At 67.1% G+C, this 52,637-nt stretch carries 63 protein-coding genes and 1 tRNA gene (1 of these 64 cut by a window edge); 26 read left to right on the top strand and 38 right to left on the bottom strand.

Features of this window, described 5'->3' with window-relative positions; translation table 11 throughout:
• Positions 1–13 precede the first annotated feature (13 nt).
• From AC3DEZ_RS04410 to AC3DEZ_RS04310, 21 genes are all read right to left on the bottom strand, one after another.
• Positions 14–487, bottom strand: coding sequence for a hypothetical protein (locus AC3DEZ_RS04410; protein WP_488387150.1), 474 nt, complete (start codon positions 485–487; stop codon positions 14–16).
• Positions 488–552: 65 nt separating this feature from the next.
• On the bottom strand, positions 553–1,770 hold the full coding sequence (locus tag AC3DEZ_RS04405) for an NAD(P)/FAD-dependent oxidoreductase (protein ID WP_488387149.1): 1,218 nt from the start codon (positions 1,768–1,770) through the stop codon (positions 553–555).
• Positions 1,771–1,809: 39 nt separating this feature from the next.
• Complete coding sequence (locus tag AC3DEZ_RS04400; protein ID WP_488387148.1) at positions 1,810–2,460, bottom strand: TetR/AcrR family transcriptional regulator; 651 nt, start codon at positions 2,458–2,460, stop codon at positions 1,810–1,812.
• A gap of 283 nt (positions 2,461–2,743) precedes the next feature.
• A tRNA-Leu gene (locus AC3DEZ_RS04395) sits at positions 2,744–2,829 on the bottom strand.
• A 44-nt stretch (positions 2,830–2,873) separates the two neighbouring features.
• On the bottom strand, positions 2,874–3,464 hold the full coding sequence (locus tag AC3DEZ_RS04390) for a cysteine dioxygenase family protein (RefSeq protein ID WP_447101802.1): 591 nt from the start codon (positions 3,462–3,464) through the stop codon (positions 2,874–2,876).
• Positions 3,465–3,550: 86 nt separating this feature from the next.
• Positions 3,551–4,663: a homoserine O-acetyltransferase MetX gene (gene metX / locus AC3DEZ_RS04385; RefSeq protein ID WP_488387147.1), complete on the bottom strand. Its 1,113-nt coding sequence runs from the start codon at positions 4,661–4,663 to the stop codon at positions 3,551–3,553.
• A gap of 43 nt (positions 4,664–4,706) precedes the next feature.
• Positions 4,707–5,732, bottom strand: a complete 1,026-nt coding sequence (locus AC3DEZ_RS04380; RefSeq protein WP_488387146.1) for a tetratricopeptide repeat protein — start codon at positions 5,730–5,732, stop codon at positions 4,707–4,709.
• Positions 5,732–6,187 carry a cytochrome c-type biogenesis protein gene (locus AC3DEZ_RS04375; RefSeq protein ID WP_488387145.1) on the bottom strand — a complete coding sequence of 152 codons (456 nt, stop codon included), beginning with the start codon at positions 6,185–6,187 and terminating at the stop codon, positions 5,732–5,734. The genes AC3DEZ_RS04380 and AC3DEZ_RS04375 overlap by 1 nt, the downstream gene beginning before the upstream one ends.
• Positions 6,184–6,777 (bottom strand): DsbE family thiol:disulfide interchange protein, encoded by a 594-nt coding sequence (locus AC3DEZ_RS04370; protein WP_488387144.1) that lies wholly within the window; start codon positions 6,775–6,777, stop codon positions 6,184–6,186. The genes AC3DEZ_RS04375 and AC3DEZ_RS04370 overlap by 4 nt, the downstream gene beginning before the upstream one ends.
• The gene (locus AC3DEZ_RS04365) at positions 6,774–8,708 is read right to left on the bottom strand and encodes a heme lyase CcmF/NrfE family subunit (RefSeq protein WP_488387143.1); all 1,935 of its coding nucleotides are present in this window, start codon (positions 8,706–8,708) and stop codon (positions 6,774–6,776) included. The genes AC3DEZ_RS04370 and AC3DEZ_RS04365 overlap by 4 nt, the downstream gene beginning before the upstream one ends.
• A 107-nt stretch (positions 8,709–8,815) precedes the next feature.
• Positions 8,816–9,283, bottom strand: a complete 468-nt coding sequence (gene ccmE / locus AC3DEZ_RS04360; RefSeq protein ID WP_447101808.1) for a cytochrome c maturation protein CcmE — start codon at positions 9,281–9,283, stop codon at positions 8,816–8,818.
• Entirely contained in the window at positions 9,280–9,450 is a 171-nt protein-coding gene (ccmD, locus tag AC3DEZ_RS04355; RefSeq protein ID WP_488387142.1) for a heme exporter protein CcmD, read from the bottom strand. Before ccmD ends, ccmE begins: the two co-directional genes overlap by 4 nt.
• Complete coding sequence (ccmC, locus tag AC3DEZ_RS04350) at positions 9,447–10,196, bottom strand: heme ABC transporter permease CcmC (protein ID WP_488387141.1); 750 nt, start codon at positions 10,194–10,196, stop codon at positions 9,447–9,449. Before ccmC ends, ccmD begins: the two co-directional genes overlap by 4 nt.
• Before the next feature lie 140 nt (positions 10,197–10,336).
• Positions 10,337–10,789, bottom strand: coding sequence for an azurin (gene azu / locus AC3DEZ_RS04345; RefSeq protein ID WP_488387140.1), 453 nt, complete (start codon positions 10,787–10,789; stop codon positions 10,337–10,339).
• 51 nt (positions 10,790–10,840) lie between these two features.
• A complete protein-coding gene (locus AC3DEZ_RS04340) occupies positions 10,841–11,635 on the bottom strand; it encodes a c-type cytochrome (RefSeq protein ID WP_488387139.1) in 795 nt (264 codons plus the stop codon).
• Positions 11,636–11,646: 11 nt separating this feature from the next.
• Positions 11,647–14,181 carry an MtrB/PioB family outer membrane beta-barrel protein gene (locus AC3DEZ_RS04335; RefSeq protein WP_488387138.1) on the bottom strand — a complete coding sequence of 845 codons (2,535 nt, stop codon included), beginning with the start codon at positions 14,179–14,181 and terminating at the stop codon, positions 11,647–11,649.
• A 10-nt stretch (positions 14,182–14,191) separates the two neighbouring features.
• Positions 14,192–15,250, bottom strand: coding sequence for a DmsE family decaheme c-type cytochrome (locus tag AC3DEZ_RS04330; RefSeq protein ID WP_488387137.1), 1,059 nt, complete (start codon positions 15,248–15,250; stop codon positions 14,192–14,194).
• 181 nt (positions 15,251–15,431) lie between these two features.
• Positions 15,432–16,109 carry a TetR/AcrR family transcriptional regulator gene (locus AC3DEZ_RS04325; protein ID WP_488387136.1) on the bottom strand — a complete coding sequence of 226 codons (678 nt, stop codon included), beginning with the start codon at positions 16,107–16,109 and terminating at the stop codon, positions 15,432–15,434.
• 13 nt (positions 16,110–16,122) lie between these two features.
• Positions 16,123–16,806: a heme exporter protein CcmB gene (gene ccmB / locus AC3DEZ_RS04320; RefSeq protein ID WP_488387135.1), complete on the bottom strand. Its 684-nt coding sequence runs from the start codon at positions 16,804–16,806 to the stop codon at positions 16,123–16,125.
• Positions 16,803–17,447 (bottom strand): heme ABC exporter ATP-binding protein CcmA, encoded by a 645-nt coding sequence (ccmA, locus tag AC3DEZ_RS04315; RefSeq protein WP_488387134.1) that lies wholly within the window; start codon positions 17,445–17,447, stop codon positions 16,803–16,805. The genes ccmB and ccmA overlap by 4 nt, the downstream gene beginning before the upstream one ends.
• 81 nt (positions 17,448–17,528) lie before the next feature.
• Complete coding sequence (locus AC3DEZ_RS04310) at positions 17,529–18,014, bottom strand: DUF3293 domain-containing protein (RefSeq protein WP_488387133.1); 486 nt, start codon at positions 18,012–18,014, stop codon at positions 17,529–17,531.
• A gap of 67 nt (positions 18,015–18,081) precedes the next feature.
• Here AC3DEZ_RS04310 and AC3DEZ_RS04305 point away from each other — a divergent pair, with 67 nt between their 5' ends.
• Genes AC3DEZ_RS04305 through AC3DEZ_RS04295 form a run of 3 tightly spaced genes read left to right on the top strand, consistent with a single transcriptional unit; the run spans position 18,082 to position 20,605 of the window.
• On the top strand, positions 18,082–19,230 hold the full coding sequence (locus tag AC3DEZ_RS04305) for a pyridoxal phosphate-dependent aminotransferase (RefSeq protein ID WP_488387132.1): 1,149 nt from the start codon (positions 18,082–18,084) through the stop codon (positions 19,228–19,230).
• A gap of 30 nt (positions 19,231–19,260) precedes the next feature.
• Positions 19,261–20,058: an amidohydrolase gene (locus AC3DEZ_RS04300; protein ID WP_488387131.1), complete on the top strand. Its 798-nt coding sequence runs from the start codon at positions 19,261–19,263 to the stop codon at positions 20,056–20,058.
• Positions 20,051–20,605 carry a DUF488 domain-containing protein gene (locus tag AC3DEZ_RS04295; RefSeq protein ID WP_488387130.1) on the top strand — a complete coding sequence of 185 codons (555 nt, stop codon included), beginning with the start codon at positions 20,051–20,053 and terminating at the stop codon, positions 20,603–20,605. The genes AC3DEZ_RS04300 and AC3DEZ_RS04295 overlap by 8 nt, the downstream gene beginning before the upstream one ends.
• Positions 20,606–20,766: 161 nt before the next feature.
• On the opposite strand, the gene AC3DEZ_RS04290 is transcribed toward AC3DEZ_RS04295, so the two are convergent.
• From AC3DEZ_RS04290 to AC3DEZ_RS04265, 6 genes are all read right to left on the bottom strand, one after another.
• Entirely contained in the window at positions 20,767–21,213 is a 447-nt protein-coding gene (locus AC3DEZ_RS04290; protein WP_488387129.1) for a PaaI family thioesterase, read from the bottom strand.
• On the bottom strand, positions 21,210–21,590 hold the full coding sequence (locus tag AC3DEZ_RS04285) for a hypothetical protein (protein ID WP_488387128.1): 381 nt from the start codon (positions 21,588–21,590) through the stop codon (positions 21,210–21,212). The genes AC3DEZ_RS04290 and AC3DEZ_RS04285 overlap by 4 nt, the downstream gene beginning before the upstream one ends.
• Positions 21,587–22,786 carry a PQQ-dependent sugar dehydrogenase gene (locus tag AC3DEZ_RS04280; RefSeq protein WP_488387127.1) on the bottom strand — a complete coding sequence of 400 codons (1,200 nt, stop codon included), beginning with the start codon at positions 22,784–22,786 and terminating at the stop codon, positions 21,587–21,589. The genes AC3DEZ_RS04285 and AC3DEZ_RS04280 overlap by 4 nt, the downstream gene beginning before the upstream one ends.
• Before the next feature lie 23 nt (positions 22,787–22,809).
• A complete protein-coding gene (locus AC3DEZ_RS04275; protein ID WP_488387126.1) occupies positions 22,810–24,705 on the bottom strand; it encodes an ABC transporter ATP-binding protein in 1,896 nt (631 codons plus the stop codon).
• An 81-nt stretch (positions 24,706–24,786) separates the two neighbouring features.
• On the bottom strand, positions 24,787–25,233 hold the full coding sequence (locus AC3DEZ_RS04270; protein WP_488387125.1) for a carboxymuconolactone decarboxylase family protein: 447 nt from the start codon (positions 25,231–25,233) through the stop codon (positions 24,787–24,789).
• Between the two features lie 38 nt (positions 25,234–25,271).
• Complete coding sequence (locus AC3DEZ_RS04265) at positions 25,272–26,168, bottom strand: RNA polymerase sigma-70 factor (RefSeq protein WP_488387124.1); 897 nt, start codon at positions 26,166–26,168, stop codon at positions 25,272–25,274.
• Positions 26,169–26,280: 112 nt separating this feature from the next.
• On the opposite strand from AC3DEZ_RS04265, the gene AC3DEZ_RS04260 reads away from it, so the two are divergent.
• The 3 genes from AC3DEZ_RS04260 to AC3DEZ_RS04250 are packed head-to-tail and all read left to right on the top strand — an operon-like array spanning position 26,281 to position 28,889.
• Positions 26,281–27,798, top strand: coding sequence for a fumarate hydratase (locus AC3DEZ_RS04260; RefSeq protein WP_488387123.1), 1,518 nt, complete (start codon positions 26,281–26,283; stop codon positions 27,796–27,798).
• 6 nt (positions 27,799–27,804) lie between these two features.
• A complete protein-coding gene (locus AC3DEZ_RS04255; protein ID WP_488387122.1) occupies positions 27,805–28,224 on the top strand; it encodes a hypothetical protein in 420 nt (139 codons plus the stop codon).
• A gap of 32 nt (positions 28,225–28,256) precedes the next feature.
• Positions 28,257–28,889 (top strand): glutathione S-transferase family protein, encoded by a 633-nt coding sequence (locus tag AC3DEZ_RS04250; RefSeq protein ID WP_488387121.1) that lies wholly within the window; start codon positions 28,257–28,259, stop codon positions 28,887–28,889.
• A gap of 71 nt (positions 28,890–28,960) precedes the next feature.
• On the opposite strand, the gene arsC is transcribed toward AC3DEZ_RS04250, so the two are convergent.
• The 3 genes from arsC to AC3DEZ_RS04235 all read right to left on the bottom strand — a co-directional run bounded on the left by arsC (position 28,961) and on the right by AC3DEZ_RS04235 (position 31,111).
• A complete protein-coding gene (gene arsC, locus AC3DEZ_RS04245; protein WP_488387120.1) occupies positions 28,961–29,389 on the bottom strand; it encodes an arsenate reductase (glutaredoxin) in 429 nt (142 codons plus the stop codon).
• Complete coding sequence (locus AC3DEZ_RS04240; protein WP_488387119.1) at positions 29,389–30,555, bottom strand: phospholipase A; 1,167 nt, start codon at positions 30,553–30,555, stop codon at positions 29,389–29,391. Before AC3DEZ_RS04240 ends, arsC begins: the two co-directional genes overlap by 1 nt.
• 70 nt (positions 30,556–30,625) lie before the next feature.
• Positions 30,626–31,111: a DUF456 domain-containing protein gene (locus tag AC3DEZ_RS04235; RefSeq protein WP_488387118.1), complete on the bottom strand. Its 486-nt coding sequence runs from the start codon at positions 31,109–31,111 to the stop codon at positions 30,626–30,628.
• Between the two features lie 234 nt (positions 31,112–31,345).
• Between AC3DEZ_RS04235 and AC3DEZ_RS04230 the strand changes: the two genes are divergently transcribed.
• Positions 31,346–31,555 carry a cold-shock protein gene (locus AC3DEZ_RS04230; RefSeq protein ID WP_141453200.1) on the top strand — a complete coding sequence of 70 codons (210 nt, stop codon included), beginning with the start codon at positions 31,346–31,348 and terminating at the stop codon, positions 31,553–31,555.
• A 121-nt stretch (positions 31,556–31,676) separates the two neighbouring features.
• Here AC3DEZ_RS04230 and AC3DEZ_RS04225 read toward each other — a convergent pair whose 3' ends face one another.
• Together AC3DEZ_RS04225 and AC3DEZ_RS04220 are read right to left on the bottom strand one after the other, a co-directional pair.
• Positions 31,677–32,156, bottom strand: coding sequence for a glycine zipper 2TM domain-containing protein (locus AC3DEZ_RS04225; RefSeq protein WP_295377226.1), 480 nt, complete (start codon positions 32,154–32,156; stop codon positions 31,677–31,679).
• Positions 32,157–32,318: 162 nt separating this feature from the next.
• On the bottom strand, positions 32,319–32,756 hold the full coding sequence (locus AC3DEZ_RS04220) for a hypothetical protein (RefSeq protein ID WP_488387117.1): 438 nt from the start codon (positions 32,754–32,756) through the stop codon (positions 32,319–32,321).
• 76 nt (positions 32,757–32,832) lie between these two features.
• Between AC3DEZ_RS04220 and AC3DEZ_RS04215 the strand changes: the two genes are divergently transcribed.
• Positions 32,833–33,633: a tRNA threonylcarbamoyladenosine dehydratase gene (locus AC3DEZ_RS04215; protein ID WP_488387116.1), complete on the top strand. Its 801-nt coding sequence runs from the start codon at positions 32,833–32,835 to the stop codon at positions 33,631–33,633.
• A gap of 4 nt (positions 33,634–33,637) precedes the next feature.
• Here the strand turns inward: AC3DEZ_RS04215 and AC3DEZ_RS04210 are convergent, their stop codons facing one another.
• The gene (locus AC3DEZ_RS04210) at positions 33,638–34,405 is read right to left on the bottom strand and encodes a TatD family hydrolase (RefSeq protein ID WP_488387115.1); all 768 of its coding nucleotides are present in this window, start codon (positions 34,403–34,405) and stop codon (positions 33,638–33,640) included.
• Position 34,406: 1 nt separating this feature from the next.
• Positions 34,407–34,640: a DUF6116 family protein gene (locus tag AC3DEZ_RS04205; protein ID WP_488387114.1), complete on the bottom strand. Its 234-nt coding sequence runs from the start codon at positions 34,638–34,640 to the stop codon at positions 34,407–34,409.
• A gap of 171 nt (positions 34,641–34,811) precedes the next feature.
• Between AC3DEZ_RS04205 and AC3DEZ_RS04200 the strand changes: the two genes are divergently transcribed.
• From AC3DEZ_RS04200 to AC3DEZ_RS04165, 8 genes are all read left to right on the top strand, one after another.
• Positions 34,812–35,633: a glycine zipper 2TM domain-containing protein gene (locus AC3DEZ_RS04200; protein WP_488387113.1), complete on the top strand. Its 822-nt coding sequence runs from the start codon at positions 34,812–34,814 to the stop codon at positions 35,631–35,633.
• Positions 35,634–35,772: 139 nt separating this feature from the next.
• On the top strand, positions 35,773–36,936 hold the full coding sequence (locus AC3DEZ_RS04195; protein ID WP_488387112.1) for an acyl-CoA dehydrogenase family protein: 1,164 nt from the start codon (positions 35,773–35,775) through the stop codon (positions 36,934–36,936).
• A 123-nt stretch (positions 36,937–37,059) separates the two neighbouring features.
• Positions 37,060–37,611, top strand: coding sequence for a GNAT family N-acetyltransferase (locus AC3DEZ_RS04190; protein WP_488387111.1), 552 nt, complete (start codon positions 37,060–37,062; stop codon positions 37,609–37,611).
• On the top strand, positions 37,608–38,159 hold the full coding sequence (locus AC3DEZ_RS04185) for a GNAT family N-acetyltransferase (RefSeq protein ID WP_488387110.1): 552 nt from the start codon (positions 37,608–37,610) through the stop codon (positions 38,157–38,159). Before AC3DEZ_RS04190 ends, AC3DEZ_RS04185 begins: the two co-directional genes overlap by 4 nt.
• Positions 38,156–38,662: a nucleotidyltransferase family protein gene (locus AC3DEZ_RS04180; RefSeq protein WP_488387109.1), complete on the top strand. Its 507-nt coding sequence runs from the start codon at positions 38,156–38,158 to the stop codon at positions 38,660–38,662. Before AC3DEZ_RS04185 ends, AC3DEZ_RS04180 begins: the two co-directional genes overlap by 4 nt.
• Entirely contained in the window at positions 38,652–39,302 is a 651-nt protein-coding gene (locus AC3DEZ_RS04175) for a glutathione S-transferase family protein (RefSeq protein ID WP_488387108.1), read from the top strand. The genes AC3DEZ_RS04180 and AC3DEZ_RS04175 overlap by 11 nt, the downstream gene beginning before the upstream one ends.
• A 17-nt stretch (positions 39,303–39,319) precedes the next feature.
• Complete coding sequence (locus AC3DEZ_RS04170; RefSeq protein WP_488387107.1) at positions 39,320–41,575, top strand: thiamine pyrophosphate-dependent enzyme; 2,256 nt, start codon at positions 39,320–39,322, stop codon at positions 41,573–41,575.
• 87 nt (positions 41,576–41,662) lie between these two features.
• Positions 41,663–42,205 (top strand): NADPH-dependent FMN reductase, encoded by a 543-nt coding sequence (locus tag AC3DEZ_RS04165; RefSeq protein ID WP_488387106.1) that lies wholly within the window; start codon positions 41,663–41,665, stop codon positions 42,203–42,205.
• Position 42,206: 1 nt separating this feature from the next.
• Here the strand turns inward: AC3DEZ_RS04165 and ubiM are convergent, their stop codons facing one another.
• Together ubiM and ygfZ are read right to left on the bottom strand one after the other, a co-directional pair.
• Positions 42,207–43,445 (bottom strand): 5-demethoxyubiquinol-8 5-hydroxylase UbiM, encoded by a 1,239-nt coding sequence (gene ubiM, locus AC3DEZ_RS04160; RefSeq protein WP_488387105.1) that lies wholly within the window; start codon positions 43,443–43,445, stop codon positions 42,207–42,209.
• 87 nt (positions 43,446–43,532) lie between these two features.
• A complete protein-coding gene (gene ygfZ / locus AC3DEZ_RS04155) occupies positions 43,533–44,381 on the bottom strand; it encodes a CAF17-like 4Fe-4S cluster assembly/insertion protein YgfZ (RefSeq protein WP_488387104.1) in 849 nt (282 codons plus the stop codon).
• A gap of 39 nt (positions 44,382–44,420) precedes the next feature.
• On the opposite strand from ygfZ, the gene AC3DEZ_RS04150 reads away from it, so the two are divergent.
• From AC3DEZ_RS04150 to lolD, 10 genes are read left to right on the top strand one after another with little or no spacing between them, the layout of a single operon-like run.
• Positions 44,421–44,609, top strand: a complete 189-nt coding sequence (locus tag AC3DEZ_RS04150) for a DUF1674 domain-containing protein (RefSeq protein ID WP_447105238.1) — start codon at positions 44,421–44,423, stop codon at positions 44,607–44,609.
• A gap of 58 nt (positions 44,610–44,667) precedes the next feature.
• Positions 44,668–45,060 carry a succinate dehydrogenase, cytochrome b556 subunit gene (gene sdhC / locus AC3DEZ_RS04145; RefSeq protein ID WP_488387103.1) on the top strand — a complete coding sequence of 131 codons (393 nt, stop codon included), beginning with the start codon at positions 44,668–44,670 and terminating at the stop codon, positions 45,058–45,060.
• A complete protein-coding gene (sdhD, locus tag AC3DEZ_RS04140) occupies positions 45,057–45,440 on the top strand; it encodes a succinate dehydrogenase, hydrophobic membrane anchor protein (protein WP_447101850.1) in 384 nt (127 codons plus the stop codon). The genes sdhC and sdhD overlap by 4 nt, the downstream gene beginning before the upstream one ends.
• A 4-nt stretch (positions 45,441–45,444) precedes the next feature.
• On the top strand, positions 45,445–47,235 hold the full coding sequence (gene sdhA / locus AC3DEZ_RS04135) for a succinate dehydrogenase flavoprotein subunit (protein WP_488387102.1): 1,791 nt from the start codon (positions 45,445–45,447) through the stop codon (positions 47,233–47,235).
• A gap of 18 nt (positions 47,236–47,253) precedes the next feature.
• Complete coding sequence (locus tag AC3DEZ_RS04130; RefSeq protein ID WP_488387101.1) at positions 47,254–48,036, top strand: succinate dehydrogenase iron-sulfur subunit; 783 nt, start codon at positions 47,254–47,256, stop codon at positions 48,034–48,036.
• Between the two features lie 4 nt (positions 48,037–48,040).
• Entirely contained in the window at positions 48,041–48,472 is a 432-nt protein-coding gene (locus tag AC3DEZ_RS04125) for an MAPEG family protein (protein WP_488387100.1), read from the top strand.
• Entirely contained in the window at positions 48,469–48,720 is a 252-nt protein-coding gene (locus tag AC3DEZ_RS04120; protein ID WP_447101854.1) for an FAD assembly factor SdhE, read from the top strand. Before AC3DEZ_RS04125 ends, AC3DEZ_RS04120 begins: the two co-directional genes overlap by 4 nt.
• Entirely contained in the window at positions 48,671–49,120 is a 450-nt protein-coding gene (locus AC3DEZ_RS04115) for a protein YgfX (protein WP_488387099.1), read from the top strand. The genes AC3DEZ_RS04120 and AC3DEZ_RS04115 overlap by 50 nt, the downstream gene beginning before the upstream one ends.
• Before the next feature lie 4 nt (positions 49,121–49,124).
• Positions 49,125–50,372 (top strand): lipoprotein-releasing ABC transporter permease subunit, encoded by a 1,248-nt coding sequence (locus AC3DEZ_RS04110; RefSeq protein ID WP_488387098.1) that lies wholly within the window; start codon positions 49,125–49,127, stop codon positions 50,370–50,372.
• A gap of 7 nt (positions 50,373–50,379) precedes the next feature.
• Positions 50,380–51,090: a lipoprotein-releasing ABC transporter ATP-binding protein LolD gene (gene lolD / locus AC3DEZ_RS04105; protein WP_488387565.1), complete on the top strand. Its 711-nt coding sequence runs from the start codon at positions 50,380–50,382 to the stop codon at positions 51,088–51,090.
• A 140-nt stretch (positions 51,091–51,230) separates the two neighbouring features.
• On the opposite strand, the gene AC3DEZ_RS04100 is transcribed toward lolD, so the two are convergent.
• Positions 51,231–51,809 (bottom strand): HD domain-containing protein, encoded by a 579-nt coding sequence (locus AC3DEZ_RS04100; RefSeq protein WP_488387097.1) that lies wholly within the window; start codon positions 51,807–51,809, stop codon positions 51,231–51,233.
• A gap of 34 nt (positions 51,810–51,843) precedes the next feature.
• A protein-coding gene (locus AC3DEZ_RS04095; protein ID WP_488387096.1) for a phosphocholine-specific phospholipase C crosses the window boundary here: on the bottom strand, positions 51,844–52,637 show its final stretch. 1,327 nt of this gene lie beyond the right edge of the window; the window shows 794 of its 2,121 coding nt (coding positions 1,328–2,121); its start codon lies off the right edge, out of view; it ends in the stop codon at positions 51,844–51,846.

Below are 52,637 nucleotides of genomic sequence, written 5' to 3'. Positions count from 1 at the left end.
CTGAAACGCCGATTCAATCCCCGCGGGTTCGTCCATTGGCCTTCTTCGCGGCCTTCATCGTCTTCTTCGGAGCCTTGCGGGCAGTCTTGCGCGTGCTCTTGCGCGCAGTCTTCCTTGCGGATTTGCGTGCGGTTTTCTTCGCCGCCTTTTTTGCCGCCTTCACGGCGGGTTTGCGGGAAGCCTTGCGCGGGGCCTTCGTCGTCGTTTTCTTGGTGGCCTTGCGGGTAGTCTTCTTCGTCGCCTTGCGCGGGGGCTTTTCAGCCGCCTTCTTAGCGGTCTTCCGCACGGTCTTGCGGGCGCTCTTTTTCGCTCCCTTCTTCGCAGCACCGGCGCGCTTGCGCCCGTCGCCTTCCTGCTTGTTCACGGTGGCCCAGGCGATACGCTCGGCATCCTTTTCCGAGCGGCCCTGCTCGCGCTCGCTTTCCTCGATGTGTCCGGCCTTGCGTTTCTGCCGATCGGTGTAGGCGCTCTTTTCTCCGCGTGGCATCGGAATGCTCCCGGGCGGGAGTTTCGAACCTACGCGGCACGATGTCTGCGCGGCATGAAACCGGATCAGCGGCGGGACAGACGTTCGAAGGAGAACAGCGGGGCCAGCGGATGGCGGCGACGCTCGATACGGGCGAGCAGCAATTCGGCGCCGATCCGGCTGTAGGTGATGCCATTGCCGCCATAGGCCATGGCGAAATGCACGCGACCGCCGTATTGCGGATGCGGTCCGAAGAACGGAAGCCCGTCCGCGGTCTCGGCGAACGTGCCGGCCCATGCGAATGCGGGTGCGCACTGGAGATGCGGCAGCAGCTTGCCGAGTTTGCGGCCTATCGCGTGCGCTTTCTTCATGACCCGCGCATCCCGCCGGGCCGGGATGTCGACGCGATCGTCCTCGCCGCCGGCAATGATCCGGTGATCCGGTGTCGCCCGCAGATACAGATAGGGCCGGGCGGTTTCCCACAACATCGTGTGGCGAAGGAACCCCAGTGACTCCGGTGCGATCGGGTCGCTCACGAACGCATAGCTGCTGTGATTGCGCGCCACCCGTTGGCGAAGCCATTGCTGACCCGCGTAGCCGGTGGCGAGGACGGCGTGGCGGGCACGTACCTGGAAGCCATCGGCGGTCCGCAACCGCACCGACCGGGCCTGCGGCTGGATCGCGACGATGCACGTCCGGTCATGGACATCGGCGCCGCGCGCGCGCAGGCGCTGGAGCAGGCGATGGGTCATCCGGTACGGGTCCATGCGGGCGGCCTGGTGGCTCAGCAGGCCGCCCGGACGGGTCAGTCCGAAGCGTCCGGCCAGTTCCTCCGCGTCCAGGTACTCGACGTCCAGGCCCAGCCGGCGACGCGCCGCGGCTTCCCGCATCAATCCGGCCCGCTCACGCCATCGTGTCGCCAGATACAGGCTGTCGGTCCAGGCGAAACCGACATCGCGGATTTCCCCGGCCGTTTCGCGCAACCGCTCCAGCGCTTCGGCGCAGGCGCGGTACGCCAGTGCCGCGTTCTGCGCTCCCAGCCGCTTGGCGAGATCAAGCAGATGGGCGTCGATTTCGTATTGGAGCAGCGCGGTGCTGGCGGCGGTGCTGCCCCAGCCGATGTCGCGCTGTTCGATGACCGCCACTTCGTGGCCGGCCGCCTGCAGGTGAGCCGCGATCAGCGCGCCGGTGATGCCGCCGCCGATGACGGCGATCTCGCAATCCAGATCCGCTTCCAGCGCGGGGAAGGGACGCATCAGACCATTCTTGATGGCCCAGTACGGGTAGCCGCTCTTCAGATCCATGGCGAAGGCGGCACCGGTGTCACCGGAACGGGCGTGACGTTATCCGCGGGGCAACGCACCCTGCAGGAACAGGTCGACGTTGGCCACCGCCTGTTCGCGCAGCGACGCCGGATCCAGCTTGTCCAGATAACCGCTGGCGACCCGGATGATCAGGTTCCCGAACATCATCATGTAGAACTGGGTGGCGGCGGCCTCGGCCGAATTCAGCTTCAGGTGGCCGGCGTCCATTTCCTGCTGGAAGAAACGGGTCAGGATGCCGCGGGTTTCGGCGACGGCGTGTTCGAAGAACCAGTCGCGCAGGGCGGGAAAGGACTCGCCTTCGCCGATCACGATGCGGTAGACCACCCGTGATTCCGCCTTGACCATCGAATCGGCGATGCGGATGGCCACTTCGCGCAGGGCCTGCTCTGGCGGCAGGTCCGAGAAGTTCATGTCGTTCAGGATGCCGACGTGGTTCTCCAGGCGCCGTTCCAGGATGGCGTAGGCCAGCCCTTCCTTGTCGCCGAAGATCCGGTACAGGGTGGCCAGCGACCCGCCTGCCCGGGCCACGATTTCACTGAGCTTGGCGTGCTGGTAGCCTTTCTCGGCGAAGACCTCGGTGGCGGCGTCCAGGAAACGCTCGGCCCGCATTTCGCCCCGTTTGCACAGTTCGACGTTGCGGCGGGTGCGCAGGAATGCGCTGGAATTCACGGTACGGGGAGATGCGGTGCCACGAAAATCGGTCGAGTTGCTCACTGGCGGTACCGGAGGTTGGCTGGGCGTCCCGAAGAAGGGCTGATTGAACTGGGTCTCACCTCGATGCGCTCCCTTTTTGTCAACTGCCATTTGGCATGAATGACGCGCATCCGCTTTCGCTCGTATTGTGACTATTCAGGTATAGCACACCTTTGGCACTTTCCCAACACCCATTTTCGACCGGTCCAAATCCGGGGCGAAAAAAAGGAGGCCCGACGTTCGTCGGGCCTCCTGGATCTGGTGCCGAAGGTGGGACTCGAACCCACACGCTTTTAAGGGCGGCGGATTTTGAGTCCGCTGCGTCTACCATTCCGCCACTTCGGCAAGGGGAGGGAGTATAGCCGAGCTCCCGTGGCCCCGACAGCCCGTCAGACCACGCGATCGGTACCCAGCAGGCGCTCGCCCCGGCGCTGCCAGCCTTCCTGGCCGGCAACATCGCTCTCGGGGGTATAGATGCCGCAGCGGACCATGGTGCGCTGGTAGACGTGCAGGGACACGGCGATGGCGTCGTCGCTGGGGTTGCGGATGGTGTGGTACTCGTGGGGCGGAATCAGGCTTCCCGCCGAGCCGGTGCCGGCCTCGATGGTGCCGGCGGCGACGAACCGGTAGCGCTCGGTATCGTGCTCGGCCAGCTCGTACTGGGTGATTTCCAGGCGGCCGCGCCAGACGCCTTCCACGCACCACATGCCGGAGTGGTCATGGATCTTGGTGCCCTGGCCGGGACCCCAGGTCATGGCGATGACGCTGTAGCCGTACTCGGGACTGGTATACAGCTCGCGGCGCGCGTAGTGATCGGCGATGGGATCCAGCACGCAGCTGGGCAGCGCGACCGATTCGTCGCGGATCAGTTCGCACAGCGACTTGCGCAGCGCGTCGGTGATGGCGCGATCGTCACCCAGTGCCACGGCTGCGTCGAGCGAGGCGATCAGCTTGTCGTGGCCGGGAAAGTCGAGGGACATGGAAAGGCACCCGCAAAATAGTGGTGCCGCCATTCTAGTTCGGGCGGGTTCCGGTCGCGAGGGTATGGCGACGGGGCCGCCCTGGCTTACAGGCTGTCCAGGAAGCCCGCCACCGCCGGACCGAACCGGGCGAAATCCACCAGGAATGCGTCGTGGCCCTGCGGGGACTCCAGCGGCAGGAATTCGGCCTGCGTACCGCCCAGCGCCAGGCCCTGGGCGATCTGCTCCTGCTGCTGGAGCGGGAACAGGATGTCGGTGACGGCGCCGATCGCCAGCGCCCGCTCCACCCGGATCCGGGCCAGCCCCCGCATCACGTCGCCGCCGGCGTACTCGGCCAGATCGAACCAGTCCATCGAGCGGCTCAGATAGAGATAGCAATTGGGGTCGAAGCGGCGCACGAACCGCCGGGCATGGCCTTCCAGATAGCTTTCCACCTGGAACTCGAGCCCGAACGGCTCCTCGTCCGGCCGGTCCGATTCCAGCCGGACCCGGCCGAAGCGGCCATCCCATTCCAGCGCCGAGCGATAGGTGATCACCCCCAGCTTGCGCGCCATGCGCATGCCGGACTCGGGGTAGCGATCGTCGTCGTAGTGGCCCTGGTTCCAGGCCGGATCCAGGCGGATCGCCTCGCGCTGCAGGGAACGGATGGCGATGGAGAAAGGCAGCGCCTGGGCGCTGCCGGAAATGTTGATGTGGGTGCGTGTGGCGCCCGGGTGCAGCAGCAGATAGGCCAGCGCGGTCATGCCGCCCATGGAGTTGCCGATGACGCAGGCCAGTTGTCCGATGCCCAGCGCCTGCACGACGGCGTGGGCGGCGCGGGCACCGTCCTCGATCGACAACTCGGGAAAATCCAGTCGATAGCGTTCACCGTTGGCCGGGTTGATCGAGGCCGGACCGGTCGAACCCTTGCAACTCCCCAGCGAATTCACGCAGATGACGAACCAGCGATCGGTGTCGATCGGCTTGCCCGGTCCCAGCATCGCTTCCCACCAGCCGTCCTCGTCGTTGCCTTCGTTCCGTGCGGCGTGCGCATCCGGGGACAGGCCGGTGACGATCAGGATGGCGTTGTCGCCGGCGGCGTCGAGCGTGCCCCAGGTTTCATAGGCGATGCGCGCGCCAAGCAGCGCGCCGCCGCGTTTCATCGGGAAGGGCGAGGGCAGCGCGTGGAAGCGCGTACCGGGCGGGATGAATTCGGTCATCCCGCAAGTTTAGCCTGCGGTCGCCGGCGCGGGCCGGCGCCGCTCATTCCACCACGCGCTGGATGCGCAGCGAATAGGACTGAGTCGAGCCCACCTCGGCCGGCACCATGACCGCCTCCAGATCACCGGTCTTGGCCATCACGTCACCGGCGCGGGAGACCCGCGCGCCCAGTTCGACCTTGGGAACCTGCGACAGCTTGAGGGTGGGCATGGGACTGTCGCCGTCGCCCAGTTCCAGGGTGATCGGGAAGGACGACGCCGGTACGCGCCTGGCGGCCACCGGCATCGGCGGTCCACCGGCCTGGCGGGCGAACACGAACAGCGTCTCGCCACCGGTCAACCGCGCATTGAGTTCCGGCGCGATGTCCACGCTGACCTTCAGCAGGCTCTTCCCGTTGGCCGCGGCGGGCGCGGCGACGGGTTCGGGCAGGGGTTCCATGCCGGCTTCGGCGCGGGCCTGGTTGATCTGGGTACGCAGTGTGGTGGCGGTACCACCGTCGACCTGCGCCAGCAGCGGTTCCCAGGTGCGCGCGGCCTCGGCCGGCTGGCCCTGCTGGCGCTGCGACACGCCGAGGAACCAGCGTGCGCGCTGGTGCTGGGGTTCGATGGCGAGCGCGCGCTGCAACAGCGCCACGGCCTGGGCATCGAGCTGCTTGTCAGGCGCCGCGTACAGTCGGGCCTGTGCGCTTTCCACCAGCAGGTTGGCATCGTCCGGGGCGAGCTTCAGCGCCGTCTCGAACGCGGTGCGCGCGTCGGTGTAGCGCTCCAGGCTCAGGTAGGAACGTCCGAGCAGGCGCCAGCCTTCCGGTTCATTGGGATTGCGCTTGAGTTCGGCTTCCAGTTGCTTGACCGCCTCGTCCAGGCTGGCCGGTGCCGCCGCGGCCGGCATCGCCGCCGGCATCTCGATGGCGGCCGGCGTGCCGAGCAGGCGATACAGGGCCAGCGTGCCGATGCCCAGAGTCGCCACCGCGCCGATGAACAGGCGGCGCGAGGAATGCCACAGGGGCCACAGCACGCCCACCAGCACGAGCAGGGTCAACAACGCCGCGATGGCGGAAAAGACGGTCATCACCACTCCTGATTGTCGTCGGCTTCGGCGACGTCGCGGCCGGCGCTCCGGCGACGGACGATGCGCAGGACGATCACGCCGCCGGCCAGCACCAGCACGGCCGGGCCGAACCACAGCAGCCAGGTGCCCGGTGAGACTTCCGGCTTGTACAGCACGAACTCGCCGTAGCGATCCACCAGGAACCGCTTGATCTCCGGGTCCGATTTGCCCTGGCGCATCAGATCCAGCACCTCGCGGCGCAGGTCGTGGGCGATCTGCGCATTGGAATCGGCCAGCGACTGGTTCTGGCACATCACGCAGCGCAGCTCGGCGGTCAGCCGATGGAAGCGTGCTTCCTCGGCGTTGTCGCGGAACTGCAGCGGGGTCGGGTCACTGGCCTGCGCGAACGCGGGACCGGCGCCGCCGAGCAGCAGCGCCAGCATCAGTACGCGCAGGTGGCGGGACAGGGTGCTCATCGCTGCGCTTCCGCCTTTTCAAGCGCGGGGAGCAGTTCGTTGGCGATGATCTCGTCGGTCACCGCGCCCACGTGTTTCCAGCGCACGATGCCCTTGCCGTCGACCAGGAAGGTTTCCGGCGCGCCGTAGATGCCCCAGTCGATCGCCGCGCGGCCATCCTCGTCGGCGATCACCAGCATGTAGGGATTGCCGAACTGTTCCAGCCAGCGCAGGGCTTCGCCGCGCTCATCCTTGAGGTTGTAGCCGATGAAGCGCACGCGCTTGGTCAGCGCGAACTTGGTCAGCACCGGATGCTCGACCCGGCATTCCGGGCACCAGCTGCCCCACACGTTCATCACGTAGGGCGCGCCGGCCAGATCGGCATTGTCGATGCGGGTGGCCGGATCATGCAGCAGTGGCAGATCGAAGGCGGGCGCGGGCTTGCCGATCAGCGGCGAGGGCAGCGCTTCCCGATTCGCGCGGCCGGATTGCTTGACGCCGTAGGCCAGCAAGCCCATCAGGCCGACGAAGAACAGGCCGATGATGACCGCGGCGAACACCAGCGCGCCGCGCGACTTGTTCTGGCCGGGGTTGTCGGAAGGGGTATTCATGCCGGTCGGGCCTCGGGTTTGGGCGCTTCGGGTTTGCGGCGGAAACGCCGATCGGTGGCGGTGACGAACGCGCCCAGCGCCATCAGCAGGGCACCCAGCCAGATCCAGCGCACGAAGGGCTTGATGTGCACGCGCACCGCCCACGCGCCGTCGCCCAGATGCTCACCCAGGGCCACGTAGACATCGCCGAACAGGCTGGGCCGGATGCCGGCCTCGGTCATCACCTGGCCGCCGCTGGCGTAGGCGCGCTTCTCGGGATTCAGGCGCACCAGCGGCTTGTCGCCACGCAGCACCTGCACATGTCCCAGGTCGGACAGGTAGTTGGGGCCGCGGGTTTCCTCCACGCCCTCGAAGCGGAAGCCGTAGCCGCCCAATTCGACAGTCTGGCCCGGCTTCATCGCCAGTTCGCGCTGCACGTTCTGCGCTTCCACCAGCAGGGCGCCGATCAGGAACACGGCGATGCCGAAGTGCGCCAGCACCATGCCCAGCATTTCCGGGGTGAATTTGCCGTTGGCGCGCAGCCGGGTCCAAACGAACCGCAGCGTGCCCAGCGCCACCCACGCGCCGGCGGCGACACCGGCCGCGGTCTTCAGCGGTCCCTGCGGCGCCATGAAGTAGGCGATGCCGCCCAGCACCAGCGCCGCCACCAGCCATGGCATCAGCATCGCCAACGGCCTGCGCGGCTGATCCTTCTGCCATTTGGTCAACGGGCCGAACGGCAGCAGCATCACCAGCGGCGTCATCAGCACCACGAACAGCAGGCCGAAGTAGGGCGGACCCACCGAGATCTTGCCCAGTTCCAGCGCATCGGCCAGCAACGGGTACAGGGTGCCGAGCAGGACCATGCCGCAGGCCGCGGCCAGCAGCACGTTGTTGGCCAGCAGCAGGGTTTCGCGCGAACTGGCGACGAAGGCGCCGCCGGCGATGCGCGGCGCGCGCAGCACGTACAGCACCAGCGAACCGCCGACGACCGCGCCGAGGAAGATCAGGATGAACAGGCCACGCGAAGGATCCGCGGCGAACGCATGCACGCTGGTCAGCACGCCCGAGCGGACCAGGAAGGTGCCCAGCAGCGACAGCGAGAAGGTGGCGATCGCCAGCAGCAGGGTCCAGCCACCGAAGCTGCCGCGCTTCTCGGTGACCGCCTGCGAATGCAGCAGTGCCGCGCCGGCCAGCCACGGCATGAAGCTGGCGTTCTCGACCGGATCCCAGAACCACCAGCCGCCCCAGCCCAGTTCGTAATAGGCCCACCAGCTGCCCAGCGCGATGCCCAGGGTGAGGAACGCCCAGGCCACGTTGGTCCAGGGACGGGTCCAGCGCAGCCAGCGCGCATCGATGTGGCCGTCCAGCAGCGCGGCGATGGCGAACGCGAACGGCACCACGAAGCCGACGTAGCCGGTGTACAGCATCGGCGGATGGATGATCAGGCCCGGATCCTGCAGCAGCGGGTTCAGGTCGCGCCCTTCCAGTGGCGACGGCAACAGCCGCGCGAACGGATTGGAGGTGAAGATCAGGAAGGCCAGGAAGCCGACGCTGACCACGCCCATCACGCCCAGCACCCGTGCGACCACGGTTTCCGGCAGGTGGCGGGAGAATTCGGCGACCGCGGCGGTCCAGATGCCCAGCACCAGCACCCACAGCAGCAGCGAGCCTTCGTGCGCGCCCCATACCGCGGAATAGCGGTACATCATCGGCAGCAGCGAATTGGAGTTCTCGGCCACGTACTTGACCGAGAAATCCTGGGTGACGAAGGCCACGGTGAGGACGACGAAAGCCGCCAGCAGCAGGAACAGCTGGCCATAGGCGGCCGGACGCGCCACCGCCATCCAGGCCGCTTTGCCGCGATGGGCACCGGCCAGCGGCAGGATCGCCTGCAGCAGGGACACCAGCAGTGCCAGGATCAGGGTGACTTGACCGAGTTCAGGCAGCATGGCTCAGCGGTGTCCGGAAAAAGTGGAGGAGATGACCGCAGCCACGGCTGCAATGCGGGAACGGAAACGCACGCGCGGATGTGCGGCGTGGTGAGACAGGCGTTGGCTCAATTCGCCGACCCCGCCGCGGGAGCGGCCGGCACGTCGTGCTTCTGGTGCGCCTTGCCCATCTTGTCGGCCACTTCCTTGGGCATGTAGGTCTCGTCGTGCTTGGCCAGCACGTCCTCGGCCACGAACACGCCGTCCTTCATCGAGCCGGTCGCCACCACCGCCTGTCCTTCGCGGAACAGGTCCGGGAGGATGCGGTCGTAGACCACCGGCAACTGGGCGTCGCCGTCGGTGACCCGGAAGTGCGCCTCCAGAGATCCGGTTTCGCGCCGGAACGAGCCCTTCTCGACCATGCCGCCGAGGCGGAAGCGCGCGTGTTCGCCGGCTTCGCCGCGCAGCACTTCGGCCGGCGTGTACAGGTAGGCGACGTTGCGCTGCAGGGCCATCGCGATCAGCGAGGCGGCGATGCCGGCGGCGAGGACCAGCAGCAGCACCCAGATCAGGCGGCGGCGACGGACGGGATTCATCGGTTCAACTCCATCGGCGAGGACGCGGCGGCGCGGGTTTCGCGCGCGGCGCGCAGGCGCGCTGCGCGCAGTTCGCGGCGGATCTGCATGCGCGGGGCGATGAAGTCCCACAGCAGCACGACGACGAACACGGCGTAAGCGCCGACGACATAGGACAGGTAGTTCATGGTTTGGTTCCGGCCAGTCGGGCGACCCAGTCCTTGCCCGACTCGCGGCGGAGGTTGTCCGCGCGGGCCCGGGCCAGCAGCGAGCCGGCGAACCAGAATTTGGTGGCCGCCACCATCAGCCACAAAGGCAGCAGCATGCTCGGATCCATCCGCGAACCGCCCATCAGACTGATGGTCTGGCCCTGGTGCAGCGAATTCCACCACACCACCGAGTAACGGATGATCGGAAGCAGCGCCACGCCGACGATCGACAACAGGCCGGCGGCGCGCGCGGCGGCGCGGCGATCGTCGATGGCGTTGTACAGGCCCATCACGCCCAGATACAGGAACAGCAGGATCAGTTCGGTGGTCAGGCGCGGATCCCAGTCCCACCACGTGCCCCACATCGGCTTGCCCCAGATGGAGCCGGTTGCCAGGGTGATGATGGTGAAACCGGCGCCGATCGGCGCGCAGGCCATGGCGAGGATCTCGCACAGCTTGATCCGCCAGATCAGCGCGATGGCGGCGTAGAACGCCATCAGGCCGAACACGAACAGGCTCATCCAGGCCGAGGGCACGTGGATGTAGAGGATGCGGAAGCTGTCGCTCTGCTGGTAGTCGGCGGGCACCACGAACAGCGCCTGCCACAGGCCGAAGCCGAACAGCACGATCGCCGCCAGATAGCACCAGGGCGTCCAGCGGGCGGCGAAGCGATCGAAATAGGGCGGCGAACCGAGTTGGTGGAACCAGCGGACGAGGGGATTCATGGAAGGTGTTTCATCGCTCGCGGTCGATGGAGCGCGCCACCCTGGCCCGCTCCGCAGCTCTGTTCTGTGAAATCACCCCATTTTCCCAGACTTGGGGCCGCCGCGCCAACCGCGCGGGGCCCCGTCTGTCTTGACCCCGGTCAAGGCTTGAGGGTCAAAGTGCCCTTCATCAGCGCCGAATGGCCGGGGAAGCTGCAGAAAAACGAGAACGGCCCGGTCCCGGCCAGCTTTGCGACCGGAATCTGGACGGAGGTGGTTTCACCGCCGCCAACCACCTTGCTGTGGGCGATGACGCGGGCGTCGCCGGCCTTGATGTAGTCGGCGGCCAGCCCGGCCTTGATGCCGTCGGCGTCGATGCCGGCGATGTCGGCGGTCTTGGCGACCACCACGTTGTGGCCCATGACGTTCCTGGCCAGCTTGCCGGTGTGCTTGAGGTTGATGGTGAAGGTCTTGCAGCTCTTGCTGACGTCGATGTTGGCCAGGTTGTACTTCATCGCGTCGTTGCCTTCCAGGTCCACCGAACAGGTGGCGGCGCGGGCGGCGAGCGGCGAGGCGGACAGGGCGAGCACGGCAAGCAGGGCGAAACGGTTCATGGGGATTCTCCGGGACGTGGGGTTTGGGGGATGGGATTTGAAGGCGGCTGGTCAGGGACCCTGCGCGGCCAGCCAGGCCGACAGGGCGGAGATGGTGTCGTCGTCCAGCCGCTGGCCGACGCCGCCCATCACGAAGTCATTGCTCGAATGATGCAACTGGCCGGTGCGGAAGGCGTTAAGACGTAGTTGCAGGTAGATCGCATTCTGGCCGCGCAGCGCCGGATAGGCGGCCCATGGCGCATGACCGTCGCGGTCCATGTGCGCGGCCAGGGGATGCCCACCGGCGTCGGCGCCGTGGCAGCCCTGGCAGGGGGGCAGTCCCTGGCCGGGTTCGCCTTCCATGAACAGTTGCCGGCCCCGTTCCAGCAGCGCGGCATCCTGCGCCGGCGCTTCTTCCTGCGCGGGCGCGCGCCCGGCCGGCAGGCTGGCGTAGTAGAGGGCCAGATCGCGCATGTCCTGATCGCTCAGGCTGGCGGCCAGCGGGGTCATTGCCGATTCCGGCATCGCGCCGCTCTGGTACTCCACCAGTTCCCAGTAGAGGTAGTCCGCGCGCTGGCCGGCCAGATTGGGGAAGTTCGGCGCGATCGAAATACCGGCCGCGCCATGACAGGCGGCGCATAGTTCCGACTTGGCCTTGCCGGCGGCCGGATCGCCTCGCAGGGGCGTGATCCGGCGCAGGTCGCGATAACCCTGCGGGGAGACCGCCTGCGTGGCGGCGGGACCGGCTTCGGACGTCTGCTCCGGCGCGGGAGCCGCCTCCGCCGATGGGGCGGGATCCTGCATCACGGCTTCATCCGCGCCTGCCAGCGCGGCGGCCAGGGTAAACGTGGCGGCGAACGCAAACATGCCGAAGGTCTTCACAGCGACACCTCCAGGCTCATGCCGATCAGGTTGACCCGATAGTCGCCGGGGCCGCCATCGGTGTAGACGCGATGATCGAACACGCGCGTCTCATCGAATCCCAGGTAATGCCAGTCCGAGAGCCGGCCGCGTTCGTACATGTCGAACACCCGCATGCGGGTACGCGCGTTGAGCGGAAAGCTCAATCCGATCGACAGTGAATTCACCCGGTAGATCATCGGCGGATAGCGGCCGTCGGCCGAGGCCGCCAGCGCCGGATTGGCCAGCGCGCCCGGCGAGGCGAACCGATAGCGGGTGGTGCCGCGCGAATCGGTCCAGTTCCAGGCCACGTCCAGGTTGGCGCGGCCGATGGCCTGGTTCAGATTGATGCCGGCATAGCGGTTGCGCTGGACGTCGTCCAGCCACCACCGGTTGGCCTGCGGATAGGTCGCGCCACCCAGGGCGGGATCCGGAGTGGGCGTGCCGTCGTTGACGTTGGCGATGCCAAGATTCGAATGGTCGTAGCCTAGCCAGGCGCTGGCGGCAGTGGTGGTGGCGGGCTGCCATTCCCACTGCAGGCTGGCACCGCGGGTGTCGTAGTCCTGACGGCCCAGTTCCGCATCGTAGTCGTTGCGTTCACCGCGCAACGATGCGTACAGGGTCATTTCGCGCGGCAGGATGAAGGTCGCCATCAGGTCGAGCTTGTGCTGGGTGCGGCTGGCGAGATCGTATTTGCGCAGCGCGGAAACCGTATGCGCCGGCACGCCGCCGGCGGGCTCGACGAAGCCGGGCAGGTCGGTGGAGAAGGTGAACTCGTAGGGATCGTAGAAATAGCGGCTGCCGCTGCGATCCAGATAGGTGTAGTTGGCGCGCAGGGTCAGCCATTCGCGGGCGCGGTTGTTCCAGGTCAGGCGCACGCTGTCGTCGCGCGTGGTCGCGACCTCGCGGTGGGCACGCTCGATGGCCGTATGGGTATAGGTCGCGCCCAGCGTGTGGCGCGCGTTCGGGCGCCAGTCCAGGCCCATGGAAACCTCCTGGGTTTCCTTGTCCAGCGGCAGATTGCGCACGCGGGTGATGACCGAGGGCGCGAGCAGCGGATCCCATACGCCGGCCTCGCCGGGGACCACGCTGCCCTGCGAACCGTTCTCGGCCACGTAGCCCCACTGCCCGGTCAGCGGGTTGTACGCCTGGTAGGTGCCGTCGTAGTCCTCCCGGTAGTATTTGGCCTGGCCGCGCAGCGTCAGGCGGGTGTTCGGCTGGAACACCGCGCGCACGTCCAGACGCTGGGTGTCGATGCCGAGATCCGCGGTCTTGCGCGACAGCGCGTCCGGCGTGTTCCAGTCGGCGCATTCGAACAGGAAACCCGGCCCGATCGGCAGGCCGAACTGGCCCTGGCAGTTCATCGGCGCCAACAGGCGTTCGTTCTGGCGCATCGTGCCGAGCGAGGTGTTGAAGGTCAGTTCGCCATTCCAGGGCAGCTTGCGGGTGAACACGGCGCGCAGTTGGTGGTAGTCGTTGTCCGGCTCGTAGGCGAACTCGCCGCTGGTGCGTGGCGGCGGCGTCACGCCGGGGACGACCGAGTAAAGGCCGAACGGCACCTGGTAGTCGTAGCTGTTGAAACGGTTGCGGAAGAACGAGCCGCTATAGCTGACGTCCATCCGCCACAGGTTGCCGGTGAAGCGCAGGCCGCCATTGACGTTCACCGTGCTGTCGTCGATGGGACGCGGAATCTCGTAGATGCCGCCGTTGGCCGGGAAGGGATAGTTGAAGAAGAATGGCCCACCGAACGGACGCGCGCCTTCGCGCTGTTCGTGGCTGGCGTTGAAATACGCGGCCCAGCGTGGATTGAGGAAGTAGTTGATGCCCACGCCCTGTTTGTCGCGGACCACGCGCAGGAAGCGTTCCGGCTGCGCGCCGACCACCGCGGCCACCTGCGCCGGCGTGCTGGCGGCCGGCGTGAGGCCGCCGGCCAGGGTGAGGTGCTGGCTGCCGACGCCGTCCCAGATCGAACGTGCGTTGCCGCTGGTCACGTTGGGCTGGCTGCGCACGAACGCCTGCACCCGGAACTTGCCGGCGCGGCCGAACACCGCGCGATAGAACTGGTTGTGCTCGTTGATGCGGCTGGCGCGGAAATCCAGGTAGCTGCCGTCGCTGGCGCGCTGCAGTCGGAAGCGCGCATCCACCATCACGCCATCGTCGAAATCGTTGAAGCGCCGCCATTGGGTCGCGCGCTCGTCGCCGGAGACATGCAGATAGCCCAGCCCGATGCTGCCTTCGTAGGCCCATTCGCCATGCGGTTTCAGCTCGGGCCAGGCGGGCGCGCAGGGGTACAGGAAACCGGTCGGCGTACGCCGGGAGCCGGCGCGCAGCCAGCTCATGCCATCGGCGTCGCAACCGATGCCGCGCATGCCGGTGGTATCCAGCGCGTTGCCGAAATGCAGATCCGTGCCCACGCCGCTGTCCTGCGCCTGGGCCACGCCGGCCAGTGACAACGCCAGGGCCAGCACGGCCAGTCGCGGTCGACGGGACGTGCGGAAGATCGAGACGATCATGCTCCCTCCGCTACTTGTGGAGACGGGGACCGGACGGGTGGTTGGAGCCGTGGATCTGCGCATGGCAGGTCAGGCAGCCGCGTCCCATCAGGCGTTCGTCCGGCGCCGGGCCGTTGCCCAGCGAGGCGCTGGTCAGCAGGTCGTTGGGATGGCGGGTATGCGAGTGGCACTGCTGGCACAGCATCGGTACCGGCGCCACCAGCAGCGCGTGCTGGTTGGAACCATGCGGGGTATGACAGTTCAGGCAGCTTTCGCGCACCGGCGCATGCTCGAACAGGAACGGGCCGCGCTTCTCGGCGTGGCACTGGTAGCAGGTCTCGTTGACGGTGTCGGTCTTGAGCAGCGAAGCGTTGAGGGTGCCGTGCGGGTTGTGGCAGTCCGCGCAGGTCATCTCGCCTTCCGGCAACGGCATGTGCGAGCGGCGGTTGAACTGCTGGCGGACATCCTTGTGGCAGGTCGCACAGGTTTCGCTCACCGACTGACGCGCGGTCAGGCCCTCGGCGGACAGGCGCGCCATCGGGTTGTGGCAATCGCTGCACGACAGGTCGTTGCGCTGGTGCACCGAACCCAGCCAGCTGTCGCGCGGACCGCCGGCATGGCAGCCCAGGCAACTGCCGGTCTGCGCCGACACCGGGGTACCGCCGTCATGGGTGAAGGCGATGATGCTGCCCTTGGCGGTCGGGTTCTGGGCGTGTGCCGAGCCCGGGCCGTGGCACGCCTCGCAGGTCGGGGTATCCGGATTGGCCTGCCGCGCGACCTGCATGCCCAACGCATGCGTGCTGTGGGCGAAGTTGTCCTGCTCCTTGGTGTGGCAGGCGGTGCAGGTGGCTTCGCCGATCGGTCTGGCGGTGGGCTGCAACGGGTTGGCGGGGACGGTCGCGAAGGCGAAGCCGGGGGCGTCGGCGAAGTTGTGGGCGGTGCCGTCCTGGCTGCCGAAATGGGTGCCGGGGAGTTTCGAGGGGTCAAAACCGGTCGGGGCGCTCTGCGCCATCACCGGCGCCAGCCAACTCGCACCGAGCATGGCCGCCGCCGCCAATACAAACATCAGACCCAACAGTGCGCGCCGCATCCTTCTCTCCCTTGCGCCTGGCTGGCCAGAGCTGGCTCGCCGCAGGGCTTGTAACGTTCATTACGATAAACGCTGAATGAATATTTCAAGGAGATCAAGTTGCGATGCAGCATCGCCCGGTATGTGTTCCGGTCGGACAAGCGGGACGGGCAGGGGGGATTTCCGGCCGAAAGGTCGCCGATCAGGCGCGCGGCCGGGGCAGGACGCCTTCGAGGAAAATCGACACTGCTTCACAGGCTTCCACTTTCACCCGCGGCCGGTCGGCCACGCCGATGCGGCCGTTGACCGAGCGCAGGATCACTCCGCCGAACACCATCATGTAGAAGCGATCCGCGACGATCGCGGGATGTTCGAGGATCAGCCGGCCACTGCGCTTTTCGCGCTCGAAGTATTGGGTGAGCAGACGCTCTGCCGGCGTCACGCCATGCTCCATGAACCAGTCGCGGAGCTCGGGGAAACACAGGCCTTCGCCGATCACGATGCGGTGGGTGACGATCCGGCCGGGCGACAGGATCTCCTCGACCATGCGCTCGGCGGCCAGCGGCAGCGCCTGCTCCGGCGGAAGGTCGGAGCGATACAGCATTTCCAGGCCTTCACCGAACGCGGCGATGCTGCGCTTCATGATCGCCAGGGCCAGGCCGTGCTTGTCACCGAATGCGTTGTAGAGCGTGGACAACGACCCTCCCGAACGCGCAACCACGTCATTCAGGCGCGCATTGCGATAGCCCTTCTCCAGGAACACCTCGGTGGCCGCCTCGATGAACTTCTCGATGCGCAGCTCCACCCGGCCGGATACGTCGGTGCGCGGGCGGGAACCCTTCTCGGACGGATGCTGCGGGTGGTCGGGAAAATCCGTCATGGGCGGAAGCGCGTCAGTTGAGGGCGATGCGGATCGCGGCGGCGGCGGTCAGCGGCGCCAGCACCAGCGCCAGCACCAGTCCGGCGCCGAGCAGCAGCAACGCGCCGCCGCCGTCCAGGCCCTGCGCGCTGGCCGCGACGCTGCCCGCGCCGAAGACCAGGATGGGCACATACAGGGGCAACGCCAACAGCGCGACCAGGATCCCGGAGCGTCGCATGCCGACGGTCAAGGCCGCGACCACCGCGCCGAGCAGGCTCAGCAGCGGCGTGCCCAGCACCAGCGAGGCCAGCAGCGCCGGCAACTGCGCGCGCGGCAGATGCAGCAGTTCGCCCAGCAGCGGAGTGACGATGATCAGCGGTAGCGCGGTGGTCGCCCAGTGGGTCAGCACGCGCACCGCGACCAGCCAGGCGAGCGGCACCGGCGCCAGGATCCATTGCTCGAGCGAACCATCCTCGGCGTCGCCCCGAAACAGCGTGTCCAGCGACAGCAGGCCGGCCAGCAACACCGCCACCCAGATCACCGCCGAGGCCACCTTGCCCAGTGCATCCGGCTCGCCACCCAGTCCCAGCGCGAACACCACCACCACCAGCAGGGCAAACAGCGCCGGCTGCAACGCGTCGCCGCGACGGCGCCACATCAGCCGCAGATCGCGCACCACCAGCGCCGACGCCGATGCGAACAGGCCGGGGGCGCTCATGCCGCACCTCCCAGCATCAGCATGCGGGTCTGCACCGGCGGCGCGGCATAGGCGCCATGGGTGGTGACCAGCGCGGCGCCGCCGCTGCGCAGGTGCGCGGAGATCATCCGGTTGACCAGGTTGATGCCCTCCAGGTCGAGATTGGCGTAGGGCTCGTCCAGCAGCCACAGCGGCGCCGGCGACAGCCACAGGCGGGCCAGTGACAGACGCTTCTTCTGGCCGGCGGAGAGCTGCCGCGCCAGCGCGTCCTCGTAGCCGCCCAGACCGACCATCGCCAGCGCGTTGCCCGGCATCTGGCGCGCGCGGCGGCCGTGCAGGCCGCACAGGAAGTTGAGGTTCTCCAGCGTGTCCAGATCCGCCTTCAGCGCGGGCAGGTGGCCCAGATAGGCAATCGCGCGCGAACGCTGGGTGGCGTTGGCTGCACGGCCGTCGATGGTGATGTCGCCGCGGTCGGCGCGCAGCAGCCCGGCCAGCACGCGCAGCAGGGTGGTCTTGCCCGCGCCGTTGCCGCCCTGGACGAGCAACGCCTCGCCGGCATCCACCGCGAATTCCAGCGGGCCGAACACCGGTTCGTCGTTGCGCGAAAAGGTCAGGCCATGGGCGGCCAGCAGCGGCGGGTGGTTCGGAACGGAATCGATCATCAGGCGGAGCCTTCGGGGAAGGCGGGTCTCGGCGGCAATCAGCCGGCTATTGTATGCGAGGCGTCGCACCGGCCCCGGTGCTCATCCCGCCCAGTCGACCGCGGCAAACCCGGGCAGCAGGGCCAGCCCGGACGGCGGCGGCCACATCAGGCGCAGGCGGACCGCTTGTCCGTGTCGCCAATGGAGAATCCCTCCCTGGGCGAACGCGCGTGCCAACGCGTCGGCGTCGTCGCGAGCCAGATCCAGCACCAGCCAGCCGGGCTCATGCCAGCCGCCGGTGTCGTCGCTGGCGCCCGCCGGAAGGTGGACGTGGCCGGTTTCCCGCAGGTGGGCCCGCAGCCGCTGATCGGCCCGGCGGTTCTCTTCCGCCGTGCGACGGGCCAGAGGCGGGTTCCAGGCCGTGATCCACAGGTAGTCGCGCGCCGGGAACCTCGCCTCCAGTGCCGTCGCCGGCGCGCCAATCCGCAGCGGGAAACGCCCTTCACCCGACAACACCTCGTAGCGGGCGGCGCACCAGGCGCGCGCCAGCCGGCATTTTTCCGGATCGGGAACGCTGTATCCGTTCATGGCCCCATCATCGCCGGACACCTTCATTGCGTACACTCCGCAGTCCCCTGTGAGATCGGACCGGCGGATGCCTCTCGAAACCAAATTGCCCAAGGTGGGCACCACCATCTTCACCGTCATGTCGCAGCTGGCCGCCGAGCACGGCGCGGTCAATCTGGGGCAGGGCTTTCCCGATTTCGCGGTGCCGCGACGGCTGGTCGAGGAACTGGATCGCGCCATGCGCGAGGGTCACAACCAGTACGCGCCGATGACCGGTGTCGCGCCGCTGCGCCAGGCGATCGCCGAAAAGGTGCTGCGCTGCTACGGCCGCCAGGTCAATCCGGACACCGAAATCACCGTCACCAGTGGCGCCACCGAGGCGCTGTTCAACGCCATCCATGCGGTGGTGCGCCCGGGCGAGGAGGTGATCGTGCTGGACCCGGCCTATGACAGCTACGAGCCGGCGATCGAACTGGCCGGCGCGCGCGCGATCCACGTCGCGCTGGATCCGCACACCTTCGCGGTGGACTGGAACAGGATCCACGCCGCGATCACCCCGCGCACCCGCCTGTTGATCATCAACAGCCCGCACAATCCGTCCGGCGCGATGCTGGACGAAGCGGATCTGCGAACCCTGGCCGACCTCCTGCGTGACACGGGCATATTCCTGATCTCGGACGAGGTCTACGAGCACATCGTGTTCGACGGCCGCCGGCACGAGTCGGTGCTGCGCTACCCGGAACTGGCCGAGCGCGCCTTCGTGGTGTCCAGCTTCGGCAAGACCTACCACTGCACCGGCTGGAAGATCGGCTATGCGATTGCGCCGCCCGCGCTGAGCGCCGAGTTCCGCAAGGTCCACCAGTACAACGTGTTCTGCACCTTCGCCCCGGCCCAGCACGCGTTCGCGGCGATGATCCGCGACGAACCGGAACACTACGAACAGCTGGGCGCGTTCTACCAGGAAAAGCGCGATCGCTTCCGCGCGCAGTTGCTGGAAACCCGCCTGAAGCCGCTGCCGGTACCGGGTGGCTACTTCCAGCTGGTGGACTATTCGGCGGTGAGTGATCTGCCGGACACCGAGTTCGTTCGCTGGCTGACCATCGAACATGGCGTCACCGCGATTCCGCTGTCGCCGTTCTACGAGAACGCGCCGGCGGAACAGCGCCTGGCGCGACTGTGTTTCGCCAAGAACGAGGCCACGCTGGACGCGGCCATCGAACGCCTGAAGAAGCTGTAATCTTTCCCTCCTCGACGGATTTCCACCGACATGCAGGACCTGCGCCTCTCCCTCGTCCAGGGCATCACCCGCTGGCATGACCCGGCCGGCAACCGCGCGTACTACGGCGATCTGATCGCGCCGCTGGCGGGCCATGCGGATCTGGTGATCCTGCCGGAGACCTTCACCAGCGGCTTCAGCAACGAGGCCATCGATCGCGCCGAGGGCATGGAAGGCGAAACCGTCGCCTGGATACGCGAGCAGGCCCGCAAACTGGACGCCGCGGTCACCGGCAGCGTGCAACTGCGCACGGACGAGGGCGTGTTCAATCGCCTGTTGTGGGCGACGCCCGACGGCGATCTGCACAGCTACGACAAGCGCCACCTGTTCCGGTACGCCAACGAGCACAAGCGCTACGCCGCGGGCCGTGAGCGCCTGACCGTGGAATGGAAGGGCTGGCGGATCAATCCGCAGGTCTGCTACGACCTGCGCTTTCCGGTGTTCTGCCGCAACCGCTACGACGTGGAGCGGCCGGGGCAACTGGATTTCGACCTGCAGATTTTCGTCGCCAACTGGCCAGCGGCGCGCGCCCACGCCTGGCGCACGCTGCTGCGTGCGCGCGCCATCGAGAACCTGTGCTTCGTCGCCGCGGTCAATCGCGCCGGCACCGACGGCAACAAGCTCGACTATTCCGGTGACAGCGCGGTGATCGATTTCCTCGGCCAGCCACAGGTGGAGCTGGGGCCGGGCGAGGGCGTCACCACCACGACCATTTTGGCCGAAGCGCTCGCGGCGCATCGCGAAGGTTTCCCGGCGATGCTCGACGCGGATCGTTTCGAACTTGCCTGAAGCAACCCGGCGCATCTGGACCCTCGGTCATTCCAGCCGCGACTGGGAGGCCTTCGCGGCGATACTCACCGGCGCGGGCATCGAGGTCGTGGCCGACGTGCGTCGCTACGCCGCTTCGCAGCGTTATCCTCAGTTCGCCGGCCCCGCACTGATGCGCGGCCTGTCGGAACGGGACATCGACTACCGGCCGATGCCCTCGCTGGGTGGACGGCGGGAGCCGCGCCCGGACTCGGTGAACACCGCCTGGCGGCAACCGGGCTTCCGTGGCTATGCCGACTACATGCAGACACCGGTCTTCATCGAGGCACGCGCCGCGTTGGCCGAGGTCGCGGCGCGCCGTCCGACCGCCTTTCTGTGCGCCGAGGCGGATTGGCGCAACTGCCATCGCGGTTTGATCGCCGACGCGTTCACCGCCGATGGCTGGGAGGTTCGCCATCTGCTCGACGACGGACGGCATGAAATCCACCCGCTGACCCGCGCCGCGCGCCTGGTGGATGGCTGCCTGGACTACTCTCTGCCGATGCCGCCGCAGGGCGAGTTGTTCTGATCCCGATCGAGAGTTGTGCGGGAGCGACGTGAGTCGCGATGGATGTCCAAGAGCGCATCCCTTCAGTCCCGCTACCTGTCAGGGCGAATCACGTTGACATTCCCGTGCCGGTCAACCATCCGGTCGCGACTCACGCCGCTCCCGCAAGGGCGTGCAGCACATCAGCGCACGGGTCGCTCCGGCAGGATCTGACAGACCGCCTGGCACAGCGCCAGCACCTTGTCGTCGGGGCCCCGCGCTTCGCCGGCGAGATGCAACTGGCCACGGGTGCGTTCGATCAGCCGCGCGGTGCAAACGATATGCGACACATCCGGCGTCACCGGGCGCAGGTACTGGGTGTTGAGCGAGGTGGTCGCGCTGGGCGGGGCGATCAGATAGGAAAATGGGCCCAGGGTGTTGTCCAGCGCGGCGACGATGAAGCCGCCCTGCATGTGCCCGATCGGATTCTGGTAGCGCGCCAGCACCGGGAAACGCATGCGCAGCGATTCGCCTTCGGCGTATTCGACCACTTCACCCAGCATGTCCAGCAGGCAGGGGGGCGGAATCTGCAACGGCGCGCCCGCCGGCAGCCGCGCGCGCAGCAGCGCATTGATGTCGGCCGCGCTCACGGCGTGAAGCTCAGTTCGAAGGCGGCCAGGAACGGTGCGCGCGGCGGTGGCTCCAGGAAGCGCCCGTTGAGTTCCTTCTCGACGCAGACCGCCAGCGCGGTGTCGCCCTGGCGCCAGGTGCGGACGACGCGGCCACGCGCATCCACCTCGACGACGATCACGAACGCGGCGGTGTCGTGGCGCGGATCGGCACAGTTGGCGACGCTGGTTTCCAGTTGTCGCGACTGCGCTTGCTGGAAGGCGGCGCGCATCGCCGGATCCAGCGAAGCCTCGTCGCGATCCGCCCGCGCCTTGGCGTCGGAAAAAACCTGCGGTGTCTGCGCGAGGCCGGCGAGCGGCAGCAGGAGGATGGCGAGCAGCAGGCCGGTGCGGATCATGGCTTCGCCTCCGGCGGCGCGATCCGCAGCAGCTTGCCGTCGTTCTCGTCGGTCAACACGTAGACGCTGCCGTCCGCTCCCACCCGCACGTCGCGCACGCGCTCGCCGATTTCATTGAGCAGGCGCTCCTCCGACACGATCGCGTCGCCCTTCAGGCTCAGGCGGATCAGGTTGCGCTCGGCCAGCGAACCCAGGAACAGGCTGTCGTTCCAGGGCGAACCGGCGTGGCCGGTGTAGAACGCCATGCCACTGAGGCCCGGCGATTTCTCCCACACGTGGTAGGGCGCTTCCAGGCCCGGTTTCTCGCGGCCCTGGGCTTCCGGAATGGGCAGGCCGGAGTAGTTGATGCCGTGGGTGATGATCGGCCAGCCGTAGTTGAGTCCGGGGCGGGGCAGGTTGATCTCGTCGCCGCCACGCGGGCCGTGCTCGGATTCCCACAGTTTTCCGGTGCGTGGATCGATCGCCAGACCCTGCATGTTGCGGTGCCCATAGCTCCAGATTTCCGGACGCGCGCCGGCCTTGCCGACGAAGGGATTGTCCTGTGGCACGCTGCCATCCAGGTTCAGCCGCACCAGCTTGCCCTGCAGCTTGCCCAGTTCCTGCGAGGTGGGGCGATGGTTGCGTTCGCCCTGGCTGATGAAGACGTGGCCCTGGCCGTCGAAAGCCAGCCGCGAGCCGAAATGGTTGGGACCCTCCAGCTTGGGTTCCTGCCGATAGATGACCTTCACTTCCGCCAGCGCGTCGGTGCCCAGCCTGGCGGTCGCCACCGCGGTACCGGCGGTGCCGTTGTCGCCCGGTTCGGCGTAGCTCAGGTAGATGTGATGGCTGTCGGCGAAATCCGGCGCGAGGGCGACGTCGAGCAGGCCGCCCTGGCCTTCGGCGAACACCTTCGGCACGCCCGCCAGCGGCGCGGAGATGGCGCCATCGGCGCCGACCCGGCGCAGTTGCCCCGAGCGCTCGGTGACCAGGAAGCCACCTTCCGGTAGCAGCGCGAGGCCCCACGGATGATCCAGTCCCTGCGCGAGCACGCTGACCTGGATGTCGCCCAGCGCGCTGGACAGGGCACGCGCTGCCGGCGGTTGCGCGGGCGCGGGTTTCGCGGCGGCGGGCGCCGCCGCGTCGCCATCGCGTGCCTGGCAGGCGGACAGCGCGGTGACGGCGAGCAGGGCAAGGGCGAGGACGGAACGATGGGGCATCGGAAATCTCCCTGGGGGTTGGGTCAACGGTAACCGGCGGCCTGCAGTTCGAACAGCTCCGCATAGCGGCCACCTTCGGCCATGAGCTGGTCGTGGGTGCCGCTGGCCTCGAGGCGGCCTTCATTGAGCACGAGAATGCGATCGGCCATGCGCACGCTGGAGAACCGGTGCGAGATCAGCACCGCGGTGCGTTTGCTGGACAGCTCCTTGAAACGCTGGAACACCTCGAATTCAGCGCGCGCATCCAGCGCGGCGGTGGGTTCGTCCAGGATCATCACCTGGGCATCGCGCATGTAGGCCCGGGCGATGGCGATCTTCTGCCACTGCCCGCCGGACAGATCCACGCCGGTCTTGAAACGGCGGCCGATCAACTGGTCGTAACCGTTCGGCAGCGACGCGATCACCTCGTCGGCCATCGAACGGCGCGCGGATTCGCGGATGCGCGCGTCGTCGTCCATGGCATCCACCTGGCCCACGCCGATGTTCTCGCCCGCGGTCAGGTGATAGCGCACGAAGTCCTGGAAGATGACACCGATGCTGGCGCGCAGATCGTCGATGTCGTATTCGCGCAGGTCGCGTCCGTCCAGCAGGATGCGGCCTTCGTCGGGGTCGTACAGCCGCGCCAGCAACTTGACCAGGGTGGTCTTGCCGGCCCCGTTCTCGCCGACCAGCGCCAGCACTTCGCCGGCGCGCAACTGGAAATCCAGCCCGCGCACCGCCCAGCGCTCGGCGCCGGGATAGCGGAAGCCGACATTCTCGAAACGGAAGCCTTCGCGGATCGGACGCGGCACCGGCGCGGCGTTCGGTGGCGAGACGATTTCAGGACGGATTTCGAAGAACGAGAACAGGTCCTCCAGGTACAGCGCCTGCCCGGCCACCTGCGAGAAGCCGATCAGCAGACCCTCCAGCAACTGTCGCAGGCGCAGGAAACTGCCGGCCAGGAAGGTCAGGTCGCCGATGCTGAAATCGCCGCGCACCGTGCGCCAGGCGATGTAGCCATAGGCCACGTAATAGCCCAGCGTGCCGAGGCCGGCCAGCAGCGTGCCCCACATGGCGCGGCGGCGCGCCAGTGCGCGGTTGGCGCGGTAGAAGCCTTCGGCCAGCTGCCGGTAGCGATCGATCAGGAAGCGGTGGAGGTTGAAGATTTTCACCTCCTTGGCCGTTTCCACGCTCGCGCCGGTCTGGCGGATGTACTCCAGCTGACGGCGTTCCGGCGTCCACTGGAAGTTCAGCGAATAGCCCAGCGCGTTGAAATGCGCCTCGCCGACGAAAGCCGGCACCAGCGCCACGACCAGAAGCAGGATCAGCCAGGGCGCATATACCAGCAGCCCGGCCGCGAAACTGATCACCGTGATCGCGTCCTGCGCCTGGCCGAACAACTGGCTCATCAGGTTCATCCGTCCCATGGTCTGGCGGCGCGCGCGATCCAGCTTGTCCTGCAGGTCCGGATCCTCGAAATCCTCCAGATCGAGGCGCGCCGCGTGCTCCATCAGGCGGATGCTGGTGGCGTTGGTGAACAGCTCCGACAGCAGCGCGTCGGCGTAGCTGACGAAACGGCCCAGCAGGTCGGACAGGATCGCCAGGCCGAACTCCAGCGCCAGCAGACCGAGCAGGGTATCGAGTTGTCCGTCGCGCCAGATCTCGGCCAATCCGGCCTGGGGCAGTCCGAGACCGACCAGACGGATCGCTTCGTCGATGATCAGCTTGCCCACGTACAGCGTGGCGACCGGCAGCAGCGCGCGGATCAGGCGCAGGCCAAGGCTGGCCAGGGTCAGCCAGGGGCTGGTCGCCCAGATCTGCTTCAGAAAAGGTGGCAGGTTGCGCATCGCATTGAAGCGATCGCGCAGGCTGGGACCGGACTTTTCGCCGCGCCGGGGCTTGGTGCCGGCGGCGGCCGGGGGAACGGGGGCGGAAGCCATGCGGCATTGTGCCTGCTCGGCCCGGTTCGCGGGAAACGACGTGGCCATGCGGCCACGTCGCATGAAATGCCCGACGGTTGTTCAGGTTCCCGGCAGCGGCGAACGCAGTCCGACACCCATGCGGTTCCAGGCGTTGATGACGGCGATGACGAAGGTCAGTTCGGCGATCTGGGTGTCATCGAAATGCGGCAGCAGGCCGGCGTAGATCTCGTCGGGGGCATGGGTTTCGCCGACACGGGTCAGCGCATCGGTCCAGGCTAGCGCGGCGCGTTCGCGGGCGTCGTAGAACGGACTCTCGTGCCAGGCGGCGAGGGTGTCGAGTTTGCGCGGATCGATGCCGGATTCGCGCAGGGCCTTGCCGTGCATGTCCAGGCAGAAGGTGCAGCCGTTGATCTGCGACGCGCGCTGCTTGACCAGGTCCAGCAGGACGGCGTCCAGCGAACCGTGGTGCAGGCCATGACTGACTTTCAGCAGGCCCTTGTAGGCATCGCTGGCGAGGGCGGTGTAGTCGACACGGGGGAGGGACATCGGGATGTGCTCGGGATGCGCGGACGGAATGTCGCGCTTCACCCCAGGGACGGTGGCGTGTCCACGCGCGTGACACGTTCGAGCGGCGGCAGCTTGTCCGGATTCATCACCGTCAGCAGTTCGACGATGCGCTCGCCATCGCTGATCGCCACCATCGCCGACACCAGGCGGCCATCCCGATAACGCAGCACCGCCGGTTCGCCGTTGACGCGGCCCATGCACCATTCCGTCTCCGGTTGCGGGCGCCGGTAGGCGGCCCAGAACAGGCGGGCGATGCGTTCGTTGCCGAGCAGCGGACGGATCGCGGCGGTGGCCTTGCCGCCGCCATCGGACACCAGCCGCGCGTCTTCGTGCAGCAGTTCGGTGATCGCCTCGCGGTTGCCCACGCGCGCGGCGTGCATGAACCGCTCCAGCAGGTGGCGATGCCGCGCCGGCGCCACGTCGAAGCGCGGCCGCGCCGCCTGCAGGCGTTCGCGGGCGCGGTGCACCATCTGGCGGCAATTGGCTTCGCTGTGGCCAATCAGTTCCGCGATGTGGGCGTACTCGTAGTCGAAGGCTTCCTTCAGCAGGAAAGCGGCGCGCTCCTCCGGACCCAGTCGTTCCAGGACGGCGAGGAACGCCAACGAGACCTGTTCGGCCAACTCGGCGCCTTGCTCTGGGCCCGGGCTGTCGTCGACATCGGCGGGTTCCGGCAGCCAGGGACCCGGATAGCGTTCCCGTTGAAGCTTGGCCGCGCGCAGCCGGTCGATGCCCAGCCGGCTGGCCGTCGTGACCAGCCAGGCTTCGGGATCGCGGATGGCGGCCGTATCCGCCTGGCGCCAGCGCAGCCAGGTGTCCTGGACCACGTCCTCGGCGTCGCTGCGGCTGCCCAGCAGCCGGTAGGCGAGTGAAAACAGGCGGGAACGGTGGCTCTGGAAGGTGGTTTCGGCGTTCATGGAGGCCAGGACGGGGCAGGGTGGCAAAGCGTGACAACCGGCCGGGCCGCCACTTTGGCCTAAAATGGCAGGCTCCGCCCGCTACCCACCGGCAGCCCCGGCCCCAGGCTCCATGACCTCGATCAAGCAAGAAGACCTCATCCAGTCCATCGCCGACGCGCTGCAGTACATCAGCTACTACCATCCGGTCGATTACATCAGGAATCTCGCCGCCGCCTACGAGCGCGAGGAATCCCCGGCGGCCAAGGACGCCATCGCCCAGATCCTGATCAACTCGCGCATGTGCGCCGAGGGCCACCGGCCGATCTGCCAGGACACCGGTATCGTCACCGTGTTCCTGGAAATCGGCATGGACGTGCGCTGGGACGACGCCACGATGGGCGTGGAGGACATGGTCCACGAGGGCGTGCGCCGCGCCTACAACCATCCGGACAACAAGCTGCGCGCCTCGGTGCTGGCGGATCCGGCCGGCAAGCGGACCAACACGAAGGACAACACGCCGGGCGTGGTCAACGTCAAGGTCGTGCCGGGCGATACGGTCGACGTCATCGTCGCCGCCAAGGGCGGCGGTTCGGAGGCGAAGTCGAAGTTCGCCATGCTCAATCCGTCCGACTCCATCGTCGACTGGGTGCTCAAGACCGTGCCGACCATGGGCGCGGGCTGGTGTCCGCCGGGCATGCTCGGCATTGGCATCGGCGGCACCGCGGAGAAAGCGATGCTGCTTGCCAAGGAAGCGCTGATGGAACCGATCGACATCACCGATCTGCAGGCCCGCGGCGCTTCCAACCGGGCCGAGGAACTGCGACTGGAGCTGTACGAGAAGGTCAACGCGCTGGGTATCGGCGCGCAGGGCCTGGGCGGCCTGACCACGGTGCTGGACATCAAGGTCAAGGACTACCCGACCCATGCCGCCAACCTGCCGGTCGCGATGATTCCCAATTGCGCGGCGACCCGCCACGCGCATTTCGCCCTCGACGGCAGCGGCCCGGTGATGCTGGATCCGCCGTCGCTGCAAGACTGGCCGGAACTGACCTATGACGCCTCCAAGGGCCGCCGGGTGGACCTGGACACGCTGACCCGCGAGGATGTCGCCGGCTGGAAGCCCGGCGAAGTGCTGCTGCTCAACGGCAAGCTGCTGACCGGTCGCGACGCCGCCCACAAGCGCATGGTCGACATGCTCAACAAGGGCGAGCCGCTGCCGGTGGATCTGAAGGGACGCTTCATCTATTACGTCGGTCCGGTCGATCCGGTGCGCGACGAAGTGGTGGGTCCCGCCGGTCCGACCACCGCCACCCGCATGGACAAATTCACCGAGCAGGTGCTGGCCCAGACCGGTCTGCTGGGCATGGTCGGCAAGGCCGAACGCGGCCCGGCCGCCATCGAGGCGATCAAGAAGCACCAGTCGGCCTACCTGATGGCGGTTGGCGGCGCGGCCTACCTGGTGTCCAAGGCGATCAAGGGCGCGCGCGTGGTCGGTTTCGCCGATCTGGGCATGGAAGCGATCTACGAGTTCGAGGTGCAGGACATGCCGGTCACCGTCGCCGTGGACTCGCAGGGCACCTCGGTGCACAACACCGGCCCGAAGGAGTGGCAGGCGCGCATCGGCAAGATTCCGGTGGTGGTTGCGTAGGAATGCATGGCGGTCCCGCGCATCTATGCTGATTTCAATGGGCTCGTCCGCGGGCCCTGCGACGGATTGCGGATCGCGGTGGTTCTGAATACCTATGGTTCGCTCAAGGCCCTTTCGGACGCCGGATTGGTACTTGAAGACGGGATGGCGCTGATCGCATTGGATGCTTCGGATGATGAGGAAGATCTCGAAATCCACGGCGTCGCCCGTTATGACTGGAAATACAAATGGTGGGTAGTGGAGGCAGACGAGCGCGGTGTCCGTTCTGCGGCTTCCTATCCACGGGAAGCGGAGGCGAGAGAATTCCTGTGCGTGAGTTGTAGGGCTCCCGTGCCCGGAGTGACGTATTCCCTGATGTCGCCGACTGAAACATGTCCCCGGTGCGGGACACGGGTACTGGCGCCTATCGATCCCCCAGTGCGTTGAGTTGCCACCTGCTCCATGGAGAGAAAGCGCGAATGACCACCCTGTACTACTCCCCTAGCACTGCCAGTCTGGTCGTGCATTGGCTCTTGATCGAGCTGGATGTCCCTCATCGACTGCATCTGCTGGACTTCGACAAGGGTGATCAGAAGGCGCCCGGTTACCTGAAGGTGAATCCGGCCGGCGTGGTGCCGGCGCTGGATCTGGATGGACAGATCATCACCGAATCGGCCGCGATCCTGCTGCATCTGGCGGATCTCCATCCCGGAGCCGGACTGGCGCCATCGGCGGGTACGCTGGAGCGGGCGCGGTACTACCAGTGGATGCTGTTCATGGCGAATACGCTGCTGCCGGCCTATCGCGCCTGGTTCTACTCCGACGAAATCGCCGGTGTGGAGAACGTCGAGGCCGTGCGCACGCACGCGCGCCAGCGCATCGAGGCCGCGTGGCAGCGCGTGGCCGATCATCTGGAAGCGAGCGGTCCTTGGATGGTGGGGGAGCGGCTCACCGTGGTCGATTTCATGACCACCATGCTGATGCGCTGGTCGCGCAACATGCCGAAGCCTTCCGACACCTGGCCGGTGCTGAAGGCCTACGCCGCTTGCATGAAGGCGCGCCCGGCGTTCAAGGAAGTCTATGCCCGCGAGGGGCTGACCGACTGGACCTGAGCCATGGCGCGGGGCCGGGCTTTCCCGACCCCGCGCAGTTGGAACGACAGCTCAGCGGAGCGGGCTCCGCGTCATGGCCGGATGCGCTGTCCGGTCGCGTCCACCACCGGCTCGCCATCTTCCTTGCTGAAGGCGCCGCGCTGCGGCTGCGGCAGGATGTCCAGCACGCTCTCGGAGGGACGGCACAGCTTCACCGCGTCGGGCGTCACCACGATGGGGCGGTTGATCAGGACCGGATGGGCGAGCATCGCCTCGATCAGCGTGGCATCGTCGACGCCAGGTTCATCCAGTCCCAGTTCGGCGTGGATGGCTTCCTTTTCACGCACGACGGCGCGCACCTGCACGCCCATGCGCGCGATGAGCGTGGTGAGGGTGCCGCGATCCGGCGGTGTCTTCAGATACTCCACCACCCGCGGTTCGATGCCGGCGTTGCGGATCAGGCCCAGCACGTTGCGCGAAGTGCCGCAGGCGGGGTTGTGGTAAATCGTCACCTCGTTCATCAGTACCATTCCAGCAGGGAGATGCCCAGGCCGATGTAGGTGGCCTTGTGGTTGTAGTCGATCAGGCTTTCCCCGTACCCGTGGAACGCCTGGATGTGGCCGCGGAAACTGCGATGGATCGGAAAGCCCCAATCCAGCTGCAACGCGCCATGCGATTTGTCGCCGGTGCGTAGCGAGTGGCGGGCCAGCACGGTGAACTCGTGGCCGCCCTTGCTGTAGGTGAGCATCGCGTCGCCACGACCGATGTAGTCCTCGATATCCGGGTTGTCGTCGTCGTTGCCGTCCGGCACGCGCCACCAGGGACGCAGCACCAGTGCCCAGTTCTCGCGATCCAGGCCGACCGTGAAGATCACCCGGTTCCAGCTGCGCGAGAGCGGATCATTTCGGCCGTTGGACTGGTGGTTGATGCCCACCCCGGCCATGCGTCCCTTCCAGCCACCCAGGCTGTAGTTGTTGCGGAACACCAGCATCACTTCCGGTTCGTAGTTGGTCTCGCGGAAGGGACGCGATTCCTCGCCGTTGTAGACCTGCCAGCGCGAACTCTGGGTATAGCCGCCCCACAGATCGCCGTTGTCGCCGAACAGGTTCTCGGCGAACTTGGTCTTGAAGCTCAACTGGAACTTGGCCTCGGTGTTGTCCAGCGGTTGCGGCTCGGTCACCGTGTTGCGTGGATTGGGCGAGTGCGGCATCTCGTTCTTGTCGCTGGTCCAGAACACCGGCATCAGATAGAGCGGCTTGTAGCCGCGCAACTGGAACACGCCCAGCTTGGAGTCCTTGGCCAGCTCCCAGCGACTGTCCAGCAGCGAACCCTTGCCGGCGTTGGCCAGGGCTTCCTTCAACATCGGGTCGTCGGTCCGGAACCAGGCGCCAAGGCGGCGGCGTTCGCTGCGCTCCACGCCGGCATCGGGCGGCTGCCGGGTCTGCACCGCCTGCTCGTCCAGACTGCTGCGCGCCGCGCTGGCCTCGGCGTCGGCCGCGCGGGTGTCCGACGGCTTGCGCCCGAACACGGCGTCATAGCAGGCGAGGCGGGAGGCGTCGGTCTCGATGGCCCGGCACGCTTCCGGACTCACGACATCGGGTTGAGGTTCCTGGGCGAAGGCCCGCGTGGCGGCCAGGGTCATTGCGATCAGGGACGGCAGCAGGTGCCGGGTCGGGGGGGGTGTCATCAGTTGCAACCGGAAGGGGAGGAAGACGGCCGGGGGATTGTGCCCGACAGCGGAGTGACGAGGCCGCAGTTCAGAAGATCCAGGCAAACAGGAACAAGCCCAGCATCGCGAAGGCCAGGCCCAGCTTCAGCACCACGCCCAGCACGATGCCCAGCCAGGTGCCGAGGCCGACCTTGGTGGCCTGGCCAATCTCGCGGCTGTGCCACAACTCGCCGAGCAGGGCGCCCGCGAATGGTCCGGCAAACAGACCAATGGGACCAAAGAACAGGCCGGCAAACGTGCCCACCGCCGCGCCGAGCAGCGCCTTGCCGCTGGCGCCCACGCGCCTGGCGCCCACCACCGTGGCGAAGAAATCCACGGCGACCGACAACGCCGTCAGCAGGCCCAGCAGGACCAGCGGCACCCAGCCGATCTGCTGGAAATCGCCCGCCCAGGCGGCCAGCAGCATGCCCGCGAATACCAGCGGCAGGCCGGGCAGCGCCGGCAGGATGACCCCGGCCAACCCGACCAGGATGAGCACGACGGCCAGCACGTAGTACAGGGTGGTCAGGTCCAAGCGAAATTCTCCTTGTCGAATCAACGGGTTGGGCGCCGTTTCGGGTGCCTGCGGACGGTTTGCATTTTCACAAATTGCGGGTTAGTGTGCGCTCGCTGTGTTTGCCAAGGTCACCGTGAATCGTGGCCTAGATGCGGTAGATCCATGATCCGCTACATCGTTGTACCTCGCTTCCTCCTTGCAACCAGCCGCCGATAGGCGTTTCCACCACCCAGAGTTCCAAGGAGCAAGTAGATGTCCGACCGTGAAACCGGAACCGTGAAATGGTTCAACGATGCCAAGGGCTTCGGCTTTATCAGCCGTGAGAACGGTGAAGACGTGTTTGTGCATTTCCGCGCCATCCAGACCCAGGGCTTCAAGAGCCTGAAGGAAGGCCAGAAGGTCAGCTTCACCGTCGTGCAGGGCCAGAAGGGCCTGCAGGCGGACGCCGTGCAGCCGCTGTAAGGTCTCGACAAGATTCGCGCCGGTTGTCACGACCGGACACGAAGAAAAAGCCCGACTCAGGTCGGGCTTTTTCTTTGCGCGGCGGAAATGCATGCCGCCGGATGAGGTACCTGTGTACCTGTTATCGCAGGACCACCCGGCCGTTCTGCACGCGCACGTAGGTGTTCTCGCGGATGCCGCCGAGATCGTGCTGGGTGAAGGTCAGGCGACGACCGTCGTCCATGCGCACGGTGATGTTGTAGGAGTCGCCGGTGGTGCGGTTCTGGATGGCGTTGCCCGCCATCGCGCCGGCAGCGGCGCCCGCGACGGTGGAAATGTTCTTGTTGCCCTTGCTGCCGCCGGTGTGTTCGGAGATCTGGCGGCCGGCGACGGCGCCGACGATGCCGCCCAGGATCGCACCGGTGGCGCCCGGCGCGGACCGGCCGGAAGACACGACATCGATGCGCTCGACGATGCCGCAGTCGGCGCAATAGTTGTTCGAGGGGGCCGGACGGTAACCGCCGCTGTTGTAACCGCCACCGCCATAGCCGGGCGAACTGGTGGCGCAACCGGCCAGCGCCAGCGAAGCAACGGCGCCGATGGCAAACATTCGAAGATTCATGGGTCCTCCAGGTTCACGTGGTCCGGTCTTGGACGTATCAATCAGAACCGGGGTGGCGCGGGATGCGGCCCGGTCGACCGCATCCTCGCGCTGCCTGCGTGAACCCCGCGACAACTGCGCCATCCAGGGCGGTCATCGCGACGTTGCGGCGTCAGCCGCAATTCAGCCGCGGAAATCCTGGTGACAGGCCTTGCAGCTTTCCTTGACCTGATCGGCGAGCGTCTTGGCCGCCGTGCAATCGGTCGGCGGCGTGGCCAGGCTGGCGTCGAGCTTGGCGCGGAAGTCGCTGGCATGGGTCACGAAACGCTGATCCTCGGCCAGGCCGGGCAGCGCCAGTTCCAGATCATTGGCCATCGTGCGCAGGGCGCGCACGTGCGGCACCGTGTCCGTGGCCGCGCAGCGGTTCTGCGCCACCTTGTCGCCCAACAGGCCGGCATGTTTCTGCATGACGTGCATGACGCTGTCGGGGAATGGATCCTGGCGGGCCTGGATCGCGCGCATCGCCATCACCGTGGCCACGGCGCCGATCACCAGGCCGATCAGGAACAGGAACAGGTAGCGGGAAGCGTTGGACGACTTGGCAGTCGGTTGGCTGGCCATGCGGCGGGCTCCTTTGGAAAAGTCCGTGCCATGTTACGACGCGCGTCACACCTCGCGCCATGACTACAATTGCCGGATGAAGAAAACCCTCAAGGATCGTTTCGCCGGCATCGACCGCCTGTACGGGCAGGGCGCGGTGAGCCGCTATGCCGGCCGGCGTGTGGCCGTCGTCGGCCTGGGCGGCGTCGGTTCGTGGGTGGTGGAGGCGCTGGCGCGTTCCGGTATCGGCCATTTGACCCTGATCGACGCCGACGACATCTGCGTCTCCAACACCAACCGCCAGTTGCCGGCGCTGGAGGGGCAGTACGGGCGAAACAAGGCCGAAGCGATGGCCGAGCGCTGCCGGGCGATCAATCCGGACATCGAGGTCGAGGTGGTGCCGGCGTTCCTGACCGGCGGCAATCTGGAGGAATTGCTGGACCGTGGATTCGATCTGGTTCTGGATGCCTGCGACAGTTTCCGCACCAAGGTCGAGATGATTGCGTGGTGTCGGCGTCGCAAGCTGCCGATCCTCGTGTCCGGTTCCGCCGGGGGACGCACCGACCCGACCCAGATCCGCCTGCGCGATCTTTCCCGCACCGAACATGACGCGCTGCTGGCATTGGTCCGCAAGAAGCTGCGCGGGGAGTTCAACTTCCCCAAGAACCCTGATCGCTATTTCGGCGTCACGGCGGTCTACTCGCTGGAGAACGTCAAGTATCCGCAGGCCGATGGCAGCGTCTGCGGGCTGCGCCCGCAACTGGGCGCGGACGCGGCCCTGAAGCTGGACTGCGGTGTCGGACTGGGGGCGGCGACCCACATCACCGGCGCGTTCGCCTTCGCCATGGTCGGCAAGGCGCTGGAATTGCTGCTCAAGGAAAAGAAGCCCGCGGCCTGAGCCGTCAGGCGGGCAAATCGAACAGGCGGGTGGCATTCCCGCGGGTGGCGGCGGCGATCCCGTCTTCGGTTTCGCCACGCAGTTGCGCGATGGTCCGGCAGATGAAGGACACCCGCGCGGGTTCATTGCGCTGGCCGCGGATCGCCGCGTCCGGCTGGTCCGGCGCGTCGGTTTCCAGCAGCAGGTATTCCAGCGGCATCGTCGCGACCAGGCCGCGCAGCCGCTGCGCGCGGTCGTAGGTCACGGGGCCGCCGAGGCCGATCAGGAAGCCGGCATTCCACAACTGGCGCGCCTGTTCCGGACTTCCGGAGAAACTGTGCACCACGCCGCGCAACCGGCCGACCCGGCGGATGGTGGCGATGACCGCGTCCACGGCGCGTCGCGCGTGGACGATCACCGGCAGGTCGAATTCCCGCGCGAGCCGCAATTGCGCTTCGAAACAGTGCTGCTGGGCAGCGTGATCCAGACCATCGACGAAGTAATCCAGGCCGCATTCCCCGACCGCGACCGGGCGTTCGCGTTCCAGCCACCCGCGCAGCAACGGCAGATGTTCCTCGCGATGCCGGGCCAGGTACATCGGATGCAGGCCGTAGGCCGGGTGCAGATCCGGCGCGTCCCGGCACAACGCATGCAGCGCGGGCCAGCCGGTGGCCTCGACCGCCGGGATGACCTGGTGGACGACGCCGGCCGCGCGCGCGCGGGCGATCACCGCTTCGCGATCCGCATCGAACTCCGCCGCGTCGAGATGGCAATGACTGTCGATCAACCGCACGTCAGCGGGATGGCCGTCCGGATTCCAGCGGCGGAGCCGGATCCTTGCGGCGTTTCCAGTTGGCCAGCAGCAGCGTGCCCAGGCCGAACACCAGTTCGTCCAGGAACGGGATCGGATCGATGCCTGGCGGCAGCAGCACGCTCAGGGCGAACAATCCGGCAGTGATCTTGAACAGCGTCGGATAACGCAGTTTCCGTGCCCATTCCAGCACGGGCAACAGGAGGGGATTGGCCACGGCGCGGTCTCCGCAGGGACGATGGGGCAACACGCTAGCACGTCGCGCGGGACTGCGCCGCCGTTCACGAAAAGTACGATTTCGTCTGCAGGAAACGGGGCTTGGTTCAGGTTCGTAGTGGTGGAATGATGCGGTAATGTGACTCGGGCGAGGCCCGCAATGGAGGCTGCGATGAAGAACAACACCACTATGATTCTGGTCGCTGCCGGCGCGCTGCTGGTGGGCGGCGTGGCAACCGCCGCTTTCATGAAGGGCGGCGACAAGGCGGCAGGCACGCCGACGGTGGAGACCGCCCCGCTGGCCGATCCGGCATTGGCCACGGATGATGCCGCGGCCACCGACAACGTGATCCCGGCCGACGCCCTGCAGTACGCGGACGTGCTCAACGTCAAGCCGGTGACCACCAGCGAGAAGCTCTACGCGACCGTGATCGGCACCGAGCCGGTGCGCGAAACCACCACCACCAGCACGCCGCATGAAGTATGCGAGGACGTGGTCGTGCAGGAGCGCCTGCCCGAGCGTGACGGCAACACCGGCGGCACCGTGGCCGGCGCGGTCATCGGTGGCCTGCTCGGCAACCAGGTCGGCAAGGGCAGTGGCCGCAAGGCCGCGACTGTCGCCGGCGCGGTGGCCGGTGGCGTGATCGGCAACCAGGTGGACAAGCGCCATGTGGGTGGCCGGGTGGTCGAGCGTACCGAGCGCCAGTGCCACACCGAGACCGCGAGCTCGCAGTCCTCGCGGGTGACCGGCTACAACGTCACCTACCGCAATCCGGACGGCACCACCGGTACCATGCGGATGGACGGCAAGCCGGGCAGCCGTATCGCGATGGGCAACGGCGAGAAGGTGGTCGGTTACGACGTGACCTACCGCCTGGATGGGCAGGAGAACACCCTGCGCATGGACCAGAAGCCGGACAGCGATCGCCTGCCGGTGATCGACGGCAAGGTGGTCACCCAGACCGCCTCGGCGGCCACCCCCGGCAAGGGCTGAGCCCGGCGTCCGACGTTTCCACGAAACACCCCCCGAAAGGCCGGCGAAATGCCGGCCTTTCCTTTACGACCTGAAGGCTTACCGCCCGGACGGAGCAACCCATACAATGCGGGATTGTCCGAACCGGCACGAATCCCGCATGGCCCTGAATCCGTACGACCTGTTTGATGTCCGTTCCCTGCTGTCCGAAGAAGAGCGCGCGGTGCAGGACACCGTGGCCCGCTTCACCGACGAGCGCGTGCGTCCCATCATCGGCGAGGCGTTCGATCAGGGCCGGTTCCCGAAGGAACTCGTGTCCGAGATCGCCGACCTCGGCCTGCTGGGCTCGTCGCTGCCGGAAAAGTACGGCTGCGCCGGACTGAACGGGGTCAGCTACGGGCTGATCTGCCAGGAACTGGAACGCGGTGACAGCGGCATCCGCAGCTTCGTCAGCGTGCAGTCCTCGCTGTGCATGTATCCGATCTATGCCTATGGCAGCGAAGAGCAGCGCCAGCGCTGGCTGCCAGACATGGCTGCCGGCAAGGTGATCGGCTGCTTCGGCCTGACCGAGCCGCACGGTGGCTCGGATCCGGCCAACATGAAGACCAGCGCGCGCCGCGACGGTGACGACTGGGTGATCAACGGCTCCAAGATGTGGATCACCAATGGCAACCTGGCCGACATCGCGATCGTCTGGGCCCAGACCGACGAGGGCATCCAGGGCTTCGTGCTGGAGAAGGGCACGCCCGGCTTCACCGCCCAGGAAATCAAGCACAAGATGAGCCTGCGCGCGTCGGTGACCAGCGCGCTGTTCTTCGACAACGTGCGGGTGCCCGATTCCAGCCGCCTGCCGAACGTGAAGGGCCTGAAGGGGCCGCTGGGCTGCCTGACCCAGGCCCGCTACGGCATCACCTGGGGCCCGATCGGCGCGGCCATCGCCTGCCTGGACGAGGCGCTGAACTATTCCAAGGAACGCATCCTGTTCAACCGCCCGGTGGCGGCGACCCAGAGCGCGCAGATCAAGCTGGCCGAGATGGCCCGTCGGATCACCCTGGCACAGCTGCTGTCGCTGCAGCTCGGCCGGCTCAAGGACGCCGGCACGCTGCAGCCGCAGCAGGTGTCGCTGGCCAAGTGGAACAATTGCCGCATGGCCATCGATATCGCACGCGAGTGCCGCGATCTGCTCGGCGGCGCCGGCATCACCACCGAGCACGCCGCGATCCGCCACGCGTTGAACCTGGAATCGGTAATCACCTATGAAGGCACCGAGACCGTGCACCAGCTGGTCATCGGCCGTGAGTTGACCGGGATCAGCGCGTTCTGAACCGATTTGCCCGCCGCGGGTGCGGCGGGCGCTGCGAAGGGCGGCGGGTGAACGCGGTGCGGGCACCATGCCCGTATCGCCGGCCCGGCGCCCTCCGTTCCGCCGCGAAATGAGGGGCAGACCTTGAGCATCTTCGATCTGCAACTGGAAACCGAGCGCCTGTGGCTGCGGCCCCAGCGCCGCGAGGACTATGAGCCGTGGGCGGCGTTCGTCGCCGACGAGGAGGCCACCCGCTACATCGGCGGTGTGCAGCCGCGCTCGATGGCCTACCGCAGCCTGGCGGCGATGGTCGGCTGCTGGCAGATGGAAGGATTCGCGATGTTCTCGGTGATCGAGAAGGCCAGCGATCGCTGGGTGGGACGGGTCGGGCCGTGGTGTCCGCTCGGCTGGCCCGGCACCGAGATCGGCTGGAGCATCGCCCGCGAGGCCTGGGGCCGTGGCTACGCGCCGGAAGCGGCGCGCGCGGCGGCCGACTGGGCATTCGCCGAATTGGGCTGGGACGAGGTGATCCACACGATCGATCCTGACAACCAGAACTCCAAGAACGTCGCGGCCAAACTGGGTTCGCGCTACCTGCGCATGGGGGAGCTGCCGGCACCGCATGAAGGCAAGCCGGTCGAAATCTGGGGACAATCACGCGAGCAGTGGTTCGCGCAGGGAGGAAGGGCCGCATGAGCCGGGGCATCGACGAACTGAGGCTGGAAACCGAACGTCTGATCCTGCGCCCGCCGCGACGCGAGGATTTCGATGGTTTCGCCGAACTCCAGGCCGACGAGGAAGCGGCCCGCTTCATCGGCGGCGCGGTCAGCCGTCCGGCAGCCTGGCGCCGGTTCCTGTGGCAGCCGGGTTCCTGGTGGCTCGACGGTTTCGGCATGTTCGCGATCATCGAACGCGCCACCGGCGAATGGCTGGGCCAGTTGGGACCGTGGAAGCCGGAAGGTTGGCCGGGCAACGAAGTCGGCTGGTCGCTCCGGCGGGGAGCCCAGGGCAAGGGCTATGCGCTGGAGGCGGCGCGGCCGGCCATCGACTGGGCATTCGACAACCTGGGCTGGACCGACATCATCCACTGCATCGACGCGGAAAACGTGCCGTCGCAGAAACTGGCCGAGCGCCTGGGGTCGCGCAAGCTGCGCCAGACCCGGTTGCCGCCGCCATTCGAGTCGATCGAACTGGATGTCTGGGGCCAGAGCCGCGACGGGTGGCGCGCGGGACGCGGCGGGTGATCGCACCCGCTTCCATCGATACGCGTCTGATGGCCACGCTGGCGGGCCTGGTGCCGATCGCACGCGTGTGCTTCCGCGATCCCTGGTGGGTCATCGGCAGCACCGCGATGCGCCTGGCGGGCGTTGATGGTCCGGAGCCGAACGATGTCGATCTGCTGTGCAGCGCGCGGGATGCCGATGCCCTGGTCGAAGCGTGGACCGCGCATCGCGACGATCACTATCGTCCTGCCGACGACGGCCGTTTCCGATCCCGCTTCGCACGCTTCGCGCATCTGCCGATGCCGCTGGAAGTGATGGGCGATCTTGAAGTCCGCGTGGCGGGCGACTGGCAGCCCGTGCAGGTCGCGTCGGAGTTGCGGGTGGAGGTGAACGGTCACGCCATCCCCGTGCCCGCGCTGTCGGAGCAGTGGCGGATCCTGACGCTGTTCGGCCGCGAGAAGGATCTGGCCAAGGCCGCGCGCATCGCCGGACTCACCGCCGTCCGGGGGCCTCATGTCCACTGAAATCCTCACCGTTCACGGCTATTCGGTGTCGGGAAACTGCCACAAGGTACGCCTGCTGCTGGAACAACTGGGGCGCCCCTGCCAGTGGATGGAAGTCGACAGCCCGAACGGTGCCACCCGCACACCGGATTATCTGGCGAAGAACCCCAATGGCAAGGTGCCGATGCTGGAGCGCGTCGACGGCCGTGTCCTGACCGAGTCCAACGCCATCCTGTGCTGGCTGGCCGAAGGCAGCGCGTACCTGCCTGCCGATACGTGGCAGCGCGCGCAGGCGATGAGCTGGTTGTTCTTCGAGCAGTACAGTCATGAGCCCTATGTCGCGGTGGCCCGTTTCATCCGTGGCTGGACGCCACCGGACTCGCCGCGTCGCGCCGATCTGCCGCGTCTGATCGAGCGCGGTGAACAGGCGTTGGCCGTCATGGAGCGTCACCTGCAGCAGGCCGACTGGTTCACCGGTGAAGACTACGGCATCGCCGACATCGCCCTGTTCGCCTATACGCATTGCGCCGCCGATGGCGGTTTCGAACTGTCGAAGTTTCCCCGTGTTTCCGCCTGGCTGGCGCGCGTGAGCGCAACGCCGGGTTTCATACCCATGCCAGCGATCGCCGACGATGTCGCCGAGCGTCTGGCGAATTCCTGAATCCACCCACGAGTGCCATGACCGCCCAGATCATTCCCGCCCGCATGAAGGGCCTCAACCGCGCCGAAATCTGCGATCAGAATTTCACCGAGTTCGTGAAGGCCTGGAACGGCCATTCCGGTGGTGGTTCCGCTTCCGCCATCCTGCCGGGCAGCGCGCTGGACCGGCAGGGCTTTGCGGACCTGCTGGAATCCCAGCTGATTTCGCGCCATCTGGATCTGATGGCGCGCGTCCTGCGCGTTCAGAACAAGGTCTTCTACACCATCGGCAGCTCCGGCCACGAAGGCAACGCGATGGTCGCCCGGCTGACCCGGCACACCGATCCGGCGTTCCTGCACTACCGCAGCGGCGGCTTCATGGCCGAACGCTTCCGCAAGCTGCCGGGGATGGATCCGGTGATGGATTCGGCGCTGTCGTTCGCCGCCAGCGCCGAGGATCCGGCCTCCGGTGGCCGCCACAAGGTCTGGGGCAGCAAGCCGTTGTGGGTGCTGCCACAGACCTCGACGATCGCCTCGCATCTGCCGAAGGCGCTGGGCACGGCGGTCGCCATCGAGCAGGCCCGCCGCATCGGCCATGCCTCGCCGATTCCGGAAGACAGCATCGCCATCTGCTCGTTCGGCGATGCCTCCAGCAACCACGCCACCGCCCAGACCGCATTCAACGCCGCGGCCTGGACCGCCTACCAGAAGTTGCCGGCGCCGGTGCTGTTCGTGTGCGAGGACAACGGCATCGGCATTTCGGTGAAGACGCCCGACGGCTGGGTGGGGCGCAACTTCCGCGATCGCGCGGATCTGGACTACTTCTACGCCGATGGCCTGGATCTGGCGACCGGCTACGGCCAGGTGCGGGCGGCGGTCGAGCACTGCCGCAACACCCGCCGCCCGACCTTCCTGCACCTGCGCACCACCCGGATCATGGGCCACGCCGGCACCGACTTCGAAATCGAATGGCGGCCCATCGAGGAACTGGTCGCGGTGGAAGCCACCGATCCGCTGCTGCGGTCCGCGGCCATCGCGCTGGAGTCCGGCCTGATGAGCCGCGACGACCTGCTGGCGTTCTACGAGAACATCCGCCGGCGCTGCTTCGCGGCCGCCGAGGAAGCCGATCGCCGGCCCAAGATCACCACGCTGGAGGAAGTGATCGCGCCGCTGGCGCCGTACACCCCGGACAAGGTGGCCACCGAAGCCGCGCGCCCTGCGCCGCACGACAAGCGCGTGGCCGCGTTCGGCAGCGAGGAAAAGCTGCCGGAGAAGCTGCCGCCGCGCCACCTGGCGATCCAGATCAACAATGCGCTGCACGACTTGTTCTGCAAGTATCCCGAGACGCTGCTGTTCGGCGAGGACGTGGCGCAGAAAGGCGGCGTGTATACCGTCACCAAGGGCCTGCACAAGGCGTTCAAGGGCAGCCGCGTGTTCAACACGCTGCTGGACGAAACCATGATCCTCGGCCTGGCCCAGGGCTACGCCAACCTGGGCATGCTGCCACTGCCGGAGATCCAGTACCTCGCTTACTTCCACAACGCCTGCGATCAGATCCGCGGCGAGGCCGCCAGCCTGCAGTTCTTCAGCAACAACCAGTACCGCAATCCGATGGTGGTGCGCATCGCCGGCCTGGGTTACCAGCGCGGCTTCGGCGGGCATTTCCACAATGACAACTCGATTACCGCGCTGCGCGACATCCCCGGCCTGGTCGTGGGCTGCCCCTCGCGCGGTGACGACGCGGCGATGATGCTGCGCACGCTGGCGGCGCTCGCCAAGGTCGATGGCCGGGTGACCGCTTTCCTCGAACCGATCGCGTTGTACATGACCAAGGATCTGTACGAGCCCGGCGATGGCCAGTGGCTGTTCCCGTATCCCGCGCAGGAGCAGGCGATGGTGTTGGGCGAAGGCCGCGTGTACGACGCCGAGGCCGACGATCTGGTCATCTTCAGCTACGGCAACGGCGTGCCGATGAGCCTGCGCGCCGCGCGCGCCATCGAGGCGAAGCACGGCTGGAAGGTGCGGGTGGTGGATCTGCGCTGGCTGGTGCCGCTCAACGAGGCGTTCATCGTCGAACAGGCCGCGACCGCCAAGCGCATCCTGGTCGTGGACGAGGGCCGCCATTCGGCTGGCGTGGGCGAGGGCGTCATCACCGCGATCGCCGAGGGTGGCTATCGCGCCCGCCCGTTCCAGCGCGTGGTCGGCATCGACACCTATACGCCGCTTGCGGGTGCCGCGTTCCTGGTGCTGCCGGGTGACGAGGACATCGTGGCGGCGGCGGATCGGCTGGCCTGAGCAGCGCATGGCACCGCGGCCGGGCGGCCTTCGCTCAGCCGCGGTGCTGCTATGCTCGAAGCCCTTTCACCGCAGCAGGAGTTCCCCATGCCAGCACCGGCCGTGGCCATCATCATCGGCAGCCTGCGCAAGGATTCCTTCAACCGCCAACTGGCCGGCGCGGTGCAACGGCTGGCCGGCGACCGCTTCGCGTTCCGGACCCTGGAGATCGGCGAACTGCCGCTCTACAACCAGGATGACGATGCGGATTTTCCGGCGGCGGGCCTGCGCTTCAAGCAGGGCATCGAGCAGGCCGACGCACTGCTGTTCGTGACTCCCGAGTACAACCGTTCCATGCCCGGCGTGTTGAAGAACGCCATCGACGTGGCGAGCCGTCCCGCCGGCAGCACCACCTTCGCCGGCAAGCGCGCGGGCATCATCGGCACGTCGCCCGGCATGCACGGCACGGTGTCCTCGCAGCAGCACCTGCGCAACGTGCTGGCGGCGGTGGACGTGGCGGTGCTGCCGCAACCGGAGATCGCCATCCAGTTCAAGGAAGGACTGCTCGACACGGAGGGCGACGTCACGGACGAGCGCGCCCGTCGGCGGCTGCTGTCTTTCCTGGATCGCTTCGAGGCCTGGCTGCGCTGAATCAGGCGCGGCGCGGCAGCAATTGCGCCAATCCGTGGCGCAGGCGCGCCGGCAACGGCGCATCCAGCGGGGCCTCGTCGACCAGCTGCGCGGCCAGCAGGCGCCGGAACGGCAATACCTGCTGCCCGGCGCGCAGGATCGTTTCCCGCAGCTTGCGCATCGGTGCGCGGTCATCGGTGAACACGCGCACCACGGTGCCGGTCGCCAGATAGAGCGGCAGGCTGCCCGCCCGATGCCGGCGCTGGTAGCGCGCCAACAGGGCATCACTGCCCAGGTCGCGTCCCTGCGCGCGCGCGATGCGCGCCATGTCGGTCAGGCGTTCCACGCTGGCCAGGCCCAGGTTGAACCCATGCGCGGTGACCGGATGCATGCCCACCGCGGCGTCGCCGACCACGGCGAAGCGCTGGCCGACGAACCGTCGCGCATAGACCCCGACCAGCGGGTAGACGTGGCGGCTGCTTTCCAGTTCCATGGCGCCCAGGCGATTGCCGTAGCGTTCGCGCATCTGCGCGGCGAAGTCGTCGGCCGGCAGCGCCTGCAGACGCCGGGCTTCGGCGTGCGGCACGGTCAGCACCGCGGACGACAGGTGTTCGCGCAGCGGCAGCATCGCCAGGGTCTGGCCATGGCCGAACCATTCCCATGCGACGCCATGGTGGGGAAGCTCATGGCGCATCCGGCAGACCAGCATGCTCTTGCCGAAGTCGTACTGGCTCGCGCCGATGCCGAGTGCGCGACGGGTTTCGGAGAAGCGGCTGTCGGCGGCGATCAGCAGCGATGCCTGCAGGCACCGCCCGTCCTGCAGCACGACTTCCGCTTCCGCCGGCGTGGTCCGCACCGATTCGACCTGTGCGCCCGGAAACCAGTCCAGTGTCGGCAGGTCCCGGATCGCGCGCCAAGCCGCCTCGCGGATGCGGTGGTTCGGAACCAGGCTGCCCAGTTGTTCCTTTCCCACCAATCCGCTTTCCACGGTCATCCAATGGGGCGATTCGCCGTCCATGACCCGTGCCGCGCGCAGCGGGGCGATATCGTCCTGCGGAACGTGCTCCCACACACCGAGCTCTCGCAGCAGGCGGATCGACGCGTGGGTGAGCGCGATCTCGCGGCCGTCGAAGGCCGGCTCGGCGATGGTTGCTTCCGGTTGCCGTTCGACCAGCGCGACGTTCAGTGATTGCTGACACAACGCCCTGGCCAGGCACAATCCAGCGGGGCCGGCACCGATGATGATCACGTCGTGACGCATGCAACATCCTCGCGGAGGGGAACTGTCCGCAGTGTAGGCATCCGCCGGCGCGCGTAATTGACCTGGATCAAGCTCGCGCGGACCGCCTCAGTCCAGCAACGGGATTTCCTTCAGCACGATGCCGTTCGCGATCAGCGCGACGGGCTCGCGCTCCAGCGGCATCACCGCCAACGCAAGCGCGGGAGCGCCGGCCTGCGCGCAGATGATCTCGCCGATATCGCGGGCACCGTCGGTGACCGCGATGCCGGGATCGGGCGGCGCATCGCTCTCGAACAGAACCAGGGCTCGCTTGGCCTTGCCGAGGAAATGGGTGCGGGCGACGATTTCCTGACCCGGATAGCAGCCTTTCTTGACGCTGTAGGCTTGCAGCCGATCCAGTGACAGTTGCTGCGGCGTCCACTGCTCGCGCTGACTTTCGGGCAGGCGGGGCAGGCCATGACGCAGATCGTGCCTGCGCCAATCGGCCGCCTCGGCGACTGCGGCAGGTGTTTCGCCGCCTATCCGCCAATGGCGTGCGCCGCCGGCATCGCTTCGATCCAGTTCCAGGGCATCGCCGGACTGGCCGAGCAGGGCGCCGCTGGCCTGCTCGGCGAGCGCCATCACGCCCCGGACCGGCAAATCCGGACGCACGGCGATCTTCAACTTTCGTCTGAAGACGTAACGCTGGAGGGCGGCGGCCAGGACGTCGGCCGGGTAATCCGGCACCACCACCAGCAACTCCTCTTCGCTGCGACGGGCCAGGGCAAACAGCGCAATGACGCGGCCTTTGGGCGTCAACCAGGCGCTCCATTGCCACTGTCCGACCGGCAGCGAGGCCACTTCACTGCTGAACTGGGCATGCGCGAAAGCCACGGCATCAGGGCCTTCCAGGCTCAGGACCGCATGGTCGGACAGCACTGTCGCGGGTGTTTCCGGAGGGGGCAGGTTGTCAGCCAAGGGGGTGGGGATTAAAATTTTGTGCATTGCGAGACCCCCATGATAGGCGAAACAACTCCCATCCCTGATGCCGACGCCGGAACACTGCCGTCCGAAAACGCGCCTGCCGCCCCTTCCGGCGACCGCGCGCCAACGGCGCCAGCGCAGAAGGAAATCGGGGGGCGCGACGGTCCTGAACCGACGCGCTACGGGGATTGGGAAAAAAACGGGCGCTGCATCGATTTCTGATCCGCAGCATTGAGCCAACGCGGTCGAATTGACCGCCCAGCCGAGAAAGAGTCAGCGAATGGCGACACACCAACGTCCGCTTTCCCCCCATCTGCAGGTCTACCGCTGGCAGATCCAGATGGTGACCTCCATCCTGCACCGGGGGACCGGCATCTTCCTGGCCCTGGGCGCGCTGGTGATTGCCGCCGGCCTGATGGCGCTGATGCTGGGACCGGAATCGTGGAACTGCTTCACCGACATCGCCGGCGCCTGGTACGGCAAGGCGTTCCTGGTCGCCTGGACCTGGGCGTTCGCCTACCACCTGTGCAACGGCATCCGCCACGTGGTGCAGGACTTCGCCATCGGCTACAGCATTCCCGCCTTCATCCGCAGCAGCTGGCTGTCGGTGCTGGGCAGCCTGCTGATCACCGCCCTGGTCTGGGCCTGCGCGCTGTGGGGAGGTGCCGCATGAGCCGCTTCCGTACTCCGCTGAAGAACGTACGCGGCCTGGGCTCGGCCAAGACCGGCACCGCGCATTTCGTCAATCAGCGGCTGACCGCCACCGCGCTGATCCTGCTGGGCATCTGGTTTCTGGTGTTCGTGATCAGCCTGATCGGCGCCGACTACGTCACCGCCACGGAAGCGGTGTCGCGTCCCTGGAACGCGGTGCTGCTGGTGGGTTTCCTGATTGCCATGTTCTGGCATGCGCAGCTCGGCCTGCAGGTCGTGCTGGAAGACTACGTCCACCACTCGCTGCTGGCCCTGGTGGTCCAGACCGCGGTGCGCTTCATCGCCGTGCTCGGCGCCATCATCAGTGTTTTCGCGGTGGCCCGCATCGCGCTGGGGAATTGACCAAATGTCCGCTTACAAGATCACCGAACACAAGTACGACATGGTCGTGGTGGGCGCCGGCGGCGCCGGCCTGCGCGCGACCTTCGGCCTGGCCGCCAAGGGCCTGCAGACGGTCTGTCTGACCAAGGTCTTCCCGACCCGTTCTCACACCGTGGCCGCGCAGGGCGGCATATCCGCCGCGCTCGGCAACATGGGCGAGGACGACTGGCGCTACCACTTCTACGACACCATCAAGGGTTCGGACTGGCTGGGCGACCAGGATGCCATCGAGTACATGTGCCGCGAGGCGATCCCGGCGATCATCGAGCTGGAGCACTACGGCGTCCCGTTCAGCCGCACCGAGGAAGGCAAGATCTACCAGCGTCCGTTCGGCGGCATGACCACCCGTTACGGCGAGGGCCCGCCGGCCCAGCGTACCTGCGCCGCGGCCGACCGCACCGGCCACGCGATGCTGCACACCCTGTACCAGCAGTCGCTGAAGCACGACGCGCGCTTCATGATCGAATACTTCGCGCTGGACCTGATCTTCGACGAGGAGGGCGCCTGCCGCGGCGTGCTCGCGCTGGACATGGCCGAGGGCTCGCTGCACCTGTTCCGCGCCCACGGCGTGGTGCTGGCCACCGGCGGCTACGGCCGCGCCTACTTCAGCGCCACCTCCGCCCACACCTGTACCGGTGACGGCGGCGGCCTGGTGATGCGCGCCGGCCTGCCGATGCAGGACATGGAGTTCGTGCAGTTCCATCCGACCGGCATCTACGGCGCCGGCTGCCTGATCACCGAAGGCGTGCGCGGCGAAGGCGGCATCCTGCGCAACAGCAACGGCGAGCGCTTCATGGAGCGCTATGCCCCGCACTACAAGGACCTGGCCTCGCGCGACGTAGTGTCGCGCTCGATGACCATCGAAATCCGCGAAGGCCGCGGCGTCGGCGAGCACAAGGATCACATCCTGCTCGACCTGACCCACCTGGGACCGGAAGTCATCAACGAGAAGCTGCCCGGCATCGCCGAGAGCGCCCACATCTTCGCCGGCGTGGACGTGACCAAGCAGCCGATTCCGGTCATCCCGACCGTGCACTACAACATGGGCGGCATCCCGACCAACTACCACGGCGAAGTGGTGCGCAAGGTCGGCGACAACCCCGATGCGGTGGTTCCGGGCCTGTACGCGATCGGCGAAGCCGCCTGCGTGTCGGTGCACGGCGCCAACCGCCTGGGCTCGAACTCGCTGCTGGATCTGGTGGTGTTCGGCCGCGCGGTGGCCAACCGCTGCGCCACGACCATCACGCCGGGCGCCTCGCACAAGCCGCTGGCCGGCGACGCCTGCGACAAGGCGCTCTCGCACCTGGACAAGCTGCGCAATGCCAATGGCGACACGCCGACCGCGGTCATCCGCGATCGCATGCAGCGCACCATGCAGGCCGATGCGGCGGTGTTCCGCACCAGCAAGACGCTGAAGGAGGGCTGCGACAAGATGACCGACATCTTCAAGTCCTTCGAGGACGTGAAGGTGAGCGACCGCTCGCTGGTCTGGAACTCGGACCTGATCGAGACCTACGAACTGCACAACCTGCTGCTCAACGCGGTGGCGACCATCAACTCGGCCGAGCAGCGCCACGAGAGCCGCGGCGCGCATGCGCACGAGGACTACCCCGAGCGCGACGACGTCAACTGGCAGAAGCACACCCTGGTCAGCGTCGACGAGCAGGGCAAGTGCAATTTCGATTTCCGCCCGGTGCACATGTACACGTTGACCGATGACGTCGACGTGGTGCCGCCGAAGCCGCGCGTTTACTGATCGGGAGAGAACTGAGTCATGGCCGAATTCGCACTCCCGAAGAACTCGCGCGTCCAGAAGGGCAGGCATTTCCCCGCCCAGGGCGCCAAGAACCCGCGCACCTTCAAGGTCTACCGCTGGAATCCGGAAGACGGGCAGAACCCGCGCCTGGACACCTACGAGGTGGATCTGGCGGCCTGCGGCCCGATGGTCCTGGACGCGCTGATCAAGATCAAGAACGAGATCGACCCCACGCTGACCTTCCGCCGCTCCTGCCGCGAAGGCATCTGCGGTTCGTGCGCGATGAACATCGACGGCACCAACACGCTGGCCTGCACGCGCGCCATCAGCGACTGCAAGAAGGCCGAGGTGCCGATCTACCCGCTGCCGCACATGGACGTGGTCAAGGACCTGGTTCCGGACCTGACCCACTTCTACGCCCAGTACGCCTCGATCAAGCCGTGGATCCGCACCCAGACCCCGGCGCCGCCGGATCGCGAACGCCTGCAGTCGCCGGAAGATCGCAAGAAGCTGGACGGCCTGTACGAGTGCATCCTGTGCGCATGCTGCTCGACCAGTTGCCCGAGCTACTGGTGGAATGGCGAACGCTACCTGGGTCCGGCGATCCTGCTGCAGGCCTACCGCTGGATCATCGATTCGCGTGACGAGGACACCGGTACGCGCCTGGACGATCTGGAAGATCCGTTCAAGCTGTACCGCTGCCACACCATCATGAACTGCGCGCGGACCTGCCCGAAGGGCCTGAATCCGGCGCTGGCGATCGCGGAAATCAAGAAGCTGATGATGGAGCGGCGCGCCTGACGCCATGGGCACGCCGCACGCCGCTGCGATCCTCTGGCCCGCGGTGGCGATGGCGGGACTGACCTTTCTGGTCTGGGTCCGCCTGTACCATTTGCGGCTGGGGGAAATGGCGCGCAAGCGCATCGACGCCCAGGCGCTGGCCAGTTCCGCCGAGGCGGGACGCCTGCTGGCCGATACCCGCGCTTCGGACAATTTCCGCAATCTGTTCGAAGTGCCCGTGCTGTTCTACGCGGGCGTGTTGCTGGCGGCACAGGCCGGCATCGATGACCGCGCATTGCTGACGCTGGCCTGGTCGTTCGTCGGACTGCGCGTGGTGCACAGCGCCGTGCAGTGCACGTTGAACCACGTGATGACCCGTTTCGCCGCCTACGCCCTGGCGACGCTGGTCCTGATGGCATTCTGGGCGCGCATGGCCTGGCTGCTCTGGTTGGCATGAACCCGCAAGAAATAGAACTCAAGCGCGTCCGCTGGCGTTGCCGGCGCGGCATGCGCGAACTGGATCAATTGTTCGAACGCCATCTCGATCGCGACTGGCCGGCGTCCTCCGATGCCGAGCGCGGCGTTTTCCTACGGCTGCTCGACTGCGAGGACGATAAGCTCTGGCGCTGGTTCATGGGCTACGAGCAGTGTCCGGATGGCGAACTCGCCGCACTCATCCAGCGTATCCGCGCCTTGCCGGCTTGACTGGCGTCCCTCGCGCCTGCTGTGTGGCGCGCTGATCCTGCTGGGCATGGCGGCCGCCTGGGCCGTGCTGGCGAGCGAGATGCCGCGTGTTCCCGCTTGGCTGCTGGCGGTGGCCGCCGCGCTGCAGGGTTTTCGCCAGGCCAGGCGCGAAGCCGCGAGGCCCTCCTGCGTCTGGATTTTCCCGGCCAACGGACGGGTGACCGTCGATGGCTTGCCGGTGCATGAGCCGAGGCTGGTCTGGCGCGGGCCGCTCGCGGTCCTCCACTGGCGGGACCGGAAAGGTGCCCGTCACCGCCTGGGCTGGTGGCCCGATACCCTGCCGGCGGTGGCCCGGCGTGAACTGCGGCTGGCCGCGGGCATCGATGACGCTTCGCGTGACCGCCGGCCGATGGCACCATAGACCGATGTTCAAACCCGTCCCCGTCGCCATCGGCCTGCGCTATCTCCGCGCCAAGCGCCGCAACGGTTTCATTTCCTTCATTTCGCTGGCTTCCATCATCGGCATCGCGCTGGGCGTGGCGGTGCTCATCACCACGCTTTCGGTGATGAACGGGTTCCAGCGGGAAATCCGCGATCGATTGCTGCAGGCGACCGCGCACGCGACCGTCGCCGGCGCGGGCGAGGACATGCAGGACTGGCCGCACGCGGTGAAGGTGGCGATGCAGGATCCGCGCGTGGCCGGCGCCGCGCCCTATGTCGACGTGCAAGCCATGCTCTCCGGCAACGCCGACCCGCAAGGGGCGCTGGTGCAGGGCATCGTGCCTTCGGAGGAACGCAAGGTCTCGGTGTTGGGCGACAAGATGAAAACCGGCCGGCTGGAATCGCTGCAGCCGGGCGAGTTCAACATCCTGCTGGGCCAGGAACTGGCGGCCTGGCTGCGGGTGGGCATGGGCGACAGCGTGGTGGTCACCGCCGGCAATTTCCAGGGCACGCCGATGGGGGCGATGCCGAAAATCAAGCGCTTCACCGTGTCCGGCACGTTCGCGGTGGGCCACAACGACATCGATCGCAACCTGGCGGTGGTGCACATGGCCGATCTGCAGCGGGTGCTGAGGATGGGTGATGGCGTGACCGGCGTGCGCCTGAAACTGCACGACATGGACCAGGCGATGACCGTGGCGCGTGATCTGGTCTACCGGCTGGGACACGTCTACCGGGTCAGCGACTGGATGAGCCAGAACGCCAACCTCTACCACTCGCTGAAGATGGAAAAGACGGTGATGGGCATCCTGCTGTCCCTGATCATCCTGATGGGCGCGTTCTCGCTGGTGAATTCGCAGGTGATGCTGGTGACCGACAAGCAGGCCGACATCGCCATCCTGCGCACCCTGGGCCTGACCCCGCGCGGGGTGATGCAGGTGTTCATGGTGCAGGGTTCGCTGATCGGCATCATCGGCACGGTGGCCGGCGTCATCGGTGGCATCACCCTGACCATGAACCTGGAGCGCATCCTCGATCTCATCGAGAAGGTGTTCAACGTGACCCTGCTGCCGCCGGATGTCTACTACATCACCGGTCTGCCGTATGACCTGCAGCCCAGCGACGTGACCACCATCGCCTGCGTGGCGCTGGTGATGAGCTTCCTGGCCACGCTGTACCCGGCCTGGCGCGCGGCCCGGACCCAACCGGCGGAGGCCCTGCGCTATGAATGACAAAGCCATGGCGACCCCGAGTGCCGACGGCACCGTCATCCGCGCCGATCATCTGGGCAAGACCTACGCCGAAGGAAAGATGCGCACGCCGGTGTTCGACGGCCTGGAGCTGGCCGTACACCCGGGCGAGACCGTCGCCATCGTGGGCGCTTCCGGCGCCGGCAAGAGCACATTGCTGCATCTGCTCGGCGGGCTGGATACACCCACCGCGGGCGAGGTGTACGTCGCGGGACAGAAAATGTCCACGCTCTCGGATGCCGCGCGCGGCCAGTTGCGCAACCGCGCGCTTGGCTTCGTCTACCAGTTCCATCACCTGCTGCCGGAGTTCACCGCGCTGGAGAACGTCATGATGCCGGTGATGCTGGGTGGCGCCGACGCGGCTTCGGCGCGCCAGCGGGCACGGGAGCTGCTGGAGTCGGTCGGCCTGGGCCATCGCATCGAGCACAAGCCGGGCGAACTGTCCGGTGGCGAGCGCCAGCGTGCCGCCGTCGCGCGCGCGTTGGTGAACCAGCCGGCCTGCGTACTGGGCGACGAACCCACGGGCAACCTGGACGAGAAGACGGCCGCGACCGTGTTCGACCTGATGCTCGGCCTCAATCGCGCCCAGAAGACCAGCCTGGTGCTGGTCACCCACGATCGCCGGCTGGCGCGGCGTCTGGACAGGGTGCTGGAACTGCACGAAGGCAAGCTGCGCCAGCTTGCCCACGCCGACGTCTGACCGCAGAGCGGCGCTCCGCCCTGGTGCGCCCGCCGAGCGCACGGAAACGAAGAAAGAGGTTTCCGGAGCTCTTGCCCGGCAATCTGGCGTCCTGCCGATTTCCACGGACAGCGGTGGCCGCCTGCGGGCCGGATCCCGCCTCAGGCGCCGAAAAACTCCCGCTCACGCGCTTGCGCCAGCCGGTCTTCCAGATAGCGCCACAGGGCCGGGCATCCGGCCTCGATCGACGGACCGACCCGCCGCATCACACGCTCGTGACTGATCCCGTTCTCGCGCCAGCTCTGGCCCTGATTGGCCAGATTCAGCAGCACGGGCATGGCCCGGTCCACCGCATTGGCGAATACCGCTTCCGGTGTCCGCGCCTCCTCGAATTCCTGCCACAGCGCAAGCAGCGGATTGCCCTCCGATGCGGGCAGCAGTCCAAAGATGCGCCGGACCGCGGCCAGTTCCGCCGCCTTGCGCTGTTCCCAGCCGTCTTCCACGAAGGCCATGGTGTCGCCGGTATCGATTTCGCCGATGTCATGCACCAGCAGCATGCGGACGACGCGATCCATGTCGATTCCCGCCGGCGCATGCGGTGCCAGCGAAGTGGCCAGCAACGCGAGTTGCCAGCTGTGCTCGGCGGAATTCTCGTAGCGCTCGCTGTCACGCAGGCGGATCTTGCGGGTGACCGCTTTGAGTTTGTCCACTTCCAGGATGAAATCGACGATGGCTTGCATGGCGCTTCTTGCGGAGCCGGAAGTGGAGGGAAGATCAGGCGCCCATCGCCGGATCCGAGATCCCGTCGGCCCCGGTTTCCAGGCGTCCGGCGAAGCGGCGGAGGAAACCATCCGCGCCTGTCACGCTGAAATCGTACCAGCCACCGTGTCCGGAGAGTGTCCAGTGCCACCGCCCGCGCTGTCCGGGCGCCAGTTCGACCGTCCTCGGATGCCCGTCGCGGTAGGCATTGGCGATGACCGATATCGAACCGGCATGATCACCGTCGTTGGAAACCTCCAGCGACAGGGACGCAGCGGCCACGTTGTAGCGTGCCTTCGCCTCGATGGCGGCGTGCGCATGGACGTCGCCCCGGAAATGGCGATGGAATCCGTTCGGCCCGAGCACCCAAAGATCGTAGCGACCTTCATCCCCGGCCAGCGTGTCCCAGATACCGACAAGCTGTCGGCCGGCTTCGACCGCATAGCGTCGCGGGACGCGATCCAGATGCCGCCGGTCGTAGACGTGGAAGACCGCGCCGGCGCGCCCGCTGTTGATGAAATCCAGTGTCACCGTGCCCTCGCTCCGCGCGTGGCCATGCACGTGCAACTCGTAGGGAAGGGCGCGGGAAGGCCGGCTGCCGGCGGCTTGCCGGGGAAGCCGCTGCTTGTCTTCCGCGAGTGGCGTCAGCGCGGGCAACGCCTCCTGCGCGGTGCGCAGGGCATCCGCACCCGCCTTGCGCAACCGTGGCAGGCGTGGCAGCGCTTCACCGTTCGGGTTGGTGAAGTTGAACGCGGTCGTGAGATCGCCGGTCATCGCACGGCGATAGGCGCTGATGTTCGATTCGGCCA

Source organism: Pseudoxanthomonas sp. 134C1 (assembly GCF_057773065.1).
This window is presented reverse-complemented; position numbering and strand designations above follow the sequence as displayed.

What these genes read in the sequence shown, in the direction of transcription:
- AC3DEZ_RS04410 (WP_488387150.1), bottom strand. Translation starts at nt 487, where the DNA reads ATGCCACGCGGAGAAAAGAGCGCCTACACCGATCGGCAGAAACGCAAG.
- AC3DEZ_RS04405 (WP_488387149.1), bottom strand. Translation starts at nt 1,770, where the DNA reads ATGGATCTGAAGAGCGGCTACCCGTACTGGGCCATCAAGAATGGTCTG.
- AC3DEZ_RS04390 (WP_447101802.1), bottom strand. Translation starts at nt 3,464, where the DNA reads ATGTCCCTCGACTTTCCCGGCCACGACAAGCTGATCGCCTCGCTCGAC.
- metX (WP_488387147.1), bottom strand. Translation starts at nt 4,663, where the DNA reads ATGACCGAATTCATCCCGCCCGGTACGCGCTTCCACGCGCTGCCCTCG.
- AC3DEZ_RS04380 (WP_488387146.1), bottom strand. Translation starts at nt 5,732, where the DNA reads ATGACCGTCTTTTCCGCCATCGCGGCGTTGTTGACCCTGCTCGTGCTG.
- AC3DEZ_RS04375 (WP_488387145.1), bottom strand. Translation starts at nt 6,187, where the DNA reads ATGAGCACCCTGTCCCGCCACCTGCGCGTACTGATGCTGGCGCTGCTG.
- AC3DEZ_RS04370 (WP_488387144.1), bottom strand. Translation starts at nt 6,777, where the DNA reads ATGAATACCCCTTCCGACAACCCCGGCCAGAACAAGTCGCGCGGCGCG.
- AC3DEZ_RS04365 (WP_488387143.1), bottom strand. Translation starts at nt 8,708, where the DNA reads ATGCTGCCTGAACTCGGTCAAGTCACCCTGATCCTGGCACTGCTGGTG.
- ccmE (WP_447101808.1), bottom strand. Translation starts at nt 9,283, where the DNA reads ATGAATCCCGTCCGTCGCCGCCGCCTGATCTGGGTGCTGCTGCTGGTC.
- ccmD (WP_488387142.1), bottom strand. Translation starts at nt 9,450, where the DNA reads ATGAACTACCTGTCCTATGTCGTCGGCGCTTACGCCGTGTTCGTCGTC.
- ccmC (WP_488387141.1), bottom strand. Translation starts at nt 10,196, where the DNA reads ATGAATCCCCTCGTCCGCTGGTTCCACCAACTCGGTTCGCCGCCCTAT.
- azu (WP_488387140.1), bottom strand. Translation starts at nt 10,789, where the DNA reads ATGAACCGTTTCGCCCTGCTTGCCGTGCTCGCCCTGTCCGCCTCGCCG.
- AC3DEZ_RS04340 (WP_488387139.1), bottom strand. Translation starts at nt 11,635, where the DNA reads ATGTTTGCGTTCGCCGCCACGTTTACCCTGGCCGCCGCGCTGGCAGGC.
- AC3DEZ_RS04335 (WP_488387138.1), bottom strand. Translation starts at nt 14,181, where the DNA reads ATGATCGTCTCGATCTTCCGCACGTCCCGTCGACCGCGACTGGCCGTG.
- AC3DEZ_RS04330 (WP_488387137.1), bottom strand. Translation starts at nt 15,250, where the DNA reads ATGCGGCGCGCACTGTTGGGTCTGATGTTTGTATTGGCGGCGGCGGCC.
- AC3DEZ_RS04325 (WP_488387136.1), bottom strand. Translation starts at nt 16,109, where the DNA reads ATGACGGATTTTCCCGACCACCCGCAGCATCCGTCCGAGAAGGGTTCC.
- ccmB (WP_488387135.1), bottom strand. Translation starts at nt 16,806, where the DNA reads ATGAGCGCCCCCGGCCTGTTCGCATCGGCGTCGGCGCTGGTGGTGCGC.
- ccmA (WP_488387134.1), bottom strand. Translation starts at nt 17,447, where the DNA reads ATGATCGATTCCGTTCCGAACCACCCGCCGCTGCTGGCCGCCCATGGC.
- AC3DEZ_RS04310 (WP_488387133.1), bottom strand. Translation starts at nt 18,014, where the DNA reads ATGAACGGATACAGCGTTCCCGATCCGGAAAAATGCCGGCTGGCGCGC.
- AC3DEZ_RS04305 (WP_488387132.1), top strand. Translation starts at nt 18,082, where the DNA reads ATGCCTCTCGAAACCAAATTGCCCAAGGTGGGCACCACCATCTTCACC.
- AC3DEZ_RS04300 (WP_488387131.1), top strand. Translation starts at nt 19,261, where the DNA reads ATGCAGGACCTGCGCCTCTCCCTCGTCCAGGGCATCACCCGCTGGCAT.
- AC3DEZ_RS04285 (WP_488387128.1), bottom strand. Translation starts at nt 21,590, where the DNA reads ATGATCCGCACCGGCCTGCTGCTCGCCATCCTCCTGCTGCCGCTCGCC.
- AC3DEZ_RS04280 (WP_488387127.1), bottom strand. Translation starts at nt 22,786, where the DNA reads ATGCCCCATCGTTCCGTCCTCGCCCTTGCCCTGCTCGCCGTCACCGCG.
- AC3DEZ_RS04275 (WP_488387126.1), bottom strand. Translation starts at nt 24,705, where the DNA reads ATGGCTTCCGCCCCCGTTCCCCCGGCCGCCGCCGGCACCAAGCCCCGG.
- AC3DEZ_RS04270 (WP_488387125.1), bottom strand. Translation starts at nt 25,233, where the DNA reads ATGTCCCTCCCCCGTGTCGACTACACCGCCCTCGCCAGCGATGCCTAC.
- AC3DEZ_RS04265 (WP_488387124.1), bottom strand. Translation starts at nt 26,168, where the DNA reads ATGAACGCCGAAACCACCTTCCAGAGCCACCGTTCCCGCCTGTTTTCA.
- AC3DEZ_RS04260 (WP_488387123.1), top strand. Translation starts at nt 26,281, where the DNA reads ATGACCTCGATCAAGCAAGAAGACCTCATCCAGTCCATCGCCGACGCG.
- AC3DEZ_RS04255 (WP_488387122.1), top strand. Translation starts at nt 27,805, where the DNA reads ATGGCGGTCCCGCGCATCTATGCTGATTTCAATGGGCTCGTCCGCGGG.
- AC3DEZ_RS04250 (WP_488387121.1), top strand. Translation starts at nt 28,257, where the DNA reads ATGACCACCCTGTACTACTCCCCTAGCACTGCCAGTCTGGTCGTGCAT.
- arsC (WP_488387120.1), bottom strand. Translation starts at nt 29,389, where the DNA reads ATGAACGAGGTGACGATTTACCACAACCCCGCCTGCGGCACTTCGCGC.
- AC3DEZ_RS04240 (WP_488387119.1), bottom strand. Translation starts at nt 30,555, where the DNA reads ATGACACCCCCCCCGACCCGGCACCTGCTGCCGTCCCTGATCGCAATG.
- AC3DEZ_RS04230 (WP_141453200.1), top strand. Translation starts at nt 31,346, where the DNA reads ATGTCCGACCGTGAAACCGGAACCGTGAAATGGTTCAACGATGCCAAG.
- AC3DEZ_RS04225 (WP_295377226.1), bottom strand. Translation starts at nt 32,156, where the DNA reads ATGAATCTTCGAATGTTTGCCATCGGCGCCGTTGCTTCGCTGGCGCTG.
- AC3DEZ_RS04220 (WP_488387117.1), bottom strand. Translation starts at nt 32,756, where the DNA reads ATGGCCAGCCAACCGACTGCCAAGTCGTCCAACGCTTCCCGCTACCTG.
- AC3DEZ_RS04215 (WP_488387116.1), top strand. Translation starts at nt 32,833, where the DNA reads ATGAAGAAAACCCTCAAGGATCGTTTCGCCGGCATCGACCGCCTGTAC.
- AC3DEZ_RS04200 (WP_488387113.1), top strand. Translation starts at nt 34,812, where the DNA reads ATGAAGAACAACACCACTATGATTCTGGTCGCTGCCGGCGCGCTGCTG.
- AC3DEZ_RS04195 (WP_488387112.1), top strand. Translation starts at nt 35,773, where the DNA reads ATGGCCCTGAATCCGTACGACCTGTTTGATGTCCGTTCCCTGCTGTCC.
- AC3DEZ_RS04185 (WP_488387110.1), top strand. Translation starts at nt 37,608, where the DNA reads ATGAGCCGGGGCATCGACGAACTGAGGCTGGAAACCGAACGTCTGATC.
- AC3DEZ_RS04175 (WP_488387108.1), top strand. Translation starts at nt 38,652, where the DNA reads ATGTCCACTGAAATCCTCACCGTTCACGGCTATTCGGTGTCGGGAAAC.
- AC3DEZ_RS04170 (WP_488387107.1), top strand. Translation starts at nt 39,320, where the DNA reads ATGACCGCCCAGATCATTCCCGCCCGCATGAAGGGCCTCAACCGCGCC.
- AC3DEZ_RS04165 (WP_488387106.1), top strand. Translation starts at nt 41,663, where the DNA reads ATGCCAGCACCGGCCGTGGCCATCATCATCGGCAGCCTGCGCAAGGAT.
- ubiM (WP_488387105.1), bottom strand. Translation starts at nt 43,445, where the DNA reads ATGCGTCACGACGTGATCATCATCGGTGCCGGCCCCGCTGGATTGTGC.
- AC3DEZ_RS04150 (WP_447105238.1), top strand. Translation starts at nt 44,421, where the DNA reads ATGATAGGCGAAACAACTCCCATCCCTGATGCCGACGCCGGAACACTG.
- sdhC (WP_488387103.1), top strand. Translation starts at nt 44,668, where the DNA reads ATGGCGACACACCAACGTCCGCTTTCCCCCCATCTGCAGGTCTACCGC.
- sdhD (WP_447101850.1), top strand. Translation starts at nt 45,057, where the DNA reads ATGAGCCGCTTCCGTACTCCGCTGAAGAACGTACGCGGCCTGGGCTCG.
- sdhA (WP_488387102.1), top strand. Translation starts at nt 45,445, where the DNA reads ATGTCCGCTTACAAGATCACCGAACACAAGTACGACATGGTCGTGGTG.
- AC3DEZ_RS04130 (WP_488387101.1), top strand. Translation starts at nt 47,254, where the DNA reads ATGGCCGAATTCGCACTCCCGAAGAACTCGCGCGTCCAGAAGGGCAGG.
- AC3DEZ_RS04125 (WP_488387100.1), top strand. Translation starts at nt 48,041, where the DNA reads ATGGGCACGCCGCACGCCGCTGCGATCCTCTGGCCCGCGGTGGCGATG.
- AC3DEZ_RS04120 (WP_447101854.1), top strand. Translation starts at nt 48,469, where the DNA reads ATGAACCCGCAAGAAATAGAACTCAAGCGCGTCCGCTGGCGTTGCCGG.
- AC3DEZ_RS04115 (WP_488387099.1), top strand. Translation starts at nt 48,671, where the DNA reads ATGGCGAACTCGCCGCACTCATCCAGCGTATCCGCGCCTTGCCGGCTT.
- AC3DEZ_RS04110 (WP_488387098.1), top strand. Translation starts at nt 49,125, where the DNA reads ATGTTCAAACCCGTCCCCGTCGCCATCGGCCTGCGCTATCTCCGCGCC.
- lolD (WP_488387565.1), top strand. Translation starts at nt 50,380, where the DNA reads ATGGCGACCCCGAGTGCCGACGGCACCGTCATCCGCGCCGATCATCTG.
- AC3DEZ_RS04100 (WP_488387097.1), bottom strand. Translation starts at nt 51,809, where the DNA reads ATGCAAGCCATCGTCGATTTCATCCTGGAAGTGGACAAACTCAAAGCG.